33 protein-coding genes, 1 tRNA gene, 1 rRNA gene and 1 other RNA gene are annotated in these 51,186 nt (G+C 39.9%); 8 read left to right on the forward strand and 28 right to left on the reverse strand.

Features of this window, described 5'->3' with window-relative positions; translation table 11 throughout:
* Positions 1-173: 173 nt before the first annotated feature.
* The 19 genes from mdh to MXE38_RS05430 all read right to left on the reverse strand — a co-directional run bounded on the left by mdh (position 174) and on the right by MXE38_RS05430 (position 31,112).
* Positions 174-1,133, reverse strand: a complete 960-nt coding sequence (gene mdh / locus MXE38_RS05340) for a malate dehydrogenase (RefSeq protein WP_246912947.1) — start codon at positions 1,131-1,133, stop codon at positions 174-176.
* A gap of 538 nt (positions 1,134-1,671) precedes the next feature.
* Positions 1,672-4,245: a bifunctional aconitate hydratase 2/2-methylisocitrate dehydratase gene (locus MXE38_RS05345; RefSeq protein ID WP_246912949.1), complete on the reverse strand. Its 2,574-nt coding sequence runs from the start codon at positions 4,243-4,245 to the stop codon at positions 1,672-1,674.
* A gap of 209 nt (positions 4,246-4,454) precedes the next feature.
* Positions 4,455-4,994, reverse strand: a complete 540-nt coding sequence (ampD, locus tag MXE38_RS05350) for a 1,6-anhydro-N-acetylmuramyl-L-alanine amidase AmpD (protein WP_246912951.1) — start codon at positions 4,992-4,994, stop codon at positions 4,455-4,457.
* Positions 4,995-5,297: 303 nt separating this feature from the next.
* Complete coding sequence (lpxC, locus tag MXE38_RS05355; protein ID WP_246912953.1) at positions 5,298-6,251, reverse strand: UDP-3-O-acyl-N-acetylglucosamine deacetylase; 954 nt, start codon at positions 6,249-6,251, stop codon at positions 5,298-5,300.
* A gap of 740 nt (positions 6,252-6,991) precedes the next feature.
* Positions 6,992-8,332, reverse strand: coding sequence for a cell division protein FtsZ (ftsZ, locus tag MXE38_RS05360; protein WP_246912955.1), 1,341 nt, complete (start codon positions 8,330-8,332; stop codon positions 6,992-6,994).
* Between the two features lie 597 nt (positions 8,333-8,929).
* Positions 8,930-10,258: a cell division protein FtsA gene (gene ftsA / locus MXE38_RS05365; protein WP_246912958.1), complete on the reverse strand. Its 1,329-nt coding sequence runs from the start codon at positions 10,256-10,258 to the stop codon at positions 8,930-8,932.
* 150 nt (positions 10,259-10,408) lie between these two features.
* Positions 10,409-11,197, reverse strand: coding sequence for an FtsQ-type POTRA domain-containing protein (locus tag MXE38_RS05370; protein WP_246912961.1), 789 nt, complete (start codon positions 11,195-11,197; stop codon positions 10,409-10,411).
* 149 nt (positions 11,198-11,346) lie between these two features.
* On the reverse strand, positions 11,347-12,780 hold the full coding sequence (murC, locus tag MXE38_RS05375) for a UDP-N-acetylmuramate--L-alanine ligase (RefSeq protein ID WP_246912962.1): 1,434 nt from the start codon (positions 12,778-12,780) through the stop codon (positions 11,347-11,349).
* A 464-nt stretch (positions 12,781-13,244) separates the two neighbouring features.
* Complete coding sequence (gene murG, locus MXE38_RS05380; protein WP_246912963.1) at positions 13,245-14,315, reverse strand: undecaprenyldiphospho-muramoylpentapeptide beta-N-acetylglucosaminyltransferase; 1,071 nt, start codon at positions 14,313-14,315, stop codon at positions 13,245-13,247.
* Positions 14,316-14,354: 39 nt separating this feature from the next.
* On the reverse strand, positions 14,355-15,506 hold the full coding sequence (ftsW, locus tag MXE38_RS05385) for a putative lipid II flippase FtsW (protein WP_246912965.1): 1,152 nt from the start codon (positions 15,504-15,506) through the stop codon (positions 14,355-14,357).
* 250 nt (positions 15,507-15,756) lie between these two features.
* Entirely contained in the window at positions 15,757-17,106 is a 1,350-nt protein-coding gene (gene murD, locus MXE38_RS05390; protein WP_246912967.1) for a UDP-N-acetylmuramoyl-L-alanine--D-glutamate ligase, read from the reverse strand.
* A 53-nt stretch (positions 17,107-17,159) separates the two neighbouring features.
* Entirely contained in the window at positions 17,160-18,242 is a 1,083-nt protein-coding gene (mraY, locus tag MXE38_RS05395) for a phospho-N-acetylmuramoyl-pentapeptide-transferase (RefSeq protein ID WP_246912969.1), read from the reverse strand.
* A gap of 78 nt (positions 18,243-18,320) precedes the next feature.
* Positions 18,321-19,820 (reverse strand): UDP-N-acetylmuramoyl-tripeptide--D-alanyl-D-alanine ligase, encoded by a 1,500-nt coding sequence (murF, locus tag MXE38_RS05400; protein ID WP_246912970.1) that lies wholly within the window; start codon positions 19,818-19,820, stop codon positions 18,321-18,323.
* A gap of 2 nt (positions 19,821-19,822) precedes the next feature.
* Positions 19,823-22,357, reverse strand: a complete 2,535-nt coding sequence (locus MXE38_RS05405; RefSeq protein WP_246912972.1) for a UDP-N-acetylmuramoyl-L-alanyl-D-glutamate--2,6-diaminopimelate ligase — start codon at positions 22,355-22,357, stop codon at positions 19,823-19,825.
* 144 nt (positions 22,358-22,501) lie between these two features.
* Positions 22,502-24,277 (reverse strand): penicillin-binding protein 2, encoded by a 1,776-nt coding sequence (locus MXE38_RS05410; protein ID WP_246912974.1) that lies wholly within the window; start codon positions 24,275-24,277, stop codon positions 22,502-22,504.
* A gap of 137 nt (positions 24,278-24,414) precedes the next feature.
* Positions 24,415-25,734, reverse strand: coding sequence for a cell division protein FtsL (locus MXE38_RS05415; RefSeq protein ID WP_246912977.1), 1,320 nt, complete (start codon positions 25,732-25,734; stop codon positions 24,415-24,417).
* 2 nt (positions 25,735-25,736) lie between these two features.
* A complete protein-coding gene (gene rsmH, locus MXE38_RS05420; protein ID WP_246912979.1) occupies positions 25,737-26,696 on the reverse strand; it encodes a 16S rRNA (cytosine(1402)-N(4))-methyltransferase RsmH in 960 nt (319 codons plus the stop codon).
* Positions 26,697-27,641: 945 nt separating this feature from the next.
* The gene (locus MXE38_RS05425) at positions 27,642-29,201 is read right to left on the reverse strand and encodes an ABC transporter substrate-binding protein (protein ID WP_246912981.1); all 1,560 of its coding nucleotides are present in this window, start codon (positions 29,199-29,201) and stop codon (positions 27,642-27,644) included.
* 516 nt (positions 29,202-29,717) lie between these two features.
* Positions 29,718-31,112: a DegQ family serine endoprotease gene (locus MXE38_RS05430; RefSeq protein WP_246912982.1), complete on the reverse strand. Its 1,395-nt coding sequence runs from the start codon at positions 31,110-31,112 to the stop codon at positions 29,718-29,720.
* A gap of 580 nt (positions 31,113-31,692) precedes the next feature.
* Between MXE38_RS05430 and MXE38_RS05435 the strand changes: the two genes are divergently transcribed.
* Complete coding sequence (locus MXE38_RS05435; RefSeq protein WP_246912983.1) at positions 31,693-32,751, forward strand: trypsin-like peptidase domain-containing protein; 1,059 nt, start codon at positions 31,693-31,695, stop codon at positions 32,749-32,751.
* 70 nt (positions 32,752-32,821) lie between these two features.
* Here the strand turns inward: MXE38_RS05435 and MXE38_RS05440 are convergent, their stop codons facing one another.
* The 4 genes from MXE38_RS05440 to rsmI form a co-directional block, all read right to left on the reverse strand.
* Positions 32,822-34,225, reverse strand: coding sequence for a hypothetical protein (locus MXE38_RS05440; protein ID WP_246912984.1), 1,404 nt, complete (start codon positions 34,223-34,225; stop codon positions 32,822-32,824).
* 783 nt (positions 34,226-35,008) lie between these two features.
* Positions 35,009-35,389: RNase P RNA component class A (gene rnpB, locus MXE38_RS05445), an RNA gene on the reverse strand.
* 29 nt (positions 35,390-35,418) lie between these two features.
* Positions 35,419-37,452: a M48 family metallopeptidase gene (locus tag MXE38_RS05450; protein ID WP_246912985.1), complete on the reverse strand. Its 2,034-nt coding sequence runs from the start codon at positions 37,450-37,452 to the stop codon at positions 35,419-35,421.
* A 36-nt stretch (positions 37,453-37,488) separates the two neighbouring features.
* The gene (gene rsmI, locus MXE38_RS05455) at positions 37,489-38,331 is read right to left on the reverse strand and encodes a 16S rRNA (cytidine(1402)-2'-O)-methyltransferase (RefSeq protein WP_246912986.1); all 843 of its coding nucleotides are present in this window, start codon (positions 38,329-38,331) and stop codon (positions 37,489-37,491) included.
* A gap of 507 nt (positions 38,332-38,838) precedes the next feature.
* On the opposite strand from rsmI, the gene MXE38_RS05460 reads away from it, so the two are divergent.
* Complete coding sequence (locus MXE38_RS05460) at positions 38,839-40,611, forward strand: penicillin-binding protein activator (RefSeq protein ID WP_246912987.1); 1,773 nt, start codon at positions 38,839-38,841, stop codon at positions 40,609-40,611.
* Positions 40,612-40,709: 98 nt separating this feature from the next.
* Positions 40,710-42,611 carry a hypothetical protein gene (locus MXE38_RS05465; protein ID WP_246912989.1) on the forward strand — a complete coding sequence of 634 codons (1,902 nt, stop codon included), beginning with the start codon at positions 40,710-40,712 and terminating at the stop codon, positions 42,609-42,611.
* A gap of 65 nt (positions 42,612-42,676) precedes the next feature.
* On the opposite strand, the gene MXE38_RS05470 is transcribed toward MXE38_RS05465, so the two are convergent.
* The 3 genes from MXE38_RS05470 to rplM form a co-directional block, all read right to left on the reverse strand.
* The gene (locus tag MXE38_RS05470; RefSeq protein ID WP_246912991.1) at positions 42,677-43,165 is read right to left on the reverse strand and encodes a ClpXP protease specificity-enhancing factor SspB; all 489 of its coding nucleotides are present in this window, start codon (positions 43,163-43,165) and stop codon (positions 42,677-42,679) included.
* Positions 43,166-43,636: 471 nt separating this feature from the next.
* On the reverse strand, positions 43,637-44,029 hold the full coding sequence (gene rpsI / locus MXE38_RS05475) for a 30S ribosomal protein S9 (RefSeq protein ID WP_246912993.1): 393 nt from the start codon (positions 44,027-44,029) through the stop codon (positions 43,637-43,639).
* 13 nt (positions 44,030-44,042) lie between these two features.
* Positions 44,043-44,471, reverse strand: a complete 429-nt coding sequence (gene rplM / locus MXE38_RS05480) for a 50S ribosomal protein L13 (RefSeq protein ID WP_246912995.1) — start codon at positions 44,469-44,471, stop codon at positions 44,043-44,045.
* A gap of 1,137 nt (positions 44,472-45,608) precedes the next feature.
* On the opposite strand from rplM, the gene MXE38_RS05485 reads away from it, so the two are divergent.
* The 5 genes from MXE38_RS05485 to MXE38_RS05505 all read left to right on the forward strand — a co-directional run bounded on the left by MXE38_RS05485 (position 45,609) and on the right by MXE38_RS05505 (position 50,474).
* A complete protein-coding gene (locus MXE38_RS05485; protein WP_246912996.1) occupies positions 45,609-46,628 on the forward strand; it encodes an ABC transporter permease in 1,020 nt (339 codons plus the stop codon).
* A gap of 2 nt (positions 46,629-46,630) precedes the next feature.
* Positions 46,631-47,527: an ABC transporter permease gene (locus MXE38_RS05490; protein WP_246912997.1), complete on the forward strand. Its 897-nt coding sequence runs from the start codon at positions 46,631-46,633 to the stop codon at positions 47,525-47,527.
* A gap of 10 nt (positions 47,528-47,537) precedes the next feature.
* A complete protein-coding gene (locus tag MXE38_RS05495) occupies positions 47,538-48,500 on the forward strand; it encodes an ABC transporter ATP-binding protein (protein ID WP_246912998.1) in 963 nt (320 codons plus the stop codon).
* Positions 48,501-48,513: 13 nt separating this feature from the next.
* Entirely contained in the window at positions 48,514-49,521 is a 1,008-nt protein-coding gene (locus MXE38_RS05500; protein ID WP_246912999.1) for an oligopeptide/dipeptide ABC transporter ATP-binding protein, read from the forward strand.
* 362 nt (positions 49,522-49,883) lie between these two features.
* The gene (locus MXE38_RS05505; protein ID WP_246913000.1) at positions 49,884-50,474 is read left to right on the forward strand and encodes a hypothetical protein; all 591 of its coding nucleotides are present in this window, start codon (positions 49,884-49,886) and stop codon (positions 50,472-50,474) included.
* 505 nt (positions 50,475-50,979) lie between these two features.
* On the opposite strand, the gene MXE38_RS05510 is transcribed toward MXE38_RS05505, so the two are convergent.
* A tRNA-Thr gene (locus MXE38_RS05510) sits at positions 50,980-51,055 on the reverse strand.
* A gap of 12 nt (positions 51,056-51,067) precedes the next feature.
* Positions 51,068-51,183, reverse strand: a 5S ribosomal RNA gene (gene rrf, locus MXE38_RS05515).
* Positions 51,184-51,186: the final 3 nt, after the last annotated feature.

A 51,186-nucleotide genomic window follows, 5' to 3' on the forward strand; every position in this document is an offset into this window, starting at 1 on the left:
CTCTAAAATGGCTCCCCACTGGGCTTTTGGAGCTATTTAAGAACAAAATTTTTGGCAATAAAATTAAATTGTAAAAAACTTTAAAAAAAATCACTTTCGCACTTAAATAAGGCAAAAGAAAAGGGGAGCCAAAGCTCCCCTTTCCTTTAATGAATAGCTGAATAAGTAATTAATTACTTGTTCTCAGCAACCCACTTCTGACCGAACTCAACACCCTTCTTGATGTTGCCAGCTAATTCGCCCTTTAAGGACTCTAAGCATTCTTGTTCGAAGGAAGAAACTGGGCCGAAGTCAATAACACGCTTCCAACCCTCGGTACCGAACTCTAAGCGCTGAGCAAAGAACTCGCCGTACTGTGAGCCACCTTGTACGTAGCCGTACTCGGTAACACCAGGCTCGCCCATTAAGCCACGAGCAACCTTAAGAGCAAAACGAGCACCAGCAGCTGCCATTGATAAGGTAGCAGAACCAGCACCAGCCTTAGCCTCAACAACCTCAGTACCAGCGTTCTGGATGCGAGTGGTTAATTCCTTGATGCGCTCTGCGCTGATAACCTCAGAACCAACAACCTTAGAAAGTAAAGGTAAAATGGTGGTGCCAGAGTGGCCGCCAATTACTGGAACCTGAGTGGTTACCTTGGATAAACCTAACTCCTCGCCTAAGAAAGTCTCAGCACGGAGAACGTCAAGAGCGGAAACACCAAATAAACGGTGTGGATCGTAAACACCCTCAGCCTTTAATACTTCAGCTGCGATAGGTACAGTGGAGTTAACTGGGTTGGTAATGATACAAATGCAAGCCTTTGGGCATACCTTGGCAGCATTCTTAACTAAGTTAGCAATAATGCCTGCGTTTACATTGAATAAATCGTCGCGAGTCATGCCTGGCTTACGAGCAACACCTGCTGGGATAACAACAATGTCGGCACCCTCAAGAGCCTTTGGAAGATCATCACCAGTAAAGCCATTTACGCATACATCAGTTGGGATGTGGCTTAAGTCCTTGGCAACACCAGGAGTAAATGGTGCTACGTCATATAAAGAAAGGCTAGAGCCAGCTGGTAACTCATTCTTTAAGATTAAAGATAGTGGCTGACCAATACCACCTGCTGCACCTAAAACGGCAACCTTCATACTTCTAAATCCTCATGCGTAAAATAAAGCCCACTAAATTGCAAATAAACTCATTTGCTCAAAAAAACTACAAAAGACATTACGCTTGTCTTGCTGTAAATTCTTTTTAAATTACAGGGGCTTTGGTTAATTAGTTTAAATCGACGATATTTATTCCCTGTAGAACAGGGGAGCTAGCTAATTAGCTTTATCGTTGCTTTTGCCATTTTAGCAAATGTGATCCAACTATGAATTATTTTTTTTTAACTTTTTAGCGTTGTGCCTAGTTGGCTCACAATTTAATACATTTCTAGCAAAAACATGGGATAAAACTAAAACTACCTTATCTAGCCATTATCCTAATGCTTGTCATACGAGTGTGGTGACAATTATCAGCAAAGCTACAGCCCCCTTGCCCAAGCCCAGGCCATGGCCCATGGCCACAGCCAAGCACTGTGGTGCTTTGGCAAGGCAAGAGGGCCCCCCAAAAAAAAGACCGCCTATATAATTAATACATAAGCGGTCTTTTTTAGTTTTTAGCTATTTGTGGTCTTGTTAGTTAAACCATAGCAAAGTTTAATAACTTGTAGAGCTTATCTTCATTACCATTTAAGCACTCAGTGTACTTAAAGTACTCTTCGTTGGTTGGAATATAGCCTAAACGAGCACAAACAGCACAAAGCTCAGCGCTAGCTAAGTAAACTTGTGAACCCTTGCCTAAGCGGTTAGGGAAGTTACGAGTTGAGGTAGATACTACTGTGGCATTCTCAGCTACGTGAGCTTGGTTACCCATACATAATGAGCAACCTGGCATTTCCATACGAGCACCTGCCTTGGCAAAAATTGAATACAAGCCCTCAGCTCTTAATTTGCTCTCATCCATACGAGTTGGAGGAGCCATCCAGAAGCGACATGGGCTTTCTTGAGTTAAGGAACCAAGAATAGAGCCTACAGCACGATAGTGACCAATATTAGTCATACAAGAGCCCACAAAGATCTCATCGAGCTTGGTGCCTTGGCAATGAGACAATGGGTAAGCTGCATCAGGATCATTTGGTACACATAAAATTGGCTCATCGATCTCATCCATATTGATCTCAAGCACAGCAGCATACTCACAGTCCTTATCAGCCTGAATACGTACTGGGTTGGTAATAAACTCGTCCATAGCAGCAGCACGACGTAATAAGGCATCCTTATCTTGATAGCCATCCTCTGCCATTTGCTTTAATAAAGCGCTATTGCTCTTTAAATACTCAATAACACTGTCATTATTTAAATCAATGGCACAAGCGGCAGCAGAACGCTCAGCAGAAGCATCAGCAAGCTCAAAAGCATGCTCAACACTTAAATCCTCTAAGCCCTCAATTTCTAAAATACGGCCAGAGAAGACATTAACCTTGCCCTTCTTATCTAAGGTTAATAAACCCTGCTTACGAGCAAAATAAGGAATAGCATGGACTAAATCACGTAAGGTAATACCAGGTCGTCTTGTTCCAGTAAAGCGTACTAATACTGACTCAGGCATATCCAATGGCATCATACCTGTAGCAGCAGCAAAAGCTACTAAGCCAGAGCCTGCTGGGAAGGAAATACCTAATGGCATACGAGTATGGCTATCACCACCAGTACCTACTGTATTAGGTAAACACATACGATTGAGCCAAGAGTGAATTACACCATCACCTACTCTTAGAGCAACACCACCACGCTCCTTCATAAACTTAGGCAAGCTTTGGTGATTGCTTACATCAACAGCTCTTGGGTAGGCACAAGTATGGCAGAAGGACTGCATTACTAATGGAGCAGTAAACTTTAAGCAAGCTAAGTCTTTAAGCTCATCTCTAGTCATAGGGCCTGTAGTATCTTGAGAGCCTACAGTTGTTACCTTAACTTCAACGTATTGACCAGGACGAACACCTTCTTGACCGCAAGCTAAGCCTACAATCTTCTGGGCACGAGTATAGCCCTTGCTCTTTTCACAAGAACAAGTATCAGCACTCTCAGCTTGGGCGCTAAATACAGCAGGCATTTCACAGCCTAAGAAATCACAAGATCTCTTAGTTAAAGCACGGCCAATAATTAAGGAGATACGGCCACCAGCTCTTACCTCATCAACTAAGCTTGGACGTAATTTGAAGCTTGCAATAACTTCGTCTTGACCCTGGAGGCGAATAGTACCATCTTGATAGTTAACCTCAATGGTGTCACCCATGTTCATCTTGGTTACATCAACCTCAATAGGTAGCGCACCAGAGTCCTCTAAGGTGTTATAGAAAATTGGAGCAAATTTACCACCTAATACCAGGCCACCAGCCTTCTTATTTGGTACGCCCTCAATTTCCTCACCAAAGTGATATAAAACAGAGTTAGTAGCAGACTTACGTGATGAACCAGTACCAACTACATCACCGACAAATACTACAGGTAGGCCTTTGCTCTTTAAGGAGTTAATGAGCTTAATAGGACCAGTTACACCCTCTTCATCAGCTTGTAAGCCATCACGAGAGTTCTTAAACATAGCCAAAGCGTGGAGAGGAATATCTGGGCGTGACCAAGCATCGGAGGCTGGAGATAAGTCATCAGTAGTAATTTCTCCAGTTACCTTAAATACAGTGTAAGCTTGGCTTTGAGGAAGAGCATCACGAGAGGTAAACCAGGTGGCCTTAGCCCAACGCTCAATTAAATCACGAGCTTGGGCATTGCCTTGCTTGGCAAGATCTGCAACTTTATCAAAAGCATCGTAGACCATAAGAGTATGCTCTAAGGCATTTACCGCCTCCTGACATAACTCTTGATTAGCTAATAATTCGATTAAAGGTGCAACATTGTAACCACCCTTCATCTGGCCTAAGAGCTCTACTGCCTGCTCTTTGCTAACTAAAGGTGAGCCTAACTTTTCCATAGCCACATCAGCTAAGAACTGCGCTTTAACTAACGCAGCCTCATCTACTCCTGGCGGAATGCGTGATGCTAATAGATTAAATAAAACAGTCTCGCTACCAACAGGAGGGTCTTGGAGTAATTCAACCAACTCACTAACCTCAGCAGCGCTCAATGGCAGCGGTTCAATGTGCTGACGAGCTCTTTCATTAGCCTTAAGGAAATAGTCAGTTAAATAATCTTGAGCCATAGCGACCTCTTTAAAAAAGTTTAAACTCTTGGGCTTGTTGCCCTAACTAAGCAACAAAAAATCATCCTAACTTATCCAGTCTATAGGACTTTTCTTAGACAAAAAACTGTGCACTATTTTTATGCAAGAAATTCTCAAAACATGGTTACTTGCATACTTTTAGTGCATAGAAGAGCTGTTTAAAAAGAGCAACTCTCCCTAAAAGCTCTTTATAGGCGCAAACCAATCTTGTGATAGTCAAAAGCCTCTCCAGGATCGGTCTTACGTCCTGGTGCTACTTCACTATGAGAAGCCACTCTATCTTTAATATCTGGATAGGTAGCTCTTAATAGCCCTATCACCTTATTGAGTGCCTCATATTGCTCTTGGGTATACTCAGTAGTATCAGTACCCTCAAGCTCAATACCGATACCAAAGTCATTACACTCTATTTGGCCTTGATAACTGCTGCGTCCTGCATGCCAGGCCCTATCTAAAAATGAAACATATTGAGTAATAACGCCCTGGCGATTGATAAATAAGTGAGTAGACAACTCAAGCTTATAAATACCCTCAAAATAAGGATCATCTTTAGGATCTAAATCACCTACAAACAATCTATCAACAAAAGGCCCACCAAACTTCCCTGGAGGTAGAGATATACCATGCAAGACAATAAGAGAAATTTCACCTTGAGGCCTAGCATTAAAATTCTTGGTAGGAACCTGCCTAACCCCACTGCCCTCTAACCATCCTGAGATAATTCTCATAACCGCCATCTCCTTTAACTGCGAAGCAACCTGCTCTAAACATAGTAATCTTATGTTTAGCCAAAGGCTATAGCAATAGCAGCAACAGCTGCTGCTGCGGCTGTTAAATTGCGCTTTATAAAAAGATGATTCAAACAGAGCGCCGAAGGTGAGAAGGAGAGGGCCGCAGGCCGAGGTTGAAAGCCCAAGCCGAGACAGGAGGTCGAAGGCCATAGGCCGAGGCGAGGGGAAATAAAAAAGCCGCAAGGGCTGCGCTGAGGCGACCTTTGCGGCTTTTTTTCATGCCAACTAGCTTTGAATTGGTTAGTTCAATACTAATTTGTGGCCTGCAAAACTTGGAGTTAAGTCATCAGAATCAACAAAGTTGATGGAGCTATTGGCAACATTACGGCTATCGATTTCCATAACTTCGTAATTAGCCTCATCAGCTAAAATAGCACGAAGCAACATATTGTTGAGTTTGTGACCTGTCTTATAAGCCTTAAAGTTACCTAATAAGATATGACCATTCATGTAAAGATCACCAATGGCATCAAGCATCTTATGCTTAACAAACTCATTAGGGTAACGTAAGCCATCAGGGTTAACTACACGGTAATCATCGAGCACCACAGCATTTTCTAATGAGCCGCCTAAGGCTAAATTGTGGCTGTGCATAAACTCTACATCTTTCATAAAGCAGAAAGTGCGAGCACGTGAGAGCTCTTTAACAAAAGAGTTACCAGAAAAATCTAAAAAGAAGTGCTGTAACTCTTTATCCATAGCAGGATGAGTAAAGTCGATAGTTAAATCTAAAGTAAAACCATCGCCTGGGGTAATTTCAGCCCACTTCTCACCATCCTCTACACGTACAGTACGCTTAAGGTGGATAAACTTCTTAGGAGCCTCTAGCTCTTGAATACCAGTAGACTCAAAAAGATAAATCCATGGTTGAGAACTGCCATCCATAACTGGAAGCTCAGGGGCATTAACATCAATGTAGATGTTATCAATACCTAAAGCGCAGAAAGCAGCAGTAAGATGCTCAACAGTAGAAATACGCACACCCTCTAGATTTACTAATGCAGTGCATAACTGAGTATCACGTACCGCCTCTGGTTCACACTTAATGGTAACAGCAGGATTTAAATCAGTACGAGTATAAACAATGCCTGTATTAGCTGGAGCTGGGCGGAAAGATACTTCTACCTTGGAGCCTGAATGCAGGCCAATTCCAGTGGCAGAAACCGGCTCTTTGATGGTTCTCTGTAAAATCATGGAATCGCCTCCGACTATTGCTATTAAAAAACGCCAGTAATTTTAATACAAATTAGTGACGCATTTCATGTTTTTTGCTATTGATTTTGATTTTTTCTTAATAGCGTCAATCTATACTTACCATACTAAGACGCTAAAATTAGGACAACAATAGCAACACGATTTAATTGTTCTTTGCCGCTATCTTAATCCTAAATGATGGATCTTATACAATCATTTAAGCTGAAAATTAGAGTTTAAATTTTTAAAAAAGTTCGCAAATTTTTTTAAAATTCCTGCCATTTAATAAAGATCACTACTTAGATAAATATCGCAAAAAAGCGCTATTTTAATTAAAACTTTATAAAGTAACTTTATTAAAGTAAAGTACCCTTATACGCACTGGCAAAGCTTGATGCTTCGCTAAAGTTTTCGCCTCAACACTTACATACCAATAACAAAACCACTCTTACTTTTCTTGAGTTAGTGTAATTTCTGTATGTTGATATCTAAATATGTATAGCCCCTCCCCATCTGCAACTAATAATCTTTGGGCAGGCAATAAAAACAACAAGGGTGTTGGTTTGAGACAAACCACCTTGATTGATTTGGGACAAACAACCTTGGTTGGTTTGGGACAAACCACTGTGGTTGGTTTTGAGGGCCTTAAAAATAATAAAGCCCATGACTTTGGGGAGTCATGAGCTTGAAGTACACCACTCTAAGAGTGATGATAAACACTAAGTTACTCTTTTAAAGGATTAAACCTTTTTGCGAACGATGGATGGCATTTCGCTATCGCTATTCCACTCATCTCTATTGATTTCGCTATTAAAGGCTTCCTTGTTTGCAATATTTGAATAGCCAGAGGATGCTAAGTTAGCACCATTGCCCATCTGGTTGAAACGACCATCTGGAGCACCGCCCATAGCTGCTGGACGTGGCTTTTGTAAACCTTGAGAAGCGGCAGCGGCTACACGTTGTTGGCCTGCAGCAGAGAAGTTAGCCTGCTGAGACTGTCTAAAGAAACCAACATCAGTTTGTGGAGCTAACTGATTACGTGGCTGCATGTTATTACGGTTAGAACCGCTTAATTGTCTTTCTGAAGGCATAGCATCAGTAGAGCTAATGCCAGTCATAATAACAATAATCTCGATTTGGTCTTCTGCTAATTGATCATCAAAGATAAGACCAATCTTGCAATCTGCCTCTTCATCAGCATAGCTATGAATCTCTTTACAGATTTGAGACCACTTAACAATTGGGAAATTCGGATTAACGCTAGTATAAGCAATCAGACCAGTAGCGCTCTTAATGTCTACCTGCTCCAATAGTGGAGAGTGAATTGCTCTTTGAATAGCATCTTCAATGAAGTTAGCACCCTGACCAGTACCATTACCAATTACGGCATGGCCACGGCCCTTCATAGCGGTAATAACGTCAGAGAAGTCTAAGTTAATAAAGCCCTTCTTAGTAATGATGTCAGTGATACCACGAACAGCATATAAAAGAATATCGTTGGCTTCATTAAAAGCGTTGATGATAGAAATATTAGCGCCTAAATTAGATAAGAGCTTATCATTGTCTAACACGATTAAAGAGTCTACGTGCTTAGAAAGCTCAGTAATACCAGCTTCGGCGTTAATGGAGTGTAACTTGCCTTCAAATAAGAAAGGCTTAGTAACTACAGCTACAGTTAAAGCACCAATTTCTTGGGCAACCTCAGCAATAATTGGAGCGGCACCAGTACCAGTACCACCACCCATACCAGCGGTAATAAATACTAAGTGGCTACCTTGAAGAAGCTTTTTAATATCTTCTTTACTTTCTTCAGCAGCCTTACGACCAATATTAGGATCGCAACCAGCACCTAAACCATTAGTGAGCTTAACACCAATTTGAACCTTTAAGGATGCAGTGGAGGAGTCTAAGGCCTGAGCATCAGTATTAATAGCAATAAATTCAACACCACCAATGCTTTGATTGATCATGTGTTGAAGCGAATTACCACCTCCGCCGCCAATACCAAGCACACGAATGATCTTGCTTGAAGCTTGGTAAATATGTTCATTACTATTAGGGTCTACAATAAAACCGCCCATAAAAACCCCCAAAAAAGGTATTGTGCATCTAACTTAACTTAGTGTGTCAATTATTATAACCTTAAAAGCCCTAAAATAGCACACATTATTAAAACAGGTCAGATGAACTAGCTACTACCTAAGGCGCATGTGATATTCATAAAAATACTATTTTTTTCTGGTGTCAGTATTTCTATTGGGGCATCAAAATGCACTATTGCATATAGCTAAACTTAGTCCATAACCTTATTAGTGAGCTTAAAGGTTATAAAATGAATGGCTTGGTCAAAATAAACATCAGGCTAGCCACAATACCTGATTTAAATTTAAATCTAACTAACTTAGGCAGAATATAAGTTCATTGCAAATCAATAAACGGCTCTTAATCAGTCTGCTTTAATAAGTTAGATTATTAAAGTTCATTAAATTACCAATAAATATAACTAGGACAAAAAAGAATAGACTCTCTCTAGATGCCTAGGTAGTAATGAACACGAAATACTAATTTTAACTTATTAATATATGATTAAGCTCAAAAATTTGAGAAAAAATTAAAAGATTGCAGCTTTTGCTATCAAAATCACAAGTTTTCGCTAACTGCTTGCATTTTGTAGAAAACTAAAATTCCTTAGAAAGCCAATCTTTAACCCAATGTACTGTCTTAGAAAAGACACCATTATTCTTTCTGAGCTCTTTTTGTACGAGATTTTTATTGATTTTATCTCTCTTAAGAGCATGTCCAAAACGTAACAGACCTACAGCAGTAGCCATTTCTGGCGATCTAAATTTTTCGCTGTTTTCGCCTACTAAACTCTTAGGAAAACCAATAATAACTTTAGCTCGAGAAGAATCTGGTCCTGTAACTTTATTGTGGGCTAAAGTAGTAATACCCTCAGTTAAAGCTACACCGCCAGTAATTACATAACCTGCTCCTAAAGAGAGCTCACTGCCACTATGCTGGCGATAACGATTGATTTTATCGTTAATAATCTTAAAGAAGTTATTAAGCGCAATGCCCACTACAGTAGAAAGATCATCACGACGAACATAGATTCTGTCATCATTATCTTTTACTGCTAATTTGACATTGGCTACATCCTTATCCAATAAAAATGGATGGGCAACACCAAATTTCTGCTTAATATACTCTGCCATACGTAATGGAATGCTAAAGCGAGTGGCAATATCTCTTGTGATGCTGCTTCCGCCTTGATCCATACCAAAAGTTAATACTAACTTGCCGCGATCATAGACTGAAACATTAACTGTACCACCACCAAAATCAATCAAACACACGCCAATTTCTTTCTCTTCTTGAGATAACACGGCATCAGCAGCGGCAATACCGTTATAAATAACGTGTTCAATATGAATCTTGTTATCTAACTTCTCAAAAGCAGCCTTAAGATTGTTTTCTTGATCTTCATTGCAAGCAATAAGATGTACTCCTACGCCTAAGCGCAAAGCACTTAAACCAATAGGATTAGTAATGTCGGTAGAGTCATCAATCTCATAGTTTTGCGGAATGACATGCAAAATATGGTTGTACTCAGAGAATTTAGCAGATCTAGCCTGCTCAATTGCATTCTCTTTATCAGCCTCAGTTACTATATGAGTTGGTACAGTGGTTAAGCCTTTTTCATTTTGAGACTGAATATGACGACCAGCAATACCAATAAAACACTCAGAAAATGAACTTTGAGTCTCTTGTTTGTATTGCTGGATTAAAGTGGAAATCTTATCGCTAAGCTTATTTAAATCGCTAACGCTTCCATTGACCATACCTGAGGAGGCTATTTGTGAAAAATAAGTAATTTCCACATCTCCATTATCAGATACGTGACCTGCAATTAGGCGAATTTTAGAGGTGCCAATATCTAATGCAAATAAAGGTTCTGGGGCTTTATCTTGCACTGAATCTGCCTTTTTCCCTTTAAATAAAGTCATAATATTAGTAGCGCACAAACCCCTGTCTTTAAACAAGGGAGGTAGCGCTCTCCTTTTTAATTCAGTTACAAATGTTTTCTCTTGCTGACAAATTTCAGCTATTTAGGGCTAACACTTACTGTTATCTGTTTGCCTTGAGCTACCTTCAAATTAAGGTTTGCTAGTTGATGGTACATCTGCTTGTTGTTGGCGCTCGCCTACGGCAAAACCATTGTCATAGCGCAGATCCACATACTCTACATCCTGTAATTTGAGCTTTGTTTGACCAAAGGCCAGAATAAAACGCTTTAAGCGAATCAAAGGCAACTCATCATAGCTTTCTCTACCTAAAATCAGCCAGACATCACCTTCAAGTAGTACTCTATAGCCACGGGCAGCGTCTAAATGAACCTCTTTGATAAGATAAGGGGTCTTGGCTGTCAACTTCATAAATTGATAAGCATGAGCATACAGCTCACCTGCTAAAGTATCATGAGGTGCACTTAAAGTTACTAAGGAAAAATTAAGATTTTGCATATCTGGGTAAAACACACTATCAGTATTAGCATCATAAAGGCCAGTACTTTTCCAGCGTGCCGACGGAAAATGCTCCACTAGCCTAATCTCAATAGTATCTGGCATCTTTTTGCGAACCGATACTTTTGATACCCAAGGCATTTGTACTAAAGCATTATGCAGAAGATCTATATCATAACTTACTAAGTTATGACCACCTGCCATCTTACCTACAGTAGCAACAATTTCCTCTTTAGTAATGTATTTAAGATTTCCTAAAACTACAACACGAGATATAGGAAAGGTAGTTGGACTTGTAGCAAAGCCAACTAAAAGATCATAGGCTTTATAATTGGCAAATAAAAAGCTCACAAAGACAATAATCGATAGCAAAAACTTGCCTCGACTCATTCTCTTTTTAAAAGGACGCTTTGCTAATGCCAATTGTCTTTCCTACTACTGATAATTTGTAAGGTTCTAGTAATTAATAAACTGCACTTTAATTAATTACTATTTAGAAATTTTTTTAAGCTCTTTGCCCTATTCTTAGCTAACAAAGAGCTTTATGAAGTGAGCCTCTTGCCCACTGTTACTTATTTTGCTGGCTCGTACTTAGGCCAACGTGAGCTTAACATACCAGCAACTTGTACCACATTACCAGCACCTTGAGTAAGGACAATATCCTTTTCTTCACATAAGGCATCTAAAAGAGCAGGCACTTCATCAACACTTTCTACATAGTGTGGCTCAATACGGCCTTGAGATCTGATGGAGTGACATAAATGACGACCATCAACACCAGGAATCTTAGACTCGCCTGCTGGGTAAATTTCTACTAATACTAGTACATCTACCATTTGTAGAACTTTAACAAAGTCCTCATAGAGATCTCTAGTACGAGAATAACGGTGTGGCTGGAAGACCATGACTAAACGGCGGTTTGGCCAGCCTTCACGAATAGCCTTAATGGTTGCCATTACCTCAGAAGGGTGGTGACCATAGTCATCAACAATACTTACCATGCCCTTAGGAGCTAAATAGCGACCATAACGTTGGAAGCGACGACCTACACCACCAAAGTGCTCTAAAGCGCTGAGGATAAATTTCTCCTCTACTCCCTCTTCAAGAGCTACAGCAATAGCCGCAGTAGCATTCTTAGCCATATGAATGCCAGGTAGAGGCAATTTAACATTGATATCAGGGCCATTTTTACGCTTAACAGTAAAGAATGAACCTGCTTGCATTTGAATAAAGTTGGTTACTTGCAGATCAGCCTTCTCACTGACACCATAAGTAATAACCTGACGGCCAATACGAGGAATAATGCTCTCAACTGTTGGATCGTCAATACAAACTACAGCTACACCATAGAATGGTAAGTTATGTAAAAACTGTACAAAAGTATCAGTTAACTTAGAAAAGTCACCATTATAGGTTTCTAAGTGATCAGCCTCGATATTGGTTACTACAGTCAGCATAGGCTGAAGGTGTAAAAAGGAAGCATCAGACTCATCAGCCTCTGCAATCAAGAAGCGGCTTTTGCCTAAGCGAGCATTAGTGCCAGCACTATTTAACAAACCACCAATCACAAAGGTTGGATCTAAAGCAGCCTCGGCAAAAATAGAGGCAATTAATGAGGTGGTGGTAGTCTTACCATGGGTACCAGATACGGCAATACCATAGCGATAGCGCATCAGTTCACCGAGCATTTCAGCTCTACGTACCACAGGAATACGATTAGCAATAGCAGCATCAACCTCAGGGTTACCAGTATGAATAGCCGAGGATACGACCACTACACTTGCCCCTTCAATATTCTCTGCCTTATGGCCAATAAAAACTTGAATACCAAGTTCTTCTAGTCGCTCAGTTACTTTGCTTTTAGCAATATCAGAACCAGAAACGGCATAACCCTCATTTTTTAAAACTTCGGCAATACCACACATACCAGATCCACCAATACCTACAAAGTGAATACGGCGAACTTTGTGCATATGAGGTACACTTTCAAAACTTGTATTGATCATCATTATTCCAAAGTATGGGTTGAGGAGCTGCAATCCGTATGAACATATTCGCTATGCAAGAACGATCTCAGGCTCTGCGGTTTTAATGAACATGACTTTTTGCCACAATACTAATCCTACAACTCATATCAAAGGGGTAAGGATCAGTGCCGAGCAAGTTTACCATATTTACAAGATTTAAGAGCTCTTAATAATTGCTAATACTTTTCCTTATGCTTACTCTAAATTAACCTAATCTCTTACTCATCCACTATGAGACAAAAAAATAGCTCTGCAATCTTTGCTTGCTACCTAAGCCTACGGACTTATTCATGAAGGGCATTTGCCCATCATTGCTAGGCTTAGCCTAGCCTGGCCTGGCCTGGCCGTGTCCGTAGCCAGAGCCATAGCCTGAGCCTATGGCTTATGGCCATAGGCCTGGCTATGGGCCATGGGCATGAGCGCAGCTCATGGCAATGGGAGGGCTACTTGTTGGCTAGCTCCTCGATGATTTGGCAAACTCGTTGGGTAGCATTGAGTTTGGCGGCTTGGGCGCTATGCTCTGACATAGACTTTAAAGTAGCAACGTCACGCATAGAGGCAATCAAATCGTGAAGAGAATTAGCATTAAGCTCACTTTGCTTTAAGAGCTTGCCTGCATCAATATTTACCAATGATAAGGCGTTTTTAGTTTGGTGATCATCAACAGCAGTTGGCAAAGGCACAAAAATAGCTGGTAACTTAGCAGCACTTACCTCTGATATGGTTGAAGCGCCCGCACGGCAAATAATAAGATCAGCATTTCTATAGGCGCTAGCCATATCCTCAACAAAGTCAGAGGTTTGAACTTCAAACTTAGCGCCTTCATATAAAGCAGCAGTCTTGGCACTCTGATCCTTACCGCATTGATGGAATACTACAATGTCATCGCTCTCAAAGAGCTTTAAGGCCTCAGGGACATGCTCATTTAAAGCTTGGGCACCTAAAGAACCACCAATGATCAAAATATGAGTTTTGCCATCTTCATGAACAAAGGTACGCTCCTCATTAAAAAGCTCTAAGATTTCTTTACGTACAGGATTACCTACTGACTCAACCTTAGGGCCTTCAAAGGCCTGACCAACACCTAACAAAATCTTACTTGCAAAGCGGGCTAAAATTCTATTGGTCATACCAGCAGCAGCATTTTGCTCATGTAAGATTAATGGAATACCGCTAAGGTAGGCAGCCATACCGCCAGGACCTGAGGCATAACCACCAAAGCCAATAACTACATCAGGTTTGAAAGTCTTAATAACCTTTTTAGCCTGTAAAATGGCATGCATCACCATAAAAGGAGCCTTAAGTAATGACATAAGACCGTTACGACGTACTCCTTTGACATCAATATAATGGATGTTAATGCCCTCATTAGGCACCACCCTTTCTTCGATACGTCCTCTAGTGCCCAACCACTCTACACTATGACCCCGAGCTTGTAACTCTTTGACAATAGCTAAAGCAGGAAACACGTGGCCACCAGTGCCACCAGCCATTACTAAAACTCTTTTACTCATAATATGCCCAACTCCAATATCACTAAAACGCTAGGGTTTCTAACAGTTGTAATTTAACTCACCTAGTTTTTGCGTTCGCCACTCATAATCTATACGCAATAATATAGCTAGCGCCCACATGCAAACAATTAAAGAGGAGCCACCATAGGAAATAAGAGGCAAAGTAAGTCCCTTAGTAGGTAAACCACCAGAGGCAGCACCAATATTAATTACTGTTTGCAAACAGAAGAACATACCTATACCAAAAGCTACATATCCTTGAAACATTACTTTTTGTTTTAAGATTTTGGCAGATAGCATAATAGCCTTGGCTACAATAATAAACTCCAGCAAGATAACAAAACAGACACCAATAAAGCCACACTCCTCGCCCATAATAGACATAACAAAGTCAGTGTGAGCCTCAGGCAAATAACCTAGCTTTTGAATAGAGTTACCTATACCCTCTCCTGTTAAGCCTCCTCTACCAAAAGCCATCAATGATTGAGTTAACTGATAACCTTTGCCAAAGCGATCTTGCCACGGATCTAAGAAGGCTGTAATACGAGCTAAGCGATAAGGCTGCACCCAGATAATTACGGCTCCAGCTAGGGCTACTAGAGATAAGGTGCTTACGTATTTTAATAAGCCTGCGCCCGCTACAAAAAGAATACCAAAAGTTATGGCTGTCACTACGACTAATGAACCAAAATCAGGTTGCATTAATAGCAAGCCTGCTATACAACCAATAAAGCACAAAGGCTTAATAAAGCCCGATAGCATATGTCGCACCATTTCTATTTTGCGACAGGTATAGCTGGAAAAATAAATAATCCAAAATAGTTTTAGTAATTCCGCAGGCTGTAAATTAATTGGGCCAATACCAATCCATCGTTTAGCATCGTTAACCTCTTTGCCCACTATCAACACTAAAACTAATAACGCCATCGCCACCCCCATCAAGGGCAGAGCAATATTAAACCAGGTTTTACTTGGTATGGAGGTCATTAATATGCCCCAAACTACTGCTACTGCGGTAAAAGCAACTTGGCGTTTGAGATAAAAATAAGTGTCACCAGTTTTATTAAAAGCTTCTTGAACCGATGCTGAGGAAATCAACACAATGGAAATTAGCAATAAGAGCAGGCTTACAAAGATGATGGTGCGATCAAACATTGCTACCTTTCGTACTTTATTGTCGCTTTTTGCCATATATAACCCAATAAATAAAGAGCAAGACTTATATTGTCTTATTGAGGATAATTGATCTGATCACACCTTGCGATACTTACAAAATGCTTGGTCAAGGACATCTTTTAATTAAGATTTCCTCACAGAATTTTAAAATAAAGGCTGCGCTATGCGCAGCCCTTATTTTTATCTCCCCTAACCACTAAGCGGTGTTTTTAACTTAGATACTAGGGAAAATTACTAATAGCTACCCCACCCTAGGATGGTGGTGCTAGACAAGATCATCCTTACTAATAAGGTTGTTAACTAAATTAACAAACACTCTGCCACGCTCATCAAAGCCCTTAAATTGATCAAAGGAAGAGCAAGCAGGGCTTAATAAAATAGCCTGACCATCTTTAGACTCAGCAAAGGCCTGACGAATAGCCTGACGCATATTTAAGACACTAACACAGCGCTTGCTATCTAAGTCTAAGATTTTTTGAGCATCACGACCAAAGCAATAAACCTTGCTGACCTCTTTACCAATATAGCGCTTAAGAGGGGTAAAATCTTGGCCCTTACCAATACCGCCAGCTAATAAAATAATGCCTTCTTTATGACGTGGGCTTAAACCTGAAATAGCAGCCTCGGCTGAGGCAACATTAGTGGCCTTAGAGTCATTATAGAAAGATACACCCTCTAAAATACGTACTAATTGGCAACGGTGCTCTAAACCACTAAAGGTTTTTAAAGCTTGAATTTGCACTTCACGAGGAATATTCATAGCATCAGCTAAAGCCATAGCAGCTAAAGCATTAAGCTCATTGTGAATACCACAGATAATTAAATCACGGGCATCCATAACACGCTTACCATTGACGCATAAATAAGTGGTCTGATCAGTTACCTCTCGACCATATTCCTTATTATCTAAGCCAAAGCTGGAGAAAATACGCTCGTTTTGCTCTTTTATTACTGGATAGGTACGCTTATCATCACGATTAACAATAATCTTATTGCAATTAGTAAAGATACGGCGCTTAGCCTGAGCATACTTCTCTAAGCTGCCATCATAACGATCTAAGTGATCCTCAGATACATTTAAAATGACACCAGCTTCAATTTTTAAGCTCTTAGTAGTCTCAAGTTCAAAGCTCGAAAGCTCTAAAACATAGGCCTCAACACGATCAGAGAGAATATCAAAAACTGGATTACCAAAATTGGCACCAATAGCAGTATTAATACCTGCTTTTTCTAGCATATAACCAATCAAGGCTGTTACGGTGGACTTACCATTAGAACCAGTAATAGCAACAATAGGAGCCTTAGCCTCAAAAGCAAACAGCTCAATATCACCTACAATTTCAACTCCAGCATCAGCTGCGGCCTTAATTTCAGGCATATTGATAGAAAGACCAGGGCTTACTACTAGCATGTCGTATTCTTTAAGCAACTCAACATTAAGTGGGCCTAAGTTGAAGTCCACACCACCTGGAACCTCTTCTGCATAAGGAGGATTTGGTCTAGTATCAAATAAAGATAATTTCTTTAAGTCATGCTTTAATAAGAATGACACTACTGCAATATTGGAAATACCAAGACCGACAACAGCAATCTTTTTTCCCTTATATCTATCCACAGCTATTTCCCCTCAACCATATTTGGTTATTTTTTTAACTAGCTATCTAAGGCCTAACGTAATTTCAAGGTTGCTAAACCCAATAACACCAAAATAATGGTAATAATCCAGAAACGCACAATAACTCTTGGCTCTGGCCAACCACCCTTTTCAAAGTGATGGTGAATTGGTGCCATTCTAAAAATACGCACACCACGTAAGCGGAAAGAACCAACTTGTAAAATCACACTTAAAGTTTCAATTACAAAGATACCGCCCATAATAAATAATAAGAGTTCCTCACGGATCAATACGGCAATAATACCTAAGGTTGCACCTAAAGCTAAGGAGCCGACATCGCCCATAAAGATTTCAGCAGGATAGGTGTTAAACCACAAGAAGCCCAAGCCAGCACCAACTATGGATACACAGGCAATGACCAATTCAGAGGCTAATGGCACATATGGAATATAAAGATATTCTGCAAAATTATAGTTGGAAGTTACCCAGGCAATAATACCTAAGCCACTGGCTACGGTAATAGTAACAATAATGGCTAAACCGTCTAAACCATCAGTTAGGTTTACTGCATTAGAAGAACCAGTAATTACAAAATAAGCCAGAGGGATAATTAAGAAGCCAATATCAGGCATGAAGCTCTTAAAGAAAGGAACTACTAAAGTAGTCTCAGCTGGCGAGGTGGCAAAACCATAAATACAGCAGCCTAAAGTTAGAGCAATAGCAGACTGCCAAAAGTACTTATACTTAGCTCTTAAACCACGAGGATCATGTCTTACTACTTTTAAATAATCATCTACAAAGCCGATTAAACCATAACCAAAGACAGTAGCTACGGTATACCACACATAGACGTTATCTAAGCGAGCCCATAAAAGAATGGACACAATGATAGTAGCATTGATCAAGATACCGCCCATGGTAGGAGTACCTTGCTTCTTTAAGTGACTTTCTGGTCCATCTTTACGAATTACTTGACCAAAATGTAAAACTTGTAATTTAGCAATAGTTTTAGGGCCTAGCCATAATGATAAGAATAAGGCTGTAAGTAAGGCGCATACCGCTCTAAAGGTAAGATATTCAAAGACACGAAAGGCTGGCACATATTGAGTGAGCCAATCAGCCAACATAATGAGCATGATAATTTCCCCAAAAAACAAGCGCTCAATTCCCTCAAACAACCATTAAGCGCTAGATAAACTAAAAAACTAACTCTATTAAGCTTTTTGATTAGCAAAATCCTTTAGAGCATTGACCACTATATCCATATGCATAGCATGAGAACCCTTGATAAGACAGGTCACCTTATGTTGATCTTGTAAGTTCTTAGTTAGGTAATTTTCTAAATAATCAATCAGATCTTCATGCTTGGTAAAATGCAGTGATTTATGGCCCATAGCGCTAACTGAGTACTGAGAGAGCGGGCCTATGCATAAGAGTAAATCAATCTTATCCTTAGCATAAGCACCTACCTTCTGGTGAAGCTCTACCTCTTGAGTGCCTAACTCACCCATATCACCAAAAATAAATACTCTATTGCCCTCAAAGGCCTCTAAAGTATCAATAGCAGCAATCACAGCATTAAAGCTAGCATTGTAGGCATCATCAATAATAGTTAAACCATGGTCATAGCTAATTGGAGTTAAGCGGCCTTTCATATTTTCTGTAGTACTTAAACCTTGTACTACCTCTTGCTCACTAGCACCCATAACCATAGCTAATAAGGCAGCACCAGCGGCATTAATAGCATTGTGACGGCCTAAGGAATTAATAGTGATGTCAACATCACACTTAAAGCGCTCATCATTACTATGTAAATGAAAAGACAACACATTATTAGTGCTAACAATATTGCTAACCTGCATAGTGGCAGAACTAGAGGTGCCAAAGGTTAACAATTTACCTTGCTCAAAAGCACTTAAATAATCTTCTTTCCAGCAGTCAATAAACTTGTTATCAGCAGGAACAATAGCAATGCCTTTTAATAGGCCTGTTGAGGTATAGTCTTTTTTCTCTACAGGATAAAGACTAAAGAGCTTATCTAAGATCTCGCTTTTACCCTGATAAACCCCCTTACTAGAGCCAAAGCCCTCAATATGAGCTTCGCCTACATTAGTAATTAAAGCAAAATCAGCCTCAACAAACTCGCTAGTACGGGCAATATCTTCTAAATGGCTAGCACCCTGCTCAACAATGGCATACTCAAAGCTATTATCTAAGCGCAATAAAGTTAAAGGCACACCCACATCATTGTTAAAGTTACCCTCGGTAAACAAAGTTTTACCTTTTTGGGCCAAGATAGAGGCTGACATCTCTTTAACTGTGGTCTTACCACAAGAGCCAGTAATAGCGCCAATTAAAGTACCACTCTTGTGACGCACAATCTGGCCACATAAGCCCAATAGTCTTAAAGTGTCAGAGCACTCAACTACGGTGCAGCGCTCTAATTTCTCTAAAGAAACCTGACCTTTAAGCTCATCATAGGATCTATGTGAGCCTACTGCCCCTGCACCATGATCTAAAGCATCTTCGATAAAATCATGAGCATCAAAGCGCTCGCCTTTAAGCGGAACAAACAAAGTATCTTGATCAGCACTCTTAGATGAGGTGGAGACACTCTTAATTAAAGCCTCGTCACTATTAAGCTTGCTCTTAGCACCAAAGTGTAAAAGGCCCTTGCTCTTTTGTACTAGCTCTTTTAAAGAAAAAGCAATCATAGTTATTCTCCCTTAGCACTTTGTGAGCTCTTAGCTTTGCCCTTTGCCTGAGCCTTAGGCTCAGCCTTGGCCTTAGCAGGAGCCTTGGCCTTAGGCGCAGCCTTTAGAGCATCTTTTGCAGTAGTTTTAGCAGCTACCTTATTAGCACTCTCTACTTTAGCCACAGGAGCTTGAGCCTTAGCCTTTGGCTCAGCCTTAGCTGTAGCCTTAGTAGCAGGAGCCTTGGCTTTAGAGGCGGCAGTAGCTTTAGCCTTTGCTGTAGCTGGGGCCGCTGCTTTTGCAGGGGCCTTGGCGGAGGCTGGGGCCTTGGACTTGGACTTGGCCTTGGTGGTGCTTGGGTTGAGGGCGGCGGCCATGTCGAGGCGGTTGAGGGCTGTTAGGGGCTGACCATCTTCGTTGATGCCTAAAAGCTCGCAGCAGATTTCACGATCACTAAAGTGGATGGTTTTATCTGCAAAGATTTGATAATCCTCATGACCTTTACCTGCAATGACCACACAATCATTCTTATTAGCATGCTCATAGGCAAAGCGAATAGCTTGATAGCGGTCTTTAATAACAAAGACATTGCGAATAACATCTTTGTCTTTGATAAGACATACAGGCATACCAAAAATTTCTTGATGGGCTTGATAGTAAGCGCCTTTAAGAGCATGGTTGACTAAAGTCTTATCATACTTAACACGTAGCGCATCATATTGCTCGAAAGTTAAGCTCTGAGCACAACAATTGAGAACTTGAGTTACATAATCGCTAGCATGCTCATAGAACAAGTCATCATTAGACTCATGACATACAATCTCAAGCTCAGTATTAAGCTCCTCAAAAGGCTTATTTTTGCCAATTGCTTGAGCTAAAACTGCCTCACAGTAAGTGTAGTCAGGATTGTGAGTGTCCTTAATCTTAGCTAAGGCCTGGTCAACGATGTCTTGGTGATCTTTTAATAACAAAGTAATTTGGTAATACTCATCTAACAATACATAACGTGCACTTTCGCTAGGATCAGTTTCTACACCTAAGAGCATATCGTTAATAATGTTATCTAACTTCTCTGAGCGAGGATTATCAGCAGTGAAAATAGCATAGTCAGCATATACTGAACTCTTAAGCGCCATAATTGGTCGCTTGCCCATATCACGATCGCCACCACAACCTACAATGGCAAAAATACGGCCATTGCCATCAGTATGGTTGCGTGCTGCTCTTAAAGCCTGCTCTACACCATCAGGAGTATGAGCATAATCAACAATCAAACGTGGCTTTTCAGGCAGACAGAAGCACTCCATACGACCAGTAATAGGCTTTAATTTAGAGGCATTGCGCATTAAGAACTTAATGTCATAGCCCATAGACACTAATACGCCTAAAGCTACTGCAAAATTCTCTACATTAAACTTACCTAATAGGCCAAGTTTAGTGCTTAAAGTCTTTTTAGCACCTACATTAATGGCCAGCTCAGTATAAGAGCTCTCATATTTAATATTTTGAATATTAAGTTGAGAGGCAATAGAAGCAGTTGAGGCTGTACTTTGAATAGTTACTTGATAGCAATTGCTAATTTCACTGGCAATTTTGCTACCTTCTTGATTGTTGCAATTAACTACCAAATAGCGCTCAGGGATCATTTTTAAGAAGTTTAACTTGGAAGCAAAATAATCACCCATATTTTGGTGATAATCCAAGTGATCACGACTTAAATTACTAAAGGCACCAGCAAAGAAGCTTAAACCAGACACACGTCCTTCACAAAAGCCAATTGATGATACTTCCATGACCGCATAGTCAGCACCAAGCTCAACATAATGAGCCAGCTCTCTTTGTAGAGAAATGGCATCTAAAGTAGTATTAGCACTAACTTGCAAATCATCTAAAAAGCCATAACCTAAAGTGCCAAATAACGCACACTTATGACCACAACGATTAAGCATTTGAGCAATTAAGCTAGTAATAGTGCTTTTACCATTAGTTCCTGTTACACCAATAAGACGTAACTTCTCTGATGGATTATCATAAATAAGGCCTGCCAAAGCACTTAAGCTCTTGTTGCTTGGCAATACCAAACGCAACATCTTAGCATCTGCAATAGCTTTAGCCTCTGGAGTTTCTTGAGATGCTTTGTATTCTTGTTGCGCCAAAATAGGATCGCTAATATAACGAGTGACCACAGCCTTGCCTGAGCGCACTTTTTGGCTTACAACGTTAGAGTCACCATCATCAGTATCAATATTAGGCTTAATTTGATTACCTACTTGAGCGTAATTAAGTACTGATTGCCAGCCATCTTGCTGCTCTTTTTCACTAGGAGCATCAATTAAAATAGCAACTGCACCTTTGGCTTTGATTTCTTCTAAATGCTCAAAAGGATTAAAGTGTGCGCCCTTTTTTGCATAAAAGATGGTGCCCTTAGTTACACGACGAGAATCACACTCAATATTGGTAACTTTAATTTTGCTTAACAGTTGTCTTATCCTGTCACTCAATACAGGAGTGATTTCAAGATAGTCGCATACGCTTTCTAAGGTACCTTCAAATTTCATTAAATAAACCTCAAAGCCAAATTATCTTAATAGCATTACTAAGTATGGCTTAATTAACTTAGAAATTTCCTATTAAACTTAATATCAGAGTAAATCTTAATAGCAAGCGCTTATTTTAACTATTTTTCAGAGCTTTAAAACACTCTACTCTTTCTTATCAGGTGGAATATTATAAAGCTGTAGCGCCTTGGTCATAATGTAGTGAAATGGCGGACCAGATACAGCACCACCAAAGTGGCTTCCTGTTTGCGGATTAAATACCACTACTGATAATACAAAGCGGGGATTAGAGATAGGAGCAAAACCAACAAAGGATGCTACATATTCATCGGCATAACCACCCTTTTGGGCAATATGAGCAGTACCTGTCTTACCTGCAATACGATAACGATTAATAGCCGCTCTACTACCAGAACCTTGATCTACAATCATTTCCAGCACACTATGCATGCGCCTAATTTCATTGACATTAGCTACTTGCGAGTAGGATGGCTTTTCTACCTGACGCAAAATGGAGACTGGTATTCTGGCTCCATAATTAGCTAAAGTTGCATAGGCAGAGGCCAGCTGGAGCGAAGTTACAGTTATACCGTAACCATAGCCTAAAGTAGCCTTATCAATTTCTGACCAGAAAGTTCGTGAGCTATTAATATTGCCTTGCACTTCACCTGAAAGACCTGAGTTGGTACTAGTTCCAAAACCAAAGCGCTCAAACATAGAAAGAACCATGGCAGGGCCAATTCTCATGGAGATTTGCGCCATACCTGTATTCGACGAGTTTTTAATAACTTCAAATAAGGTAGAGCTATCTACTTTTTTGGTATCGGTAATCCACTTGCCATTAACTTTAAAGGATCTAGTATCAAACACCTCTGTCCATTTGACTTGTTTCGACTCTAATCCTGCTAGAGCTACAAAAGGCTTAATAGTAGAACCTGGCTCAAACACATCAGTAATGGCACGATTACGAGCATGATTAGAATCAAAGTAGGTGCGATCATTAGGGTCAAAACTAGGGTAATTGGTCATAGCCAAAACCTCACCTGTTTTAACATCCATCATTACCGCACTAGCAGACTCTGCTCCATGTTTATTGACGGCCTCTTCTAAAGCCTCATAGGCAAAGGTCTGAAGGCGATCATCAATACTAAGTACTAAATTACCGCCCACTTTACCTCTTTCGGTAACGCCCAAATCTTCAATAATATGGCCACTGAGATCTTTTTTAGCCTTTTTAGACATGCTCTCAGCAGACAAAAACTCATCAAAGCTTTTTTCTACGCCATATACACCTGTACCTTCGCCACTTAAAATACCTACAATTTGGGCATTTACTGCTCCAGTAGGGTAATAGCGCTGGTAGTTATCATCAATAAAAATACCTGGAACTTTAAGCTTAGCTAGCTCTTGAGCTTTATTGATAGGTAAATATTGCTTTAAACGCACATGACGACGAGAGCTATCTTTGACCTTGTCAAACAGCTCTTGGGGAGATACATCAATAATTTGTGCTATTTGCCTTAATAACTCAGGATTGTGAGTTACTTTTTTATCATTCATCTCACGAGGATTGGCAAATATACTTTTTACAGGAACGGATAAGGCGAGAATTTTACCATTACGATCGGTAATCAGTCCTCGTGCTGGCTCATAGGTATAGTTACGGATAATACGGCTATTACCTTCTTTAATTAAGCGCTCTGGATGCAGTACCTGAATCCATAATAAGCGGCCTACTAAAAAGCCTATTGAGACTAAAATGACCAGCCAAACTATGGAAAGACGAAAATTACTAAGCAAATAGACATCAGAGCCATCACTAGGCTTATTAGCAGTACCTACTTTACTATTAGCCCGATAGGATAACCCTCCTTTAGAGCGCTTATCTTTGGCTTTTTTAAAACTGCTAAAAATCGACATTCATAACTACCATTGATTAACTAATCTATAAAATCTAAAAGATCTCATAATTATAAGAAAAATTAAATATTACTCAACTTTAGACTTATGTTTATCAAGGTATGAAAAAGGCCGCTTATGCGGCCTTTTAATAAAAACTATTTTCTATGCAGAGAAATTACTTTCTCATTTTCTGTTTTTGGTGAAACCATACCCAAAGACTCACTAGCCACAGCACGAATTTCTGAGTGCTCTGAGAGCTTCTGTCTTGAGGCTACTAAGATCAACCATTGCTTTTCTAAATCAGCATTAGTAGCGACCACCTCATTTAAACGAGCTGTAAGATCACGTGTGTCTTGTACTTGATAAACCTTTAACAGACATAACAAGCACACACAAATGGCTAAACCATAAGTAATCCAATGTACGCCAAAGTCTCTTAATAACAGAGGCAATAAACGAGGCTCTTTTTGCTCTTGATTGTCGTTTGGCAGACTTAAAGTAATGCTACAACGTTGAGAGTGGCTGTCATAATCAACGTCATGGATTTGCTCTTTAGTTTCGCTCTCTTCTTCATCATAAGAGCTATCTAAAGCGCCAGAGGTAGCAATTACTACATTATCAGTACCAGTACGCAAGGTTTGGCTGACTACAGTCACATTGCCAGTAATAAAGTCCTCAGCCTCAATTTTTCCAAATTCTTCTTTTTCGTTACTTAAAAGATTATCTTCATCTTTTTGTACGTTATAAAGACTCTGGCCAATCAAAGCAAATTTAGTCTTAGACTTCTTTTCTTTATCTAAATTAAGAATGTCATTAACCTGAGCGCTAACTCTCTTTTGATTTTTAGCCTCTCGTAAAGCCTCAGCCTCATCTAAAATCACAGCTTTAGGCGGAGTATCATCGCTACTTACTTGTTCGACCTTAAAAGAAAGTTCATTATTGACACTATCATCAGTTAACAAGGCGTTATCAAGCACTTGTTCTTTACAGTCAATAACTTCCTCACTGCTAGTAGCAATCTCCTCCAATGTCGCAGCAATCGGATCTAGTTTGCCATCTGCTAAGCTAGCACTCTCGCTAGCGCCAGCGTTAGCAGCATTAGCTGCTGTCGCTGCGCTAGCAGCTAATGCTGCTGGAGCAGAGGTCTTTTGAGCGGCAAAGTCCTCGAGGTATTCGTCATCTAAGAAGTCGTCATCGAGGCTATCAATATCAAAGTATTGAGTTTCTGTGGTATTGGTCTGAGCTAATGGGCCTGCTTTATCTGCTTTATCAGCTGAGGCAGTTTTATAAATAGAGGCATCAGCAACAAAAGCCCCTACTTTTTCTTGACTAAGCTCGTCACCATTATCTAAAGCACCAAATTTAAGCAAGTCGCCATTGAGTTGATCATTATCAACACTAGAGCCTAACAGTGAAATCATTTCACTGTTATCTAATTGGTCATGCTTACGGGTTTTGGGAGTAAAGCCAAACATACTTATTCTCCCTTACATAAGCGTTGCGCAACGCGCAAAGTAGCACTACGAGATCGTACATTAGCCTCAATTTCAGCATCGGTGGCCTTAATAGCGCCGCCAATTAAATCTAAAGTGGCTGTCTGTAATCTAATACGATCCAGCTCCTCACTGGTAAGAGGAACTACTGAAGGTACTTTTTGACCTTGAGAGCTTTCTTTAAAGAAAGTTTTCACAATACGATCTTCTAGTGAGTGGAAGGAAATAACGCAAAGTCGACCTTGTGGGGCTAAGACCTCAACAGCGCCTTGTAGGGCGGTTTTTAGCTCTTCAAGTTCTGAGTTAACTTCAATTCTTAAAGCCTGGAAGCATCTGGTTGCTTTATGCTTAGGAGTTGGCTTGCCAGGAATTGCGCCAGCAATGACATTAGCTAGATCTTTAGTGCTAGTAAAAGGCTCATTTTCACGGCGGCGCACAATAGCACGGGCTACTTGATTAGCAAAACGCTCTTCACCATAGACCTTAAAAATATAAGCTAATTGCTTAACATCATAAGAAGCAATGACACTTTGTGCTGACTTTGGTGCACTTTGATCCATGCGCATGTCCAAAGGGCCATCTTTATCAAAAGAAAAGCCACGACTACCATCATCAAGCTGAGGTGAGGACACGCCAATATCAAGCAAAATGCCATCAACCTTACCAACTAAATCAAGCTCCTGACAAACTTCACTTAAGCGAGAAAAAGGAGTGTGAACAATGGTAAAACGAGGATCTTCTTTTTCTAATTCCTTACCTACTTCAATAGCGCTTAAATCACGATCCAGTCCGATTAAACGTCCATTTGAACCTAAAGAAGCTAAAATTTGGCGTGAATGACCCCCACGACCGAAAGTGCCATCAATATAAACACCATCAGCCTTGATATTTAAGCCCTCAATGCACTCATGCAATAAAACAGGGATGTGGGAGAAAGTAGCCATTAATCAATCCTTAGCATCAACTTTCTAATGTTAATAATCAGACTTTGCTTAACATGAATACTGACTATAGTTTGGTTTGCTTTTAAGATTCATACTTAGGATTTGTAGCTAGCAAAATACAGGTAATAATTACCTAATGCCACCTAAAATTATTTAAACAAGCAAAGCAAAAGTGCTAAAAAACAAGCACTTTATAAAAAAATCTGTAAAACCATGGAGAGAGCACAACTTATTTATGATTGCTATTGAAAATAAGTTATGACCTTGCTGCCATGATTAAATTAAATGGTTAAAACTATAAATAATTACTAACCACTGCCACAAATTAGCAAAGCTAAACTTTGCCAAGTAAACTGATCTTAAAAACAACTACAGTTAGAAATGGTTATCTTGTGATTTACATCAGCCACACAAATAACTGTAGGCTTATGCAGACACATATAAGGAGCATTCTAAATTATTATGTTAAAGATCTCAAACTACCCATATTAAAAAACACGATTCTAACGGAGTTTATCAGCTCTTTTTGACTGATTTTTATAGATACTTACGTATTACTTTTAGAGCAAAAATTCATAAATTAGCTGTGCTTACTTACAAAAGCGCTCTTACATAAGCACAAATTCACTAATTACTCTTGAAATTTGCTCCTCACAGCTCTGACTTTTTTATTTCATAAAAGCTTGATTAAATGCCAAACTCACACAAAAATATTTGATTAAACTGTTTTGAGTGCTTTATAACTCTTATCGAAAGACATCTATGTCTAGCAAAAAACAATTTTTTATTTAAAGTTGTGATATATATCATAATTAACATTAAGTTACGCACAAGTTTAGTGCAACGATACTTCTAAGTACTGATTTTATAGGATTCATTACGCAAAAAGGGCAGAGAATATAATACTCTCTGCCCTTTTTTCAATTTAGCACTAATCAGCTAATTTTAGTTCTTCTTTACTTGATCAAAGAAGTTTAAGCCGATTGGGTGGGTGAACTTACCCTCAATGTTTGGACGGTAAGCAGCTAAAGTCTTAGCATGGGAGATTGGTAATACACCAACGTCCTCAGCTAATACAGCCTCAGCCTTTTGGTATAAAGCAATACGCTCTGGACCATCAGCTACATGGGTAGCCTTTTCGATAATTTCGATGAACTCTTTGTTCTGCCATAAGCCCTGGTTAGAGATTGGGTCATTAGCAGCTAAGATGTTGATGAAGTTATCTGGATCACCGTTATCGCCAACCCAACCAATGAAGGTAATATCCCACTTATCGGTTAAGAGCTTGCTCTTGAAAGTAGTCCAATCGTATACGTCAACCTTGGCCTTTACGCCTACCTTATCAAAGTAAGCCTGAACAGCCTCAGCTAATACTTGACCGCCAACAGTGTTGTAGTAACGAGCGTTGGAGTAAGTTAAGATGCGTAACTCTTTGATGCCCTTTTCAGCTAAGAACTTCTTAGCAGCTTCTGGATCATAAGTTACAGCCTTAACATTAGGATCATAGCCAGACATAAAGGTTGGGAAGAAAGATGGAGCAAAAGTGGCATAGCCCTTGTATAAGGACTGAACCATCTCTGGTACGTTAATAGCCTGAGCTAAAGCCTTACGAACTTCACGATCAGCTGTTACATAACCATCACGGCAGTTGTAAACCATGTAGTTTACGTTATTACCCTCGGCCTCGAAAATCTTAGAACCGCCCTGCTTTAATTGGTCGATTACGTTAGCATCGATACCGTTAATAATATCAACTTCGCCATTGTTTAAAGCTACTACACGAGCAGAAGTTTCCTTCATGATCTTGTAAATAACATTTTGTACAGGTGGCTTCTTACCCCAATAGTCCTCATTGGTGGTTAAGATAAGTTGTTGACCCTTATCCCAAGCAACTAACTTATATGGACCAGTACCTACTGGATTCTCCATTAAGTTGTTGTTGAACTTCTTAAGAGCATCTGGGGAAGCAATAGGTGCAGCAAAGCACATAGCCATGTTACGTAAGAAAGGAGTAGATCTCTTCTTTAACTTAATCTCAATGGTGTAATCGTCGATTACTTTAGTGCTTTGAACGTCACCAAATACTAATGGAGCATAGGACATCTTTGGCACTAAGTTCTCTGGCATCTGACGATCGATGTTGAACTTAACAGCCTGAGCATTAAATGGGGTGCCGTCGTGGAACTTTACGCCCTGACGGAGCTTGAATACATAAGTAAGACCATCTTCACTAATAGTCCAGCTTTCAGCTAAGCTTGGCTCAATTTCAGTGTTATCAGCCTTAAACTTTAATAATGACTCATAAATATTGCAGTTAATGTTGCCAGAATCATTATCATCAACTAAAGCAGGATCTAAGCCTAAAGGCTCAGTAGAGGTAGCATAAAAGAGGTTGTCTTGTGGCTTACGAGACATTGGAGCTGCACTAGCAGCGCTAAAAGTGCTGACTGCAAAAACCACTGACATAGCAGTAGCTAATAGAGTCTTAGAAGAAAATAACTTCATAGTTTAATCCTAAAATGAAGAAGTAAACTTGTTTTAGGATGTTCTTATATAGAGCTATCTAATGCTGGCTAAAGCTCAAGCTTTTAACCATAAAACTAGAACTTAAACTTTCAGTACAAGGAATAAAGCTTGTGCTTTAGCCTACATTAGTCAGTACTAAAACCAATTATTAGCACTAAAAAAACATCCTAAACAACAGTGTCTCTTTATTAGAGCACTGTCATTTTCATTTAAGGACTAGCAAATTTCAAGTAAACAAGCCTAACTTGAGGCGCTCATCGCATAAATATGCCTTTTTAGGCTGATATATAAGCCATTTTCCTTAAATAACATCTATTTTGGTGCAATTTGTATTGTTTCTAACCATTTTTGAGCATTAGCAGCGCCCTTATGAAACACCATACACACAAAAGCCTTTATAGAGCCAATAAAAAGGGGAGCTTACGCTCCCCTTAATCAGGGGCTCAAGCCCCCGCTCATGTGGGAGCTTGAGCTCCCTAATAATCAAGATTCTAATTAGTTGCGAATGGTTAAGTATAAAGTGCTATCACCACGCTCGATACGAATAGCAGTACTCTTTCTCTTGCCATCCTTGAGCTTATCCTTAAGGGATGATAAGTCCTTTACTTGATCACGGTTAACGTAGGTAATCACATCACCTTCACGTAAACCGATAGAGTAAGCACGTGATCTCTTATCTACAGAGGTAACTACTACACCAGGGCCTGTATCATTATTAGCGAGCATAGCACCAGAGAAGAACTCAGATAAGATACCAGCGTCACTACCTGCCATGGTGTCAGGCTCTTGGAGCTTGGCCTTTACTGTAATATTCTTGCCATCACGGAAGATACCAATTTGAGCTTCAGCACCAGAACCTAAAGTAGCAATCACAGCACGTAACTCAGCAAAAGAGGAGATCTTCTTACCATTGATAGAGGTAATAATATCGCCTGGCTTAATACCAGCCTTTTGAGCAGCACTATTGTCTACTACCTCGTTAACAAAGGCACCTGCTTTACCCTTATAACCGAAGTTATCAGCCAGATCTGGGGTAAGCTCAGTACCAACTACACCTAAGGTGCCACGACGAACTTCACCAAACTCTTTGAGCTGAGCTACTACAGTCTTAACCATATCAACTGGAATAGCAAAGCCAATTCCGATATTACCGCCATTAGGGCCTAAAATTGCGGTATTGATACCAACTAACTCGCCACGTAAATTAACTAAAGCACCACCAGAGTTACCAGAGTTAATAGCAGCATCGGTTTGGATAAAGTTTTCGATATTTTCAATATTTAAGCCTGTACGACCTAAAGCTGAAATAATACCTGAGGTAACAGTTTGACCTAAACCAAATGGGTTACCAATAGCCACCACAAAGTCACCTACTTCCATGCTCTCAGAGCTTTGGTAAGGTAAGGCAGTTAAATTTTCAAAATCTTTTAACTGTAATAAAGCTAAGTCAGTATGTGGGTCAGAGCCAATTTTCTTAGCCTCATACTCACGGCCATCAGAAAGAGCAATACGAATCTCAGAGGCATCCTCTACCACGTGGTGATTGGTTACCACATAACCAGCCTTAGCATCAATAATTACACCAGAGCCCAAAGCACGGAACTCTCTTTGGCGATTTGGCTGATTAAGCTGTGGAAACATGAAGCGGAATTCCTCTGGAACGTTAAACATAGGAGAGGAAACTTCCTTAGTGCCCTTAACAGAAATATTCACTACCGCAGGAATAACATTCTTAAGCATAGGAGCTAAAGAAGGTTCGCCTTGTGCATTTTGCATGGCATTAATTAAAGGCTGAGCATCAGCTGCAACAGCATTGGTAGCAAAAGAAGAGGAGAAAATGGTTAAAGTAGCAATAGCTAGGGCAGCAGCAGAGCGCTTAAAATACTTCATAAGTCATTCACCAAATTACACCACGAATCACTTCCAAAGCATATGAGTAAGATTCGTGTTAAACCATAAAACTGTAAAATTAATTAAAACTAATTTCTTGGTAGGTGAGCTCATAATTACCAAGCTAAAAGTATTTAACTGGTCAAAATTGTCAGAGATTAACCACTCAGCCTTATCATCTAAGGCCTAGCAGTTCATACTAAGGGGTCAGCAGTAAGGCTGCTAAGCTTAGACAAAGTTAAGTGTTAATTGTTAATTTGTGACAATCTTGCAAATTAATTTCTGTCAACAATTTCATCTTAAAATGTGATGCTTAGCAAATACTTAGCAATTTTAATTTTCTGTAAGATATGCTAGAAAAAAATAAGCAGCCTACCAAACAAATACCATATACAAGCTCTTTTCTAACACAAAAATTTTTTTGCTTAGCAATTGGCAGTAAAACTCATAAGGTATTTTCTAAAACTGTTAGAATAATAGTGTTATTGATTGATTTGAAAAAATTAGGAATCCATTTATGCCTCACAGGACTAAGTTTTATAAAAAGACATGGTTTACCATGTTGCTGCTCCCAGTCCTGGTGGGTTTAGTCGCAGCATTAGTTATCCTTAAGCTTGCTCCTAATATAGGCGAGTCTTTTGGCAACAAAATTTACTCATCTAGCAAAGACATTCAATCCTACTCTTATGCAGTCGCCCGCTCCTCTGCTAGTGTGGTCAATATTTATGTCTCACGTCTTAATAGCGACTACACAGGCATGTCCAAAGAGACAGGTCAAATTACCACCTCAGCCTCAGGTGTCATTATGTCTTCTGATGGCTATATAGTAACTAACTACCATGTTATTCCTTCGTTAAATGAGCCTAATAGAGCCGTTTGGGCTCAGACCCCTGATGGTAAGTTACGTCAAGCCTTTATTGTGGGCTTTGATCGCCGTACTGATATTGCGCTGTTAAAAATCAAAGCAAAAAATCTTAACCCTATTAACATCAACCCTCACTACCAACCAAGAGTGGGTGATGTAGTTTTAGCTATAGGAAATCCTAATAACTTAGGACTAACTGTTACTCATGGCATTATTTCGGCCACAGCTCGTACTGGCTCTGGATTATTAACCAGAGAGCTCATGAATATTAGAGAAGGACTACAAGATCTTATCCAAACTGATGCTCCTATCAATCAAGGCAACTCAGGTGGTGCTTTAGTAAATACTAATGGCGATTTGGTAGGCATCAACACCGCATCTTTTAATCAAAACCTTTATGGAACTTATGGTATTAGCTTTGCCATTCCAACTAAATTGGTGGTACGTGTAATGAATGAGATCATTCTACATGGCAGAGTAATAAGAGGCTATTTGGGTATTAGTGATGAAAATGACAATATGGTGGCTGATAACTCTATTAATGGAGTCCTAGTGCGCTATATTGATCCTTTAGGACCAGCAGCTCAAGCCAATATTCAGGTGGGCGATATTGTTAAAAAAGTAAATGATAAACCTATTAACAATGTACGTGAGTTGATTGATATTATTTCCAATACCACTCCAGGTACAGTACTTAATCTCACTTTAGACCGCTCAGGACAAACTATCCTTTCACCTGTTGTCTTAGCAGAAGATAGACCTAATGTTGACTAAAGAAAAAGTCCATACTAAATATGGACTTTTTCATGATAAGTATTGCCTTTTTGCGCCCTTTCTAGCGCTGTTAGACAGGATTTCTAATAATCAAGGTACCATGAGAACATCTTGGTAAATGCAAATGGTCAAAGATAATGGTACCTATCTTTTGCAAAATGATTTGAGCCTGCTCTTTGCTTTTGCCCTCTTCACCTACAATATTATCAATACCAATACTGACAACATAAGGACGGCCTAAGAACTCAACATAAGCTAAAGTAGTAGCAGTCCATCTATGGTCTGGGCCTTTAGTAAAACTATTGAGATCAAAAATCTTAAGCTCGGAAAAAAGATCTTCTTTATTGTTCATCTTATCGACACTATCTTTAATGCCTTCACTAAAAAAGCCCTGACTGCGAGGAGCAAAACGCATGGAATGTAATATTAAATCCTTAATTTCCACGCTTAAAGATTGGTCGTTGATTAAAGTTCCAAAGAGGCGAGCATTTTGGTAATTGTTAATCGCATAGTTATAACCTTTAGGGCCATTATAATGGCGACTCTTTTGGCCAGAGGCATCGACTAAGGCATAAGGCTCAATCTTTAAGCCTTTATCTTTTAAAAACTTGGCTACAACATCCTCACCCTTTAAAAAGCACTCCACTAGAATATGAGTAGCAAAGACATCGTCTTCATTCATACCATAGTAAATCAAATCGCTAATCGGCAACTTAATACTATTAATGCCGTTTTTATTAGCAATCTCAAGCCAGCCCTTGATAAGCCATTGCTCAACAGTAGCATCGCTAGTTAAATTATAAAAAGAGTTAAACTTACCAATATTAGCCTTAATTTGCTCATCAGCAGTGCTATCTTCATTGATGTTACTCTTGTCTTGAAGTTTATTAACATCAACGAGCTTTTCTATAGTTGCTGAACCACTTTTTATCTCGTCGAGGAAAGTGCTTCTTAAAATAGCCTTATATAAGTTTGAATTCTTGCTATAAGCAAACTCACTAAGAGGAACCTCTACCTTGTAATCAAAAGGTAAATTTTCTTCAGCTAATTTAGCTGCGGCTGCATAGCAAACATAAAAGCCCCTCATATTCTCAACTGGAAAAGGCTTATTATTTTTTAAAAAAGCTACCCCCTTAGCATCAAAAACAGCAAAGCCCACATTGGCATTGTAGCGACTAGTAAGGCGATTAATGCTCTTGGATAAACTTTGAGCATGAGGTGTATCTGAACTATAGAATACAGCCTCTTGATCATAATAATTTCCTACAATCTTTAAATAATCTTGCTCAGCCTTGGCCAGATTAATACTTTCACTATAGCAAGGAGTATTAAAGCAATTAGCTTTTGGGGGACGTTGACAATTACCAATCTTTTGAGTGCTACTATTAACAGCTGTTTGTGCCCATGCAGGTGGGATACTTACACTTAATCCTAATAAGCTAACTAACAAAGCGGTACTTAACAAAAATTTCATAAATATCATTAAGCGGATAAACGACAAAACCGCCTTAATCTCCATTTGTTAAAGATCATCTAATAAGGCATGAAAATCTTTTGAGGTGCTAACTACAATAATCGTTGGTAAAACTATAGTACAACTTACCTATCTTAATTTATTTTACCTTGTTTATGAACATCCTAAAAACTAACAATATGATAAGTTTAAGAAAAATATTGTTTCAGCCCCACCTCTCAATGGTTCTTAGCAATATATCAACCTCTACCCCATTACCCGTCTCTACCATTGCCCATTGCCTATGGCCCACTACTAAAGCAAGCCACATCGCCAGCTAGCTCGCCAGCATGCCATCTTGCCTGCCTGCCAGCTTGCATACCTGTTCGCCCGCCCCCTTAATCTCTTGCACGCCCGCCCGATCTCTTGCAAGCAGCCAAACATGCATGCTTGAAAGCTTGCACATGCTTGCGCTGTTGCCTGATTGCTATCTGGCCTATTTACCTATCTTCTCTTATGGCTAATTGAGCCGCACGAGCATGAGAGTTCGCCAGAGCCTGCGCATTGGCTTTGGCATGGGCATGCTCATTGGTAAGTTAAGCTTAAAGGCTAAGGCGGGTGCCAGTATGGTGAGTATCTGGGCTTACAATGTAGTAGTTAGCTGATAAATAGCATCTTTAGTATGGAAACTACTATAGATCTGATTCATTAAAGAGGATGAGCTGCTAGTAGCTACTAGTTTCTTATAAAAGGGATTAGAGCTTTGGTGGTGAAGATAATAAGAGGTGAGAGTTTTGTAAGGAGTATGTGAGTTGACTTATAAGCCGGGTTCTGTACTTATTTCTAAGTGGCAATCATTCATCTAGGCTTACCCTCGCGAATAAGCTCCAGCAATCGACCCGCCCCCAAATGCGGACCACATTATACGGAGGCCTATTTGATCTTGCTCTAGGTGGAGTTTACCGTGCCGCTTACTATTGCTAGAAGCGCGGTGCGCTCTTACCGCACCCTTTCACCCTTACCTGTACCTTACGGCCATCGGCGGTCTGCTCTCTGTTGCACTGGTCGTGGGTTCACACCCCCCAGGCGTTACCTGGCACCTTGTCCTATAGAGCCCGGACTTTCCTCCCCCAAAACCGTATGCCTTAGCGCACGTGTTTCAGCAGCGATTGCCCAGTCAACTCGAGGGCAGATTATATCACAAGCGTACTAAATTAAATAGTATCGATTGGGACAATACCTAGTTGAATTAGCGAATTGCTGACATTATCAGCACTAGGACAGAAAATACGCAGCATGTACTTAAAAGCTACACTATGATTACATACCACTAAATGACACAGCTCATGTATACCTACCGAAGCCATAACGTTAATAGGGTAATGGGCTAACTGCAAATTCAATCTAATATCAGCAGCTGTACCTTTAGAGCGGCACTGACCTAAAGGCTTCATCTTTTTAATTTCGAGCTTTTTCATCCAGGAGATAGGCTCCATCTGGTAATAAGCACTAGAGGCTAAGTACACAGAAATATAATAAGGCTTAAGCTTTTCTAAAAAGTTTAAAGAAACTTTATAAAGCTCTTGTTCCATGTACTGTTCAATAATTTTTTGAACTTTTTTCCCTGTGTTTTTACCTTTAAGCGCTACTCTTAGCACGCCTGGCTTTACCAAGGTTTTATGGAAAAACTCGCCACTTTCACGCTTAATTTTCTTAGCTAAGATATTACCTGCAATAGTAGGCCTAAAGTTATCACTGGCATGACTTTCGGCCATCAGAGCCGACATATCATACATATGATTAGCTGTTTGCGGCATATCAGGCAAATAGGCAAATAAAGCTAAACTAGGATCAAGCTCTACACCATCAGTTGTAAATAAGGTTAGCTCTTGCTCGTCTAAGTAAAACTCATCTTTATTAGAGAAGTGCCCTGTATGGTAGAAATTATTTTGTAAATTAAGCTCGTTTAACAGTTCCTCAGGGCTCATTTGTAGATAGTCTTTTTGCTCTGGGAGAAAGACAATATAAGGAGTAGGCTTGCCTTGAGAGCGTAAAGTTTTTACCTGCTCTAAGAGCTGGTGATGTTCTAAAGAACCATTAACCACCATTCGAGCTGGAGGCACATTTTCTCTAACTCCGTCTTTAGAGACAAAGTTATCATAGAGCTCCAAAGTAAAACGACTATCGAGCTTACTGATTTGATGTAAATCAAAGCATAAGAAAGGATCTTTGTTAAAAATATCAGCCTTACTGTCTAAACTACCTTTAAGTAAGGCTTTATAGCAAGGACTAACTGTAGTCTCACTTTTAACAATGGTCTTACTAATGGTGTCGTTATTCATATGCCTAATATCAAGCTTATCGGTATAAGGCTTAATAATGGCTTCAATAATGATGCGTTTAGGCGCAGAGAGCATGCGTGAGCCAAAATACTGTTTTTTTAATAAGTTATCTTGGCAACCTTGCATTAAACGAGAAAACTGCTCGAGGTAAAAGTTATTGAGCTTGGTAGCGTTAGAGTCAGAAGAGTTATTGGGCTCTTGGTTATTGGAGGCTGTGCTCTTAGGAGATAAAGTAGTTTTTAAAAAATCATCATCTTGAGAGTTTTGCTTACTTTGAGGCGCAAAATCCTCAAAGGTATTAGTAACCTTGGCTCCTTTGGCCACTTTATCACGATCAAAGACAGAGCTATCCTGCCATAGACTATGCTTAGGCATAATCAAGTGTCCTTGATTCAAAATTGGCAAGTTATATAAGGCCTTTTTATTAAGATAACCATTACGTAATAAAAAGGCATATTTATCAGAAAAGCGCGACTGACCTTTAGGTACTAGGGCAGGTACAATTTGGCGAGGGCGAATAATCTTAAGCTCATCTTCATGCCCTTGATCTTCTTTTACCTCAATAAGATAAGGCATACCCCAGATGTAAATTACATCATTGGTCTTAAAAGTACGGTTTTTTTGTGCCCTGTAAGTAACAATATCAAATTGTTTAAGAATATTACTTTGCTGCTCAGCGCACCATTGATAATAACGAAAAACCGTATCCTTAATTGATCCCCAGCTGCTTTTAGGATTTACTCTGATCTCTAGCATGCCAGTACTATCAATAGCTAATTTCATATTCTTTAAATTAGCATTAGAGCGCACCTTAAACTCAAGATTGTCAAAGACAAAAGCTTCAATGGGATGCTCATTCCATGCTACAGATAAAAAACGACTATCAACTTTACCGAGATCTAGCATTAAATATCCTAAAACCTAAGACTCACAATACGAAAACTAATCTTTTAAACTTAAGGCGTAATCATAGAGCTTATTTTTGCTCTCACCAGTAAGATCACTGACTATTTGGCAAGCCTCTTTAACCTTCATAGAGGTAATCATTTTAGCTAAGGCACTCTTGGCACTATCACTAAGCTCATCATCTTGCTCGTCACTAATATGAGGGCCAACTACTAACACAAACTCGCCTCTAACCTCATCGCTATGTTCTTGAAGGTAAGTAATAAGATCAGAAACATTGGTGCGATAGATGGTTTCAAAGGTTTTAGTCATTTCACGACATAAAGCTACAACACGCTTAGGATCAACTTGTTGTAATTTTTCTAAGGTGTTCATAATACGTCGTGGGCTTTCATAAAACACAGTAGTAGTATCGCTAAGCCTAATCGACTCAAGCTTTTGGGTAAGCTCTTTATCTTTAACAGGCAAAAATCCCATAAATAAGAACTTATCTGTAGGTAAAGCACTGGCGCATAAAGCTGTAATAGCTGCACAAGGGCCAGGCAAAGGTACCACTTTGACCTTTTTTTCAGATAGAGCAGATACTAATTTATAACCTGGGTCAGAAATCATAGGAGTGCCAGCATCACTAATGAGAGCAACAATGCCACCTGCTTGCACTTCATTGGCAATAATCTGTGCTCTTTGCTCTTCATTGTGATCGTTGCAGCTAATCATCTTAACTGCCCCTACTCCCAATTTATCCAATAATATTTTGGAGTGACGAGTATCCTCCGCAGCAATTAAAGTAGCACTTTTAAGTACTTCAATAGCACGTAAAGTAATGTCATCTAAGTTTCCAATTGGAGTTGGCACAATATAAAGAGCACTTTCAATCATCAGCTTTTAGCTCCTGATTCTTACTAAATTCAACAGCCTGACACGGCTATACCTGACATTTGATAGCTGTACCTGTATGTAGCGGTAGCTAGCGCTGGTCGCAGCTAGCGCTGGCGATAGCCAGCGGTAGCAGGCTGTATAGCCTGCCTGGCCAGATGTGGCCAAAACTGGGCCTAAAACATATCAACAATGCAAGGTTCTAGCTCATAGGCTTTAGTAATTTTAGCATTAAGACACCTATATGCACATACAAAAGCCGCACCTTAGCTCATCACATAAGCTCAAATCAAGAAAGCTAGGATAAGTTTTGCGTTAATTAGCCTCATTTTATTGCTGGATAGGCTAGAGATTTTTTTACAGAAACCGCACTTAGATTAAGCTGGTATTACAATTGCAAAAAAATGATGTAAGATTGATGTTATATTTAATTTTTTTGGTTGCTTGCCCTGAGATTTCACTTTGTTTAGGGTGGGCTTTTCTCAATTGCTGGAAAGTAGGAATAGCATCGTGCCACTCCATTCTTTTACACATCGCATTAAGCTTAGCGCTGTCGCCATTGCATTAACTTTGAGCCTTGGTGCTTGTACCTCTACTACCGAGCAAGGGACAGCTGCCATTACTACCACTCAAGCTTTTAGTCAATTAACTTTAACTCAAGCTGACTATCAAAAAATGTTATCTGAGGCTGATCAAGATTCTCGCTTCCCTGCCATGATCTTGCTTGCCCGCAGTGCCATTATTGCTCGTGATTTCCAAACAGCTTCTGGTTTAATTGCTAACATGCAAGCTGAGGCTATTACCCCATTACAAAGAGATGAATCTTTAATTATTGAAGGTTTACTCTACATGCATCAAGGCAAGCAAACTGATGCTCTTTTTGCCTTAAACAAAATCAATGTAGCTACCTTACCAAAGCCTGCTGCCTCTTTTTACTACCAATTAGCATCTAATGTAGAGCTGAATTTATACAATGAGAGCCGCCGTGTTTCTCATTTATTAAAGTCTTGTGAGCATAAGATGGCATTAATCTCCTTAGTTAATAAGGATGCTGCCCAAAATGTCTCTTTGAGCATTGTGCGCAACTTGCAACAAATGCCAGCCTCTGAGCTTACAGTACAACTCAATAAGAGCACTGATCCTCTAATGCAGGGTTTTATCGACTTTGCACTGCTTGATTCCTCTAAGAGCAATAAGATTAAACAACAATTAGCTAAAAACTGGCTTAAGAGCTATGATGACCACCCTGTAGCTTTTGCCGCCGAGAAAATTGCTAATGGTAATAATATTGATAGCGCATCAAGTCAAGATCTCTTAGATAGCGGTGTAGTCACCTCCTTAAAAGAAGGCGATAAGCTTGCAGTGTTACTACCTTTAACTGGTCGTTTTTCTGCCAGTGTTGGCGAACCTGCCCGTTTAGGTATTGTAGCCGCCTTACAAGATCGCAATAGCAAACTTAAGGTTACTTTCTACGATACCAATAGAATGACCATGGCTGAGATTGCTTCTGCTTTAGGCCAAAATGGTACCAACTTTATTATTGGCCCTATCTTAAAACCTGAGGTTGATGCTTTAATTGAAACCAATATTAAGCTACCAGCCATTGTCTTTAACCAACCAGCCAGCGCTCGTGATCAGTTCTATTACTTTAACTTAGGCCCTGATTATGAAGGTGCTTTAGCTGCCTCTAAGATTTATCATGACGGCCATACTAAGCCTATTGTAATTGCCCCTGAGAGCACTAGAGGACAAAGAGCTATTAGTGGCTTTAATGAAGTATGGCAACAAGCACAAGGTAAGTCTTCTGTATCCTGTCGCTTTAGCGATATTAACAATGTACAAACAGCTTTAACTACTTGTCCATTGAATAATGCTGACTCCATTTACATTAATGCTACTGCCAGCGATGTCATCAAGGTTAGACCTTCACTGCCTGATAATACTCCACTATATTTAACTGATCGCAGCTATATGGGACTCAACCATAGCGCTAGTGAGGTAGCTTTAGCAGGAGCCAATTTAGGTGATATGCCTTGGTTATTAACCGATAGCTCCTTAAAGCATGATTTGATGGCAACCTTACCTAAGGCTGATAGCCAAGTACAACGTATTTTTGCAGCTGCCTACGATTCCATTAACTTATCCTTTAACTTACAAAAACTCTCTGAGGATAAGAGCGATGTACTCCATGGCATTAGCGGTGATTTACAGTTAGGTAAAGACGGCTTAATTGAGATGGCACCTATGTGGGTAAAGTTAAGCACTAGCCGTCCAATTAACTAATACCTCTTTATTCTAAACAGTATCTACTTTTTCAAATCGACAATATATTAACAGACACGGTATATTGTCGATTTTTGTTTTAAAGGATATGCTTTTATATGGCTGTTAACCCCATCCCAACCATTCACATGGTCAAACGAATTGAAAGAAATGGCAATATTAGTCTATATACTTGTGAGCATACTTGGGAACCTGAGCACTACAATAAGAAAGGTCAACTAGTTAAAGGCCGCAGCAGAGCAACAAATCATAAGAAAGTTGGCAATGTACTGAATCCTGTCAACAACTCTGGATGGGTTCAATTTTATGATTTTGTTTACAAAGACTATCCTGAGCTAAAGGACTATCTTGTCTATCGACAAGACAGTAAGACCCTCTATTTTCATAAGTCTGAAGTATTTATTGATGCTCACGGACAACCTGTTTTACCAGGTATTCCAGATGGCGTTTCTTTACCAGAGGAGTTTACTAATTTCACCAAGCCTACTCCATCCAATAGCAACGACAACCTAAACTCCGATGTAGCAGATGCCTTTCTTGCAATAGTTAAAGATCATGAGTTATCTTTAGCTAAGGACGCTAGTAAGTTTAGAGTAGCAACTACTAAACATGCTGGCGCAAGCCATCTAATTTCTCACCTAGCAAGGCAAACCATGCTCAAAGCTGCACTTGATAAGGCTTTGGGCAATAAAAAAGCCAATAAGATTTTATCCATAGTTACTCGCATCATTATTGAAAATGAATTTAAGCTTAAGGGCATGTCTGAGTTTCTTAAGCACAATGATGTTGTAAGCGATAATGATGCCTTAGAAAACTCTTTTTCTCTTGCAGTCAATAGCCTCAGCCAAGAGCATATGAATGCTTTCTTTACTGAGTTTATCCAGCTGCAAAAGGATAACCATCTTATTGCCTCAACTAATGATAAGTACATTATTCATCTTGCTAATGGCAGCCCTGACCAACCAGCATCATTGCAGGTTCTGTGCGATCAAGAGGGCAAGGCTTTATATTATGTATTAGCTAAGGGCTATGATGAATCAATGGTTCACAGCACCTTATTAGGTGAGCTTGAGCCCCTTATTTGTGGTAATACAGTCCATGAGGGTAATAGTTTAGTCGACACCTTGATTAAGGCTCAACAGAGCTTCATTGTTAACTGCAGCACCTTAGCCTCTTATGGCAAAACAGCTACGGAGATTGCTCTGGCCAATGACATTAAAAAGATGAGCAACATGGTTTTTGACCATAAGCTACGTAGATTTTTTTGCTATCAGAAGGTGGACTTGCCTTATGACTACGGTCAAGAAGTATCTAACATTAAGGCTAATGACAGTGGCTCTACTTTAGCTTGTCATGTGTTTTATTCACCAGTGACTGCTGGTGAAGTGGAAAATTTGGCTTTACACCAAATTGCACAAGCTATTATTAAGCTTCAACAAGGAAAAACCATTGATTCATCAGAGAAGCAAATTCTAAAACTATTCACTAATTATGATGAGACTATTCATGTCTTAGGTAGTGATGAGTGCGAGACTCTACATATCGATGGTAATAAGTTTGAAGTTCAAAAACAAAATTGGGGCATTGAGGTGCTTCTTAGCAATGAAACTAATATGAGCTACCACGACGTTTATAAGAACTATCACTCAAGAGCTCCTATTAAGAACAGCAACCAAATACTTAAAGCTTTGCTAAAGACTAAGAGCGATAACGCCCTTGAAAATCAAGCTTTTCTAGTGTTTTTAGCCACCATTATTACCTCTTATATTAATGCTGTAATTAACAAGAACAGAGCCACATCTAAGTCCATAATTTCTTGCAACATCGATAGCGTAGCTGACTTATTAAGGGTAGTTAATCAAGTAATGGTTGATGTCTATGATAGAAGAAGCTTTAAGGGCAAGTGCTATCATGAAATATCAGCTGAGGTTAATGAGCTCTTTTCACTCTTTGGCTTACACATAAATAAAGACTATATTGTAGTGGCCCCAAAACCATAAGCCCTAATCAAGATAGTTATTAGCAAACAAAAAGCCCATTAGGTTTTCCTACTGGGCTTTTTGTTTTAATCAACGCAAGTAAAGTTTGGTTTGATTTTCTTAGGCGGATTGTTATCTTCAGTATCGCTAGCATTATCTTGAGCGCTATCGTCTGCAACACTAAAGAATACCTGATGGTCATCATAAGGCTCACTATCTTCGATAAAGCCCTCATCATCTACATGGCAAGCCAATTCTATAGAGGTAAGCCACATATTAATAGGAATAGAAATGCCTGTATCAGAGCACACTAACTCACTCATAGCTGCATAAGGAATAATGACAAACTCTTTCTTGCCATTAAATCTAGTAGTAAAAGAAATCTTGGTAGGCCAAATTTCAAAGTTTTCTACATATTTATGATCAATAGAAATTAATACTACCCCATCTATAGCAATATGAGGTGGAACTTGAACGCCAGGGCGACTTACATCAACTACTAGACGAGGATTTACATCATTGTCTCTGAGCCAATTATAAAAAGCCGTAAAAATGTAAGAGCAAATACTGGTCATAAAACTTTTGCCACGTCCGTAATCTTATATTGCAAATAGAATCTATTATTGTCGCTAAATCCTACTTTAACACGATAAATAAAGCTTTAATTGATATTTGGTAGGAAAGGTTGAGAAAAGAGCGTTGCTCAATATATGCACAAGTAGTGCTGTTTAGAAAAGTATACTCTATTGTATCAGCCATTGCCCTTAGAGCAAATGAAATTACAATAATGCAAAATATGATGATTATTTGCCTTTAAATAAGAATAGCTGCCCCAATCATTAACTATTTGCCCCTCTTTTAATGATTGAGACTTCTTTTTTAAAGGCAAAACCAAGTATAACTTTGCTAAATTACTCTTGGTTTTGTCTCTAAAAATAAAAAACCCTTGCTCACTAGAGTAAGGGTTTTTTGCGTACAGCAGGGCATATATTGATATATGCCCCTTGAAACTTGCGCAAGTGCGCAAAGTAATGCTGGTACTCTGATTAACGCTTTGAGTACTGTGGACGCTTACGAGCCTTGTGTAAGCCAACCTTCTTACGCTCAACAGAACGTGCGTCACGGGTGACGTAGCCTGCCTTACGTAAAGCTGGACGGAAGCTCTCGTCGTACTGCATTAAAGCACGGGTTAAGCCGTGACGGATAGCGCCAGCCTGACCAGAGATACCACCACCAGATACGGTTACGTAGATATCAAACTTGCCAGAGAGCTCTAAAAGCTCTAATGGTTGAGCAACAACCATGCGTGCAGTTGGACGACCGAAATATTGCTCGAGAGTGCGACCATTAATAGTCATCTTGCCATCGCCCTGCTTGATGAATACACGAGCGGTGGAGTTCTTACGACGACCAGTGCCGTAGTACTGATTTGCAGCCATTTGCTATTGCTCCTTATAACTTAAGTTCTTGAGGCTGTTGAGCACCATGATTATGAGTCTCACCAGCATATACCTTTAGCTTGCGGAACATAGCACGACCCAAAGGACCCTTTGGAAGCATGCCGCGAACAGCAGTCTCTAAGACCTTCTCTGGCTTACGAGCGATTAACTTATCAAAGGACTCAGCCTTGATACCACCTGGGAAACCAGTGTGGTGATAGTACATCTTGTCTTGGCTCTTGTTACCAGTTACCTTAATCTTGGAAGCATTGATAACGATGATATAGTCACCAGTGTCCATGAATGGGGTGTATTCTGGCTTGTGCTTACCACGAAGACGGGTGGCGATCTCAGTTGCAACACGACCTAAAGTTAAGTCAGTTGCGTCTACTACAAACCAATCACGCTTGATGGTAGATGGCTTGGCTACATAAGTTTTCATTAAAAAACCCTTTTATTTTGAAGGATAAAATCCTTTAAAACTTTCAGCAGTTAAATCTGCTGATCTCAAAAAAACAAGCATTCATTAATATGCTTGCATCAAATCACTTGGGTGGGAATCCAAATAACTCGATTAGAGGGGCGCAAAGATTATACACCATTATAAAAATAGCTCAATGATCTTTAATAAAAAAATTCCCATATTTTTCGCTTTTAATTAACATGAAACTTACATACCACAGCGGTAAAAAAATCAGCCAATACAACATTGAGCTAAGAATTATTAATTACTACTAAGAAACTCACCCTTTTGGCACATTTTTGTAAAATCTAAAAAAAATTTTGCAAAATTTCATTTTTTTTAAACAGTCTCAAAATATAGTACTTATCTACTTAATGCCTCTTTGTATAAAGAAAAATTGCAAATTTATCATGCAAGTATTGATAATCTATCTCTGTTAATTAGCCATTCTTGCTATAATACTTTGTTTTTGCTATCAAGAGAAAAATGAGCTGATCGTGATAGACTTCGGGCTTTTTACTGTTTCATAAGCTATGACAGCATTTTTCACAGCATGATGAAGCTCTGAAAGTACGCACCTTTTGCGACTTAAATTTTTTAAACAATGCTGCGTCATGTACCTCTATGGGTTAAAAGACATAAAAATGCACGCTGTGTTTCGTTTATGTCCAATTGTTAGGGTCTAAACAATTTCTCTTTGCTTAGAGCCGCTTAAAGAGCTTGATGCTCTTAACCAATACCTAGTGATCTACTGATTATCCTAACAGCTATGATGGTGGTTTTTTAGCCTACATCTATACAGTTGGGAGCGCTATTGCTGCGCACAATTTATAAGTTGAGCACCTTTTAAGTTGTTGTGATACTTATATCCTAGGGGAGGTAAATGCAATCATGTAAAGTAAAAGCACTAATATTCTTTGTTATATGCTTTTATTGTTGTACCACTTATTAAGTAGCAAATAGCCTTATTGTAGTTACGTACAGCATCGTTTTCCTTGATGAACATTATTAACTCTACAGCTCTTCACGTGCGCGTGCACTTGTTTTTTCACAAGCTTATTGGTGTTAAATAAGCTTACAGTGCACTATTTAACACGTGTATTTGAGGACAAGCTTGTGCTGTTATATCTCTTAAAACGCATTTTAATGCTCGTACCAGTATTATTCTGCGTATCTATCCTAGTATTCCTGATTATGAGAGTGTTCTCTCCAGATCCAGCTCTCATTGTTCTTGGCCAACATGCTACCACTGAGTCTATCAACGCTTGGCGTGAAAGCATGGGCTTTAACCAGCCAATTATTACCCAATATTGGAACTACATGGTTGCTATGTTCCATGGTGACTTTGGTACTTCTTTCTTTACCAATGCTCCTGTTACCAGTGAAATTATGGCCCGTCTGCCAGCTACTATTGAGCTTGCTGTACTTGCCATTATCATTGCCTCCATTGTTGGTGTTATTTTTGGTGTAGTTTCAGCTGTTAAGAAGAACTCCATTATCGATAACTTTACCATGACCACTGCATTGATCGGCGTTTCTATGCCTGTGTTCTGGCTTGGTATGTTACTTATCATTCTCTTTTCAGGCATCTTACACTGGGTTCCATCAGGTGGTCGTATTGACACCTTATTAAGACCTTATGACGGCACTGGTTTTTACCTTTATGACACTTTCATTATTGGTGACTGGGAAGCCTTCTTTAATGCACTACAGCACGCCATCTTACCTGCTATGACCTTAGCTTGTTATTCTATGGCTATCATCACCCGTATGACCCGTTCTAGCATGCTTGATGTGCTCCACCAAGACTACATTCGTACCGCTAAAGCTAAGGGCTTAAACCCAGTAAAGGTTATTGGTAAGCATGCCTTTAGAAATGCCTTGCTCCCTATTATCACCGTTATTGGTTTACAGTTTGGTAGCTTGCTCTCAGGCGCTGTGCTTACTGAAACTGTATTCTCTTGGCCAGGTATTGGCGCTTACTCAGTTGAGAGTATCATGCGCTCTGACTTCCCTGTTATTCAGGCTGTAGTATTAATTGTGGCCTTTATCTTCGTATTTATGAACTTAGTTGTAGATCTGCTCTATGCAGCACTCGATCCACGTGTTAAGTATGGTGCTGAGGGCCAATCATAAAAATGACTGACTTAAATCAATTAAAAAAGCCACGCTCTTCCCGTCTCGGTGATATGTGGGCTTCATTAGCCTCTAATAAGGCTGCTCTTTTGGGTATGCTCATTATTGCTGTTTTAGTTTTAATTGCAGTAACCCTTACTATTACCCAAGCTATGGGTATTAATATCCTTCCTTATGATCCTAACCTAGCCAACATGGACAAGGCTTTTATTGCTCCATGTGCTGAACACTGGTTTGGTACTGATCAATTAGGTAGAGACATCTTCTCACGTGTTCTTGATGGCACCAAAATTTCCCTTTCAGTAGGTTTGGCTGCTGTGTCTATCTCTTTAGTAGTAGGCACTATCTTAGGAGCCATGGGCGGCTTTTATGGCGGTCGCTTAGACAACTACTTAATGCGCTTAATGGACGTTATCTTATCCGTACCATCTATCTTATTAGCTATTGCCTTTATGGCTGCTATGGGTCGTGGTCTTGATAAGGCCGTATTAGCCATTGGTTTAGTGTCAATTCCTGAGTATGCCCGCATTGCTCGTTCATGTGTGATGTCAGTAAAGGCTAATGACTATATTCAGGCTGCTATTGTAACTGGCGATTCTAATTTACGTATTATTTTCCGCCACATCTTACCTAATATCACCTCTCCAATCGTAGTTCGTGCCACCTTAGGTATTTCCACTGCTGTGCTCGACACTGCAGCTTTAGGCTTCTTGGGTTTAGGCGTACAGCCTCCATTTGCTGAGTGGGGCGATATGTTAGCTCGTTCACGTAGCTTCATTTTCTCTGCACCACATACTTTGATCTTCCCAGGTCTAGCCATTACTCTTACCGTGCTTGCCTTCAATCTGTTTGGTGACGGTCTTCGTGATGCATTAGACCCACGTTCAAGACGTCGCTAGGAGAACTATCATGTTATTGGAAGTTGAACATTTAACAACTGAGTTCACCACTCGTCGCGGCATGGTACGTTCTGTACGTGATGTCAGTTTTAGCATTGATAAAGGTGAAATTCTCGCTTTAGTAGGTGAATCAGGCTCAGGAAAGTCAGTTACCTCTCTTTCTATTATGGGTCTGCTTGCCTCTAACGGTCGTATTGCTAAAGGCTCTAAGATCATGTTTGATGGCGTTAACTTATTAGATTTAAGTGAGCGCAAGATGCAGAACATTAGAGGCAATAGCATCTCTATGATCTTCCAAGAGCCTATGACCTCTTTAAACCCTATCTTCACTGTAGGTGACCAGATTTTAGAAAGCATCCAGTTACATACTAAGCTTTCTAAAAAAGAGGCTCATGAGAAGCTCTTACATATTATGGATACTGTAGGTATTCCTAACCCAGCTAAGCGTATTAAGGACTATCCTCACCAGATGTCAGGCGGTATGCGTCAACGTATTATGATTGCTATGGCTATGGCCTGTCAGCCTAAACTATTAATTGCTGATGAGCCAACCACTGCCTTAGACGTTACTATTCAGGCTCAAATCTTAGATCTTATTTATCGCATGCGTGAGCAATTTAATATTTCCGTATTATTAATTACTCACGACTTGGGTGTGGTAGCCGAAGCTGCTGACCGTGTTGCTGTTATGTATTGCGGTCGTATTGTTGAAGAGGGTACCACCTCAGAGATCTTAACCGATCCAAAGCATCCATATAGTTTGGGCCTACTTAAGTCTATTCCTCGTCTAGATGAGCAAAGTGAGCGCTTATTCATGATCCCAGGCATGGTACCACCACCTGAGGAAGTGCCAGAGGGCTGTGCTTTTGCTGACCGCTGCGATCACGCTTGTGACCAGTGTCGAGCTCAATTACCTGAGCTCTTATCTTTAGGTCAGCGTAAGGTTCGTTGTGTTAAATATCTTCAAGCCTAATTGAGTGTTCACTATGACAAATACAACTAGCGAGAACAAAGAAGTTCTCTTATCTATCAAAGGCTTATGCAAGCACTTTGAGCTTAAGAGTGGCCTTCTTAACAACAAGACCAACTACTTAAAGGCTGTTGATAACTTAACCTTAGATATTTACAAAGGTGAGTGCTTTGGCTTAGTAGGTGAGTCTGGTTGTGGTAAGACCACTTTAGGTAAGATGATTGCTGGTCTTTACAAGCCAACTCAAGGTGAAATCATGTTCAACGGCGTAAACTTAGGTGCCATTACTCGTAATGAGCGTCGCAAGTATGCCCGTGACATTCAAATGATTTTCCAAGACCCATACTCATCTTTAAACCCTCGTATGACTGTTGAGGAAATTATCTCTGAGCCTATGGTGGTTAATAAAACACATCATGGTCCAGAAATCTCCAAGAGAGTTGAGTACTTACTTGAGTGCGTAGGTTTAGCTAAACAGTATAAGACTCGCTATCCACACGAGTTCTCAGGTGGCCAGCGCCAGCGTATTGGTATTGCCCGTGCTTTAGCTGTTTCCCCTCGTCTTATCGTATGTGATGAGGCTGTATCAGCTTTAGACGTATCCATTCAAGCTCAGATCTTAAACCTCTTAGACGATTTAAAGAGCGAGTTTGGTCTTACTTACTTGTTTATTGCTCACGGTTTAGCAGCTGTAAAGCACATTAGTGACCGTATTGGTGTTATGTATTTAGGCTCTTTAGTAGAGGTAGCTCCTAAAGAGGCAATCTATGACAACCCAATGCATCCATACACTAAGTCATTAATTTCTGCTATTCCTATCATTGATCCAAATAAGCGTAAGGATCGTATTTTATTAAAGGGTGACTTACCAAGCCCTATCGATCCTCCAAAGGGATGTCGCTTTAATAGCCGTTGCTTTGTGGAAAACTGCCAATACAAGCAAGAGTCTCAAATCTTATTACCAAATGGTAACCATTTGGTTGCTTGTAAGCATGTTACCGAAGGTGGCGTAGTAGAGCACTAAAGCTAAGCTATCACAAGTATGTCCTAATTAGCAGGAGCCTCAAGCTCCTGCTTTTTTTTGCCTATAGAAAACTCATAATCACTACCCACTTCATGCCTTAACAACCCCATTCCTGAACCTGAAAGCCAAGCCAACCTAAGCATCCCCACCCCAGCCATACCAAAGCTCAGCCAAGCCAAGCTAATCTAAGCAAGGCTAACCTAAGCCAAGCCTGGCTAAGCTAAGCTCAGCTAAGCGCAAAGACTCAATACTAGCTTTATTCTTACTAAATTCTTAATAGCGGTCACTGACTGTAAATTCCCTTTTGTTCTATAGTGCTAGTAAGTTGCCTGATTTTAGGTATAGCTAACATGAGGTAGAACATGAATAGTAATGATAAATTCTTTAGTTTTGTTAATGCTATAGAGCTCAATAATGTTCCTTGGGAGAGATTAATCTGCACTAATGGTAGAGCAACTGATATTCCTAAGTTGTTAACTCAGCTCACCTCTTTAGATCCTAACAAGGCCCCATCAGCCTTAAGAGACCTATCATTACAAATTGAGCACCAAGAAACAGTATGGACAGCAGCTCCCTTTGCTTTAATCTTTATGGGGCGTTGTGGCGACCAAATAAGAGCAAGTGAACCTAAGCTGCCTAAATTACAATCAGACTTAAGTGAATACTTCCAAGAGCTATTAGACATATGCACTCAAGCTCTTAGCTACTATGATAGTAAGGAGCAGGCCTTTAGCTCATGGCAGGAGTTCTTTAACGAAGAGCACCTACTCCCTCCTATCAATTATGACGAGCTATGCGCTGACGAGGACGATGATGGTGAGTATGAAGAAGAACTAGATTGGGAAGAGGACTTGCCTGATAGCCCTACACTAGTATTAAGCTGCTATGAGTACTCCAAGCGTATATTAGAGTTCTATCTTAACAAATGGAATGAGCCCCTAACACCAGCTTAGCCCTAAGCTAGCCTTTGGCTAGCCAAAGCGCAGCACAGGTAAGCTACACAGCTAGCTGTGCTGCGCTTAGCTAGTACCTGATCAAGCCAACTAAAGTACCTTTGGATGATACTGTTATAAGCTGCGTTGAGCAGCTCTAGGCATGGCTACTCTGGACTGGTCTTAGCTGTACAGGTATAGGCAGGTGAGGGCAGTTTGAGGCTAAGAGAAGGGATTGGCTATCTTTACAGTTAAAGTTAACGTTGTTGGCTTTGCAGAGACGCTTGTAGCTACATAGCGCAAAACAGAGCGGCAGTGCTGTGATGCTGTGCCGCAGAGCTGCGGCACAGCTATGAGCTGGGCAGAGCAAAGCGGGCTTAGCAGGCATGGGCCTGGATGACTGAGTTGGATTAGGTTGGGATGGAGAAAATTGGAGGAGCCAGAAACAGAAAAACCACCGTTAGGTGGCTTTTTTTTGAGGGCTTAAAAACGAAAAAACCACCGTTAGGTGGTCATTCAAGAAAAGTGGTGCTGATACCGAGAATCGAACTCGGGACCTCACCCTTACCAAGGGTGCGCTCTACCAACTGAGCCATATCAGCACTCAAAATTAAGCCTGGCGATGACCTACTCTCGCACAATCGTACGTTGCACTACCATCGGCGTGACTACATTTCACTTCTGTGTTCGGAATGGGGACAGGTGGGTCTATAGCACTATGGTCGCCAAGCAA

Origin of the sequence: Anaerobiospirillum sp. NML120448 (assembly GCF_023050945.1) — a bacterium.
Lineage (GTDB): Bacteria > Pseudomonadota > Gammaproteobacteria > Enterobacterales > Succinivibrionaceae > Anaerobiospirillum.

Excerpts from the sequence above, each read along its gene's own strand:
- MXE38_RS05440 (WP_246912984.1), bottom strand. The coding sequence starts at position 34,225 with ATGAAATTTTTGTTAAGTACCGCTTTGTTAGTTAGCTTATTAGGATTA.
- murF (WP_246912970.1), bottom strand. The coding sequence starts at position 19,820 with ATGATTGCTTTTTCTTTAAAAGAGCTAGTACAAAAGAGCAAGGGCCTT.
- MXE38_RS05425 (WP_246912981.1), bottom strand. The coding sequence starts at position 29,201 with ATGAAGTTATTTTCTTCTAAGACTCTATTAGCTACTGCTATGTCAGTG.
- MXE38_RS05405 (WP_246912972.1), bottom strand. The coding sequence starts at position 22,357 with ATGAAATTTGAAGGTACCTTAGAAAGCGTATGCGACTATCTTGAAATC.
- MXE38_RS05490 (WP_246912997.1), top strand. The coding sequence starts at position 46,631 with ATGACTGACTTAAATCAATTAAAAAAGCCACGCTCTTCCCGTCTCGGT.
- mraY (WP_246912969.1), bottom strand. The coding sequence starts at position 18,242 with ATGCTCATTATGTTGGCTGATTGGCTCACTCAATATGTGCCAGCCTTT.
- rplM (WP_246912995.1), bottom strand. The coding sequence starts at position 44,471 with ATGAAAACTTATGTAGCCAAGCCATCTACCATCAAGCGTGATTGGTTT.
- MXE38_RS05500 (WP_246912999.1), top strand. The coding sequence starts at position 48,514 with ATGACAAATACAACTAGCGAGAACAAAGAAGTTCTCTTATCTATCAAA.
- ampD (WP_246912951.1), bottom strand. The coding sequence starts at position 4,994 with ATGAGAATTATCTCAGGATGGTTAGAGGGCAGTGGGGTTAGGCAGGTT.
- MXE38_RS05415 (WP_246912977.1), bottom strand. The coding sequence starts at position 25,734 with ATGTTTGGCTTTACTCCCAAAACCCGTAAGCATGACCAATTAGATAAC.
- mdh (WP_246912947.1), bottom strand. The coding sequence starts at position 1,133 with ATGAAGGTTGCCGTTTTAGGTGCAGCAGGTGGTATTGGTCAGCCACTA.
- murG (WP_246912963.1), bottom strand. The coding sequence starts at position 14,315 with ATGAGTAAAAGAGTTTTAGTAATGGCTGGTGGCACTGGTGGCCACGTG.
- MXE38_RS05470 (WP_246912991.1), bottom strand. The coding sequence starts at position 43,165 with ATGACCAGTATTTGCTCTTACATTTTTACGGCTTTTTATAATTGGCTC.
- MXE38_RS05495 (WP_246912998.1), top strand. The coding sequence starts at position 47,538 with ATGTTATTGGAAGTTGAACATTTAACAACTGAGTTCACCACTCGTCGC.
- MXE38_RS05450 (WP_246912985.1), bottom strand. The coding sequence starts at position 37,452 with ATGCTAGATCTCGGTAAAGTTGATAGTCGTTTTTTATCTGTAGCATGG.
- MXE38_RS05505 (WP_246913000.1), top strand. The coding sequence starts at position 49,884 with ATGAATAGTAATGATAAATTCTTTAGTTTTGTTAATGCTATAGAGCTC.
- ftsA (WP_246912958.1), bottom strand. The coding sequence starts at position 10,258 with ATGACTTTATTTAAAGGGAAAAAGGCAGATTCAGTGCAAGATAAAGCC.
- MXE38_RS05430 (WP_246912982.1), bottom strand. The coding sequence starts at position 31,112 with ATGAAGTATTTTAAGCGCTCTGCTGCTGCCCTAGCTATTGCTACTTTA.
- murC (WP_246912962.1), bottom strand. The coding sequence starts at position 12,780 with ATGATCAATACAAGTTTTGAAAGTGTACCTCATATGCACAAAGTTCGC.
- MXE38_RS05410 (WP_246912974.1), bottom strand. The coding sequence starts at position 24,277 with ATGTCGATTTTTAGCAGTTTTAAAAAAGCCAAAGATAAGCGCTCTAAA.
- ftsW (WP_246912965.1), bottom strand. The coding sequence starts at position 15,506 with ATGGCAAAAAGCGACAATAAAGTACGAAAGGTAGCAATGTTTGATCGC.
- rsmI (WP_246912986.1), bottom strand. The coding sequence starts at position 38,331 with ATGATTGAAAGTGCTCTTTATATTGTGCCAACTCCAATTGGAAACTTA.
- MXE38_RS05465 (WP_246912989.1), top strand. The coding sequence starts at position 40,710 with ATGGCTGTTAACCCCATCCCAACCATTCACATGGTCAAACGAATTGAA.
- ftsZ (WP_246912955.1), bottom strand. The coding sequence starts at position 8,332 with ATGGGCGGTTTTATTGTAGACCCTAATAGTAATGAACATATTTACCAA.
- rsmH (WP_246912979.1), bottom strand. The coding sequence starts at position 26,696 with ATGGCTACTTTCTCCCACATCCCTGTTTTATTGCATGAGTGCATTGAG.
- rpsI (WP_246912993.1), bottom strand. The coding sequence starts at position 44,029 with ATGGCTGCAAATCAGTACTACGGCACTGGTCGTCGTAAGAACTCCACC.
- MXE38_RS05345 (WP_246912949.1), bottom strand. The coding sequence starts at position 4,245 with ATGGCTCAAGATTATTTAACTGACTATTTCCTTAAGGCTAATGAAAGA.
- lpxC (WP_246912953.1), bottom strand. The coding sequence starts at position 6,251 with ATGATTTTACAGAGAACCATCAAAGAGCCGGTTTCTGCCACTGGAATT.